Source organism: Antribacter soli (assembly GCF_021568775.1).
Taxonomy (GTDB): domain Bacteria; phylum Actinomycetota; class Actinomycetes; order Actinomycetales; family Cellulomonadaceae; genus Antribacter; species Antribacter soli.
This window is the reverse complement of sequence record NZ_JAKGSG010000035.1, coordinates 1-57,671: the sequence shown is the minus strand read 5'-3', so window position 1 is coordinate 57,671 and position 57,671 is coordinate 1. Positions and strand designations below refer to the sequence as shown.

The window sequence follows — 57,671 nt, the reverse complement described above, 5'->3', positions numbered from 1 at the left end:
ACGCAGAAGGCGATCCGGATACTCGGCGTCGTGTACGCGCCGGCCGGGTTCAACATCGGGATGAACCAGGGCGCGGTCGCCGGGGCGGGGATCGCCGCCCACCTCCACCAGCACCTGGTGCCGCGGTGGCTCGGCGACGCGAACTTCCTGCCGGTGGTCGGCCAGACGAAGGCGCTGCCCGAGCTGCTCGCGGACACGCGTCGCCGGCTCGCGGACGCGTGGGGACGAGAGGAGAGCTGATGCTTCGCCACCTGCGCGCCACCATGACGCGCCTGTTCACGCCGCTCGCGAAGCTGCTGACGCGCTGGGGAGTCTCGCCCGACGCGGTCACGATCGCGGGGACGGTCGTGGTCATGACCGTGGCGCTCGCACTCCTGCCGACGGGACACCTGTTCCTCGGCGGCCTGCTCATCGGCGTGTTCGCGCTGTTCGACTCGCTCGACGGCATCATGGCGCGGGCCCAGGGCCGGTCCGGCCCGTGGGGAGCGTTTCTCGACTCGACCCTCGACCGCCTGGCCGACGGCGCGGTGTTCGCCGGCATCACGCTCTTCTTCGTGCTGCACCCCGACGTGCCGCACGCCACGTGGGGTGCCGTCGCAGCGCTCGCATGCCTCGTCCTCGGCGGGGTCGTGCCGTACGCCCGTGCCCGCGCGGAGAGCGTCGGCGCGACCGCGAGCGTCGGGATCGCCGAGCGCTCGGACCGGCTCGTGATCGCGCTGGTGCCCGTCGGGTTCACGGACCTCGGGCTGCCGTTCGTCGTCGCCGTCGTGGTCCTCACCCTGCTGGCCGTGGCCAGCCTGGTCACGGTCGCCCAGCGCATCGCGACGGTGCGGGTCCAGCTCCGGGCGCCGCTCACGGAGGGCGGCCGGTGAGCGCGGTCGCCGACGCGTACACGTTCGCGTGGCGGCACGCCGCGAAGGTGCCGGAGCCGGTCCTGCGCGCCGCGTTCACTCTCGTGGCCGACGTGACGTGGCTGCGCCGAGGCTCGGGCGTGCGCCGTCTGGAGGCCAACTACGCGCGCGTGCGGCCGGACCTGGACGCCCGCGGGGTGCGCCGCCTGTCCCGTGCGGGCATGCGCTCCTACATGCGGTACTTCCGCGAGGCGTTCACCCTGCAGGGCGCGACCACCGCCCAGCTCGATGCTCGCGTACGGTTCGAGGGCTACGAGGAGAACCTGCGCCCGATCCTCGACCCCGACGGCCCGGGCACGGCCCCCGAGCGGCGCGGTGCCGCGGCACTCGCCCTGGGGCACCTGGGCAACTGGGACCTCGCCGGCGCGTACTGCTCGCCGCGCCTCGGTCGCGTCCTCACGGTCGCGGAGCGTCTGGAGCCGGAGGAGCTGTTCACCGAGTTCGTCGCGTTCCGCAGGTCGATCGGCATCGACGTGCTGCCGCTGGGGGACAGCGACGTCTTCCGCCGCCTCGTGGCCGGCGCGGTCGGCGGCAACGTGGTCGTGCCCCTCCTGGCGGACCGCGACCTCACGTCGACCGGCATCGAGGTGGACCTGCTCGGCCATCGGGCCCGCGTCGCCGCCGGCCCGGCCGCGCTGGCGCTCGCGGCCAGAGTGCCCCTCCTCCCGACGGTTGTCACGTACGAGCGGCTGACGGGCCCGCGCCGCCGGGCGGCGGGGACCCCCTGGGGGATCGTCATCGAGTTCTGCCCGCCGGTCGAGCTGCCCTCGGGCACGCCGCGCGACGAGCGCGTCGTGGTCCTCACGCAGGCCTGGGTGGACACGCTGGCCCGGACGATCGCCGAGCGCACGGAGGACTGGCACATGCTCCAGCGCGTGTTCGTCGAGGACCTCGACCCCGTGCGCGCGGAGCGTGCCGGGGCAGCCGGGCGTGCTGCCTGGGCAGCGGGGGCGGGCGACCCCGAGCCGGAGGCCTTGTGAACGCACGCGTCCCGTTCTGGCGCCGCGCGCGGCCGGCCCGCCGCCCCCTGCGGGTCGGCATCGTGTGCCCGTACTCGTTCGACGCGCCGGGCGGCGTGCAGTTCCACGTGCGCGACCTGGCGGAGGCGCTGCTGGCGGCCGGCCACTCGGTGTCGGTGCTCGCGCCCGCGACCGACGACACCCCGCTGCCGGACTTCGTCACGTCCGCCGGACGGGCGGTGCCCGTGAAGTACAACGGCTCGGTCGCGCGCCTGACGTTCGGGCCGATGACGGCGGCCAAGGTGCGCCGCTGGCTGGAGGCGGGCGAGTTCGACGTGCTCCACCTGCACGAGCCGATGGTGCCGTCGCTGAGCATGCTCGCGCTGTGGCAGGCGCAGGTGCCGGTCGTGGCGACGTTCCACTCGTCGCTCGTTCGCTCGCGCGCCCTGCAGATCGCCTACCCGCTGGCGCGCCAGAGCCTGGAGAAGATCGCGGCGCGCATCGCGGTCTCGGAAGATGCCCGGCGCACGCTGGTCGATCACCTGGGCGGCGACGCCGTCGTCATCCCGAACGGCGTGTACACGGCCGCTTTCTCGGCGGCGGAGCCCCGCCCCGAGTGGCAGGGCACGCCCGACCGGCCGACGATCGCGTTCCTGGGCCGGATCGACGAGCCGCGCAAGGGCCTGCCGGTCCTCGTCGGCGCCGTGCCCGCCGTCCTGGACAAGGTGCCGGGTGCCCGGTTCCTCGTCGCCGGCCGGGGCGAGGACGCGCAGGAGGAGACGCGTGAGGCGCTCGGAGACCAGGCGGGTGCGGTCGAGTTCCTCGGCGGCGTCAGCGACGAGGACAAGGCGCGCCTCCTGAAGTCCGTCGACCTGTACGTCGCGCCCCAGACGGGCGGCGAGAGCTTCGGCATCGTGCTCGTCGAGGCGATGAGCGCCGGGGCGGTCACGGTCGCGAGCGACCTCGGCGCCTTCCTGCGCGTGCTCGACGACGGCGCCGCGGGCGCGCTGTTCCGCGTGGGCGACTCCGCCCACCTCGCGCAGACCGTGCTCGACCTCCTCGCGGACCCCGAGCGGCGCGACGCCTACCGCGAGCGTGCGGCGGCGTTCGTCGGGCGCTTCGACTGGTCGGCGGTGAGCGAGCAGGTGCTCGCGGTGTACGAGATGGCCGTCGCGGCGGGCGCCGCGCTCGACGTGCCGGCCCACACGACGACGCGGGACGGTCGCTCATGACGTGGTCGGAGATCGGCTTCTTCGCGCTCGTCGTCTGCGCGGCGCTCGTGTTCCTCGCCTGGCAGGCGGCGTCGCGGCTCGACCGGCTGCACCGCAAGGTCGCGGCCTCGCGCATCGCCCTCGACGCGCAGCTCGTGCGCCGGGCGACGGCCGCGCTCGACCTCGCGTCGTCGGGCACGCTGGACCCGGCGAGCTCGGTGCTGGTCGCGGAGGCGGCCTACCAGGTCATGGACGACGTGGTTTCCATCGGGCTTCCGCCGACGACGGATCGCCCGGACCCTCGCGGGAGGCGCGCAGCGGACGTCGTGGCGGCGGCCCTGGCCATGGACGGGCTGGGCGCCGCGCGCGAGCACGCCGAGAGCGACCTGTCGGCCACGCTGCGCGAGGCGCTCGGGTCGGCGCAGGAGGTGCGGGAGCTGCGGTCCGCGGACCCGGGCGACCAGCTCGTCGGCGCGCTGGCCGCGGCCTGGTACCGGGCGTCGCTGGCCCGGCGCTTCCACAACGAGGCCGTGGCGCAGGCGCAGCGGGTGCGCCGCCTCTGGTACGTGCGGTTCCTGCACCTGGCGGGCCGTGCCCCCATGCCGCTGACGGTCGAGCTCGACGACGCGCTGCCGGACGGCCTGGATCCCGTCGCCGGGTGACCGGACCGCGGAAGGGGGCTTCGCCGTCGGGCGCGGGACGTAGGATCGTGGCGAGGGGCGCGGTGCGCCCCGACGGACCGACCTGTGGCACGAAATGATGTGAGGTAGCGGTGGCTGAGGCTCCTGGGAACAACACCGTCGGCGGCTCCGCCGGCACCGTCGGCACCGCGCGCGTGAAGCGCGGCATGGCGGAGATGCTCAAGGGCGGCGTCATCATGGACGTCGTCACGGCCGACCAGGCGAAGATCGCCGAGGACGCGGGCGCGGTGGCCGTCATGGCGCTCGAGCGCGTGCCTGCGGACATCCGCGCGCAGGGCGGCGTGTCCCGCATGAGCGACCCGGACATGATCGACAGCATCATCGAGGCCGTGTCGATCCCCGTGATGGCGAAGGCGCGCATCGGGCACTTCGTCGAGGCGCAGGTGCTGCAGGCGCTCGGCGTCGACTACGTCGACGAGTCCGAGGTGCTCACCCCGGCCGACTACGAGAACCACATCGACAAGTGGGCCTTCACCGTGCCGTTCGTGTGCGGTGCGACCAACCTCGGCGAGGCGCTGCGCCGCATCAACGAGGGTGCGGCCATGATCCGTTCCAAGGGCGAGGCCGGCACGGGCGACGTCTCCAACGCGACGACGCACATGCGCCGTATCCGCCAGGAGATCCGCCGCCTGACGTCCCTGCCCGAGGACGAGCTGTTCGTCGCCGCGAAGGAGCTGCAGGCGCCGTACGAGCTCGTCAAGGAGATCGCGACGACGGGCAAGCTGCCGGTCGTGCTCTTCACGGCGGGCGGCATCGCCACCCCGGCCGACGCCGCGATGATGATGCAGCTCGGCGCCGAGGGCGTCTTCGTCGGTTCGGGCATCTTCAAGTCGGGCGACCCTGTGCAGCGCGCCAAGGCGATCGTCCAGGCCACGACGTTCTTCGACGACCCCGGGGTGATCGCCAAGGTCTCGCGCGGGCTCGGCGAGGCCATGGTCGGGATCAATGTTGAAGAAGAGCCGGCCCCGGTGCGTCTCGCCGAGCGCGGCTGGTAACACCTGTCTGACCAGGGCGGACGCCGGGGAGCGATGGCTCCCCGGCGTCGCTCTTTCAACCACAAAGGGCAATCTTCCAGTTCTACCAGGGCGACGGCTCGTAGTCCTTGAGGAAGCAGCCGTACAGGTCGGTCCCGGCCTCGCCCTGGACGATCGGGTCATAGACGCGGGCGGCGCCGTCGACCAGGTCGAGGGGCGCATGCCAGCCCTCGGCGGCGATCCGCAGCTTCTCCTGGTGCGGGCGCTCGTCCGTGATCCACCCGGTGTCCACCGCGGTCATCAGGATCCGGTCCTTCTCGAACATCTCCGCCGCGGAGGTCCGGGTCAGCATGTTGAGGGCGGCCTTGGCCATGTTGGTGTGCGGGTGTCCCGGGGACTTGTAACGGCGGGAGAACTGCCCCTCCATCGCCGAGACGTTGACGACGTACCCGCGTCGCGCCTTGGACGTCGCGGCCCGCATCGCTGCCCGCAGCCGGGAGATGAGCAGGAACGGCGCGATCGCGTTGCAGAGCTGGACCTCCAGGAGCTCCAGCGGGTCGACCTCGTCCACGACCTGGGTCCACGAGTTGGTCGTCTGCAGGTCGGGGAGAAGCCCGCCGGCATCGACGGCCGTGCCGGCCAGGTGGGCATCCAGGGAGGCCGAGCCCGCCCGGAGCGCCAGCGCCGTCAGGGACGCCGCGGTGTGCGTCGCGACGGCGTCGTCCTGCGACTGCCCCTCGTGGTGGGCGACCGACAAGGCGGTCAGCGCCCCCGCGATCGCAGCAGGGTGCGCCTCCGAGACGTGATCGAACGTGACCATCTCCGGCGGTTCCAGCCCGTAGGGAAGCGGGGCGACCGGCGACGACTCGCCCGCGACGAGCTGCGAGTAGGCCCCCGGGGACCGGCGGACCGTCTGGCAGGCGTTGTTGACCAGGATGTCGAGCGGGCCCGCCGCGGCGACGTCGTCGGCCAGGGCGATCACCTGGGTGGGATCACGCAGGTCGATCCCGACGATCTTGAGCCGGTGCAGCCAGTCGGCGGCGTCGGGCATCGCCGAGAAGCGGCGCACCGCGTCTTTCGGGAAGCGGGTGGTGATGGTGAGGTGAGCGCCGTCGCGCAGCAGGCGCAACGCGATGTACATGCCGATCTTCGCCCGGCCCCCGGTGAGCAACGCGCGGCGGCCGGCCAGGTCCGTGCGCTGGTCGCGCCGAGTGTGGCTCTTCGCGGCGCAGGACGGGCACAGCCAGTGGTAGAACGAGTCGACCAGCGTGTAGTCCGTCTTGCAGACGTAGCAGCCGCGGGCGGTGCGCAGCTCCCCGGCGAACGCCCCCGGCGCGGTCGAGACCAGCGGGATGCCGGCGGTCTCGTCGTCGATCCGCGCCGCCGAACCGGTCGCCGTCTGCTCGATGACGCTCCGGTCGTGCGCCTGACGCTCCTCGCGGATCGCGGCCCGACGCGACTTCTTGAGGAGCTTCCACATGTAACCGGTCGCCCGTTTGACCGTCTGGACGTCGGGATGGTTGGGTTCGAGGTCCTGGAGCCGGCCGAGCACCCGAAGGGTGGTGGCAAGCTCGTCCGGGTCGATCCCCGCGTTCGTCGGCACCGCCGTAGGGTAACTGTCGCCCGGGCCTGGCGCCCGGCTCGGTCCACTCGAAGCGCCATCGCTGCTTGCCCGATGGCGTCCTGTACTTCCGGGCGAAGCCCTCGCTGTTGCGTCGCTTGGCTCGGGCCACCAGGCGACGGTCAGCGTCGTCACGGCCGCCACGTCGCACACCCCGCCGTCGGCCCCGACGGAGACTGACCGGAGTGCGGCTGACCGGGACGGGTCTGGACGGTCGACGGCTTGCTGAACCTGTCGACCGCGGCGCCGACGTGCCTGGCTCTGCGGGATCGCCACCGCGATAGGCTCCCGCAGTGACCTCGGGAAACCCGAACAATCATCATCTGCGCGATCGGGAAGAAGTATCAGATTCCGGGCGGGCCGAGGGAATTGACGAACGTCGAGGAGGAGCCGGCCTCGGCACCACCTCCCTCGGGCCCGACTGGAAGGTCGGGCCCGACGGGGTGCGCCGCCGGCGCGCGGCCCGCGTCCTCGTCCTCGACGGCGCGGGGCGCGCCCTGCTCGTGCGCGGCCACGACGTCGACCAGCCCGAGCGCTCTTGGTGGTTCACGGTGGGCGGCGGAATCGACGCGGGGGAGTCCGAGGTCGACGCCGCCCTCCGGGAGCTGCGCGAGGAGGCCGGGCTCGTCCTGACCGCGGCCGACCTGGAGGGGCCGGTGCTCACGCGCTCGGCCCTCTTCGACTTCTACGCGGAGACGTGCCAGCAGGACGAGGTCTTCTTCGTCGCCCGCGTGCCGGGCGGGCACGAGCCCCACGACGGCGGCTGGACCGACCTGGAGCGCGACGTCCTCGACGAGATGCGCTGGCTGTCCGCGGCCGAGCTGCGCGCCCAGCCGTTCGAGGTGTTCCCCATCTCGCTGGCCGACCTGATCGAGGCCCTCGCGGGCGGCTGGGACGGCACGGTGCGGCATCTGGGGATCCAGCACGACGAGTGACGGTCGCCTCGACGCCTCGACGCCTCGACGCCTCGACGCCTCGACGCCTCGACGCCGCGATCCGTGCCGGCGCACCCGCGCCGGCACGGATCGCGCCGGCGCGGTCGATCGGCTTTTTCAGTCGGTGCCGAGCTCCATCGCGGCGTCGTCGAGCGCGGACTCCTCGACGCCCGTCAGGGCAGGGTTGAGGGAGATCTGCTCGGCCCCGCCGCCCTCGGCCAGCCTGTCCACCGCCACGTCCCCGAACAGCGCTGAACGCCCGAGCAGGATCTCGGTCTGGCCGGCGTACTGCTCCAGCTTGGCCCGCGAGTCGGCGATGTCGAGGTTGCGCATCGTCAGCTGGCCGATCCGGTCCGTGGGCCCGAATGCGGCGTTCTCCGAGCGTTCCATCGACAGCTTCTCGGGGTGGTAGGAGAAGTCCGGGCCGGACGTGTCCAGCACGGTGTAGTCCTCGCCCCTCCGCAGCCGGATCGTCACCGAGCCGGTCACCAGGGACGCGACCCAGCGCTGGATCGACTCGCGCAGCATGAACGCCTGCGGGTCGAACCAGCGGCCCTCGTACAGCAGGCGGCCCAGGCGCCGGCCCTCGGCGTGGTACGTCGCGATGGTGTCCTCGTTGTGGATCGCGTTCAGCAGCCGCTCGTAGGCGACGAACAGCAGTGCCATCGCCGGGGCCTCGTAGATGCCGCGCGACTTGGCCTCGATGATCCGGTTCTCGATCTGGTCCGACATGCCGAGGCCGTGGCGGCCACCGATCGCGTTGGCCTCGCGCACGAGGGCGACCGGGTCGTCGTACGACGTGCCGTTGATCGCCACGGGGCGGCCGGCCTCGAAGGTGATCGTCACGTCCTCCGGCTCGATCAGGACGGCCGGGTCCCAGAACCGCACGCCCATGATCGGCTGGACGGTCTCCAGCGAGACGTGCAGGTGCTCGAGGGTCTTGGCCTCGTGGGTGGCGCCCCAGATGTTCGCGTCGGTGGAGTACGCCTTCTCCTGAGAGTCGCGGTAGGGGAGTCCGTGCTCGGTGAGCCACTGGCTCATCTCGGCGCGGCCCCCCAGCTCCTGGACGAAGTCCGCGTCGAGCCACGGCTTGTAGATGCGCAGGGCCGGGTTGGCCATCAGGCCGTAGCGGTAGAACCGCTCGATGTCGTTGCCCTTGAACGTCGAGCCGTCGCCCCAGATGTCCACGCCGTCCTCGTGCATGGCACGGACCAGCATCGTGCCCGTGACGGCCCGCCCCAGCGGGGTGGTGTTGAAGTACGAGCGGCCGCCCGAGCGGATGTGGAAGGCCCCGCAGGCGAGCGCGGCGAGCCCTTCCTCGACGAGCGGTGACGTGCAGTCGACGTGCCGGGCGATCTCGGCGCCGTACTGCAGCGCGCGGTCCGGGACCTTGGCGATGTCCGGCTCGTCGTACTGCCCGATGTCGGCGGTGTAGGTGCAGGGCACGGCGCCCTTGTCGCGCATCCAGGCGACGGCGACGGACGTGTCGAGGCCGCCGGAGAACGCGATACCGACGCGCTCGCCGACGGGCAGGCTGGTGAGGACCTTGGACATGCCGCAAAGTATGCAGGGGCGTGCATGATCATGCAAAGTCGGCCGTCACGGCAGGCGGTCGGACGTAGGATCGATGGCTGTGACAGCACCGACCGTCGGAGTCCTCGCCCTGCAGGGCGACGTCCGTGAGCACCTGGCCGCCCTCGAGTCCGTGGGCGCCCGCGCCGTCCCCGTGCGCCGGCTGACCGAGCTGGAGGCGGTGGACGGTCTCGTGCTCCCGGGCGGCGAGTCCACGACGATCGACAACCTCCTGCGCGTCTTCGGCCTGGACGAGCCCCTGCGGGCCGCGATCAAGGGCGGCCTGCCCGTGTACGGGTCGTGCGCGGGCATGATCCTGCTCGCAGACCGGATCCTGGACGGCACGGACGACCAGCGCACGCTCGGCGGCATGGACGTCGTGGTGCGGCGCAACGCCTTCGGGCGGCAGGTCGACTCGTTCGAGACCGACCTCGAGACTGCCGGTATCGAGGGCGGTCCGGTCCGCACCGCGTTCATCCGCGCCCCGTGGATCGAGGAGGCGGGGCCGGGCGTCGAGGTGCTCGCCCGGATCCCCGAGACCGACACGCTGGGCCGACCGGTGGCGGCCGCCGGTAGGATCGTCGCAGCACGGCAGGGCTCGCTGCTCGCCACCGCTTTCCACCCCGAGATCACGGGTGACGCGCGTGTGCACGGCCTGTTCGTGAGCATCATCGCCGGGTCGTGACTCGGCTCGGACCGAGGGAGTTGAGGAAGTTTCATGTCAGGGCACTCCAAGTGGGCCACGACCAAGCACAAGAAGGCCGTGATCGACGCCAGGCGCGGCAAGCTCTTCGCGAAGCTCATCAAGAACATCGAGGTCGCGGCTCGGGTCGGCGGCGGTGACCTCGCCGGCAACCCGACGCTGTTCGACGCGGTCCAGAAGGCGAAGAAGTCGTCCGTCCCGAACGACAACATCGACCGCGCGGTCAAGCGCGGGTCCGGCGCGGAAGCCGGTGGTGCGGACTACCAGACGATCATGTACGAGGGCTACGGCAGCAACGGCATCGCCGTGCTCGTCGAGTGCCTCACCGACAACAAGAACCGCGCGGCCTCCGAGGTCCGCCTGGCGTTCTCGCGCAACGGTGGCAACCTGGCCGACCCGGGCTCGGTGTCGTACCTGTTCTCCCGCAAGGGCCTTGTCGTGGTCCCGAAGACGGACGGCGTCTCCGAGGACGACGTCATGCTGGCCGCGCTCGACGCCGGCGCGGAGGAGATCACGGACCTCGGCGAGGCCTTCGAGATCCTCAGCGAGGCGACCGACCTGGTGCCGGTGCGCACCGCGCTGCAGGACGCGGGCATCGACTACGACTCGGCGGACGTGGTGTTCCACCCGTCGATGCAGGTCGAGGTCGACGTCGACGGGGCGCGCAAGATCATGCGTCTCATCGACGCGCTCGAGGACAGCGACGACGTGCAGAACGTCTACGCGAACTTCGACGCGTCCGACGAGGTCCTGGCGGCTCTCGACGACGAGTGAGCCGTAGGTGCAGCGCAGGGTGGGGGCCGAGGAACGAGGCACCCGCCCGCAGCGGAACCGCAGGCTCACGCGTCAAGAAGAAGACGAGTGGGCCGAGGACCGATCGGAGCGCGAACACTCGGCGCGTGACCGCCGGCGCGCGTCCTCGCCCGTGAGAGGGTGAGGGCGTGCGCGTCCTCGGTGTCGATCCCGGCCTGACCCGGTGCGGGGTCGGGGTCGTGGACTCCCTGCCCGGCCGGCGGGCGAAGCTCGTCGACGTGGGCGTGGTCCGCACGGACGCGGACCTCAGCGTCGACCTGCGCCTGCTGCGCGTCGCCGAGCGGCTCGACGCCTGGCTGGACGAGCACCTCCCGGACGTGGTGGCGGTGGAGCGCGTCTTTGCCCAGCACAACGTGTCGACCGTCACAGGCACCGCGCAGGTGGCGGGGATCGCGATGCTCGCCGCGGCGCGGCGGGGAGTGCCCGTCGCCCTGCACACGCCGAGCGAGGTCAAGGCGGCCGTCACCGGCTCGGGCCGGGCGGACAAGGAGCAGGTGACCCGCATGGTCACGCGCATCCTGGGTCTGGCCGAGGCACCCCGCCCCGCCGACGCCGCCGACGCCCTCGCCCTCGCCATCTGTCACCTGTGGCGCCCGTCGGGCGCCCTGCAGGGCGGCGAGCGGCACGAGCTCACGGCCGCTCAACGGGCCTGGGCGGCGGCGGAGCATGCGGCACGGCAGCGGCCGCGCCGCTGATCGCCAGAAGCCGCGGCGCGCCGGTGCGCCTGGCGTGCGCCGCGCCGTCGGCCCGCATTGTTAGGATCGCACGGACGTTCGACCCGGCCACCGGGTGGGCACGCGTGGAAGGGAGCCTGCGGTGATCGCCTCGCTGACGGGGACAGTGCAGCACGTCGGGCTCGACCGCGCCGTGGTGGAGGTCGGGGGAGTGGGCTACCTGGTCCATGCGACGCCCACGACGCTGGCCGGCCTGCGCAACGGCGGGGAGGCGCGCGTCGCGACGAGCCTCGTGGTCCGCGAGGACTCGATGACCCTCTACGGCTTCGCCGACGCGGACGAGCGCGACGTCTTCGAGACCGTGCAGAGCGTCAGCGGCGTCGGGCCGCGCCTCGCCCTGGCGATGCTCGCGGTGCACACGCCGGACGTTCTGCGCCGTGCCGTGGCGGGGGAGGACCTCGCCGCGCTGATGCGCGTCCCTGGCATCGGGCGCAAGGGCGCCCAGCGCATCGTCCTCGAGCTGGGGGACCGGCTGGGCCTGCCGGCAACGCTGCCCGACGGCGGGCCGGTCGCCCCGGAAGCCGTCGTCGCCCAGGACCACGCCCCCCAGGTGGTCGAGGCGCTGGCGGGTCTGGGCTGGCCCGTGAAGGCGGCGGAGGACGCCGTGGCGAAGGTCCTCGCCGAGGTGGGCGCCGACGTCGTCGCCGAGGCGGCGGTGGCCACCACCCTGCGGGCCGCGCTGCAGGTGCTCGGGGGCCGGCGTGCTTGAGCCCGACCTGACCGACGAGTCCCTGGGCGCGCGGCTCGTCGGGGCGACCGCCGACGAGGTGGAGCGCGCGGCCGAGGCGGCGCTGCGCCCCAAGCGGCTCGACGACTTCGTCGGCCAGCGCGTCGTGCGTGACCAGCTCTCTCTCGTGCTCCAGGCCGCCGTCGCGCGCGGCAACGCACCCGACCACGTCCTCCTGTCCGGTCCGCCCGGGCTCGGCAAGACGACGCTCGCCATGATCATCGCGGCGGAGATCGGCTCGGCGCTGCGCATCACGAGCGGCCCCGCCATCCAGCACGCCGGCGACCTCGCCGCCGTGCTGTCCTCCCTGGAGGAGGGCGAGGTCCTGTTCATCGACGAGATCCACCGCCTCGCCCGCCCCGCCGAGGAGCTGCTCTACTCGGCGATGGAGGACTTCCGGGTCGACGTCGTCGTCGGCAAGGGCGCCGGCGCGTCCGCGATCCCGCTCGCGCTCCCGCCCTTCACCATCGTCGGGGCCACCACCCGCGCCGGGCTGCTGCCCGCCCCGCTGCGCGACCGGTTCGGCTTCACGGGCCGGCTCGACTTCTACGACGCCGCCGATCTGGAGCGCGTCATCCTGCGCTCCGCCGGTCTGCTCGGCGTCGAGCTCCACCACGCGGCCGCCCACGAGATCGCCGGCCGCTCCCGCGGCACGCCCCGCATCGCCAACCGCCTCCTGCGGCGCGTGCGCGACTGGGCGCAGGTGCGAGGCGACGGACGGCTCGACCTGCGCGCCGCCCGGGCCGCCCTCGAGGTGTACGAGGTCGACCCGATCGGCCTCGACCGCCTCGACCGGGCCGTGCTCACCGCGCTGTGCACCCGGTTCGGCGGGGGGCCTGTCGGCCTGACGACCCTCGCCGTGACCGTCGGCGAGGAGCCCGAGACCGTGGAGACCGTCGCGGAGCCCTACCTCGTGCGGGAGGGGCTCGTGGGCCGCACGCCCCGCGGCCGCGTCGCCACGCCCGCGGCGTGGGCCCACCTGGGCCTGACGCCCCCGCCCGCTCCCGGGGTGCCCGGTGTCCCCGCCGGGACACTCTTCGACGACGGACCCGCCTAGACTGTTGGGGTTTCCACCCCCGAGCTGAACAGGACCCCGTCGTGGACCCGACCTTCCTCATCCTCATCGCACTGCTCGTCGCCGCGATGTTCTTCATGTCCTCCCGCACGCGCAAGCAGCAGCGCACGCAGCAGGAGTTCCGCTCGAGCCTCGGCCCGGGCAAGGAGGTCATGACCGCCTCTGGCATGGTCGGCACCGTCGTCGAGGTCGACACGGACACGGACACCGTCACGATCGAGTCCGCCTCCGGCGCCCGCACCGAGTGGGTCCTGGCAGCCGTCAACGAGCGCCCCGCGCGCTACAGCGCCCCTGCCCCCGAAGAGACCGACGACGAAGAGGCCGCCGGCGTGACGGAGCAGCCCGCCACGGCAGATACCATCGCCCCCGACGCGATCGACGTCCCGGACGACCTGTCCGGTCTCGACGACACCAGCCGGGACCGGAAGGACCGCCGCGACGGCGAGACCGACGGCAAGTGACGACCGCGCCGGAAGGGCTTCGCCCGGCCGGCGCCGACACCGCACCTGCGAAGGTGCGCACACGAGAAGAGACAGAAGTTGGCGACTCCTACCCGGCGCTCGCGGCCGGTTCGCACGATCGTCCTCCTGGCGATCCTGACGATCCTGCTGCCTTTCGGCGCGCTTCTTGCCGGCGTGAATTTCGACGCGCGCTCGAGCGACAACCCTGACGGAGCGAGCCTGGCCCCCGGCCTGGCGCTCGACCTCCAGGGTGGAACGCAGATCATCCTCGAGCCGGTCACGACCGACGGCTCCGAGATCACGCCCGAGGCGCTCGACGAGGCGATCAACGTCATCCGTCAGCGCATCGACTCCTCCGGCGTGTCCGAGGCGGAGATCGCGCAGCAGGGTGAGGGGAACATCGTCGTCGGCATCCCCGGTGAGGTGGACGACGAGACGATCGCGCTCATCAGCAAGGCCGCGCAGATGAAGTTCCGCCCGGTGCTGACGTACGGGGCGGGCACGCCGACGGCCGACCCGAACGCATCGGCCGACCCGAACGCGTCCGCCGACCCGAACGCGGAGGCCACGGCGGCGCCGTCGGCCGACGCCACTGCCACGCCGGAGCCGAGCGCCTCGCCGTCGGCCGTCGAGGAGGCGCCGGTCGTCGCCACCGACCCGAGCGACCTGGCGCAGATCACCGCGGCCGTGCAGGCGGAGTACGACGCGCTCGACTGCACCAACCCGGAGAACCTCAAGGGCGGCGGTGGTGACGACCCGGCGAAGGTGCTGGTCACCTGCTCAGAGGACGGCTCGCTCAAGTACATCCTCGGTCCCGTCGAGGTGGACGGCACCGACCTGACCAACGCGAGCTCCGGCCTGCGGGTCGGCCAGAACGGCGTGGTCACCAACACCTGGGCCGTCAACCTGGAGTTCAACTCCGAGGGCACGAAGGCCTTCCGGACGACGACGGAGCGCCTGCAGAGCCTGGAGAGCCCGCGCAACCAGTTCGCGATCACGCTCGACGGCCTCGTGCTGTCGGCACCGTCGCTCGACCCTGGCGTCATCATCACGGACGGCCGCGCCGAGATCTCCGGGTCGTTCACCCGCGACTCGGCGGCGACGCTCGCCAACCAGCTGAGCTTCGGCTCCCTGCCGCTCACGTTCGACGTGCACAGCCAGGAGCAGATCTCGGCGACGCTCGGCTCGGAGCAGCTCGAGCGAGGCCTGGTCGCCGGCCTCATCGGCCTGCTGCTGGTCGTCGTCTACTCGCTGTTCCAGTACCGGACGCTGGGCCTGCTCACGGTGTCGTCCCTCGTCATCGCAGGGCTCATGACCTACGTGTCCATCGCGCTGCTGTCGTGGGGCATGGGCTACCGCCTGTCGCTGCCCGGCGTCGCCGGCATCATCGTGGCGATCGGCTTCACGGCGGACTCGTTCATCGTCTACTTCGAGCGCATCCGTGACGAGCTGCGCGACGGCCGGACCCTGCGGGTCGCGGTCGAGCGTGGCTGGGACCGTGCGCGCCGGACGGTGCTGGCCGCCAAGGCCGTCAACCTGATCTCCGCCGTGGTGCTGTACTACCTGGCCGTCGGTGGCGTGCAGGGCTTCGCGTTCACGCTGGGCCTCACGACGATCATCGACGTGGCGGTGGTGTTCTGGTTCACCCACCCGGTGATGGAGCTCATCTCCAAGGTGCCGTTCTTCCGCGACGGTCACGCCGCGTCCGGCCTGTCGCCCGAGCGCCTGCGCACCTCGACCGGCCCGCGCTACGTGGGTGCCGGCCGGGTTGCGACGGCCGCCCCGGCGCAGGACGCCCCGGTCGAGGCCGAGGAGCAGCCGGAGCCCGTCCTGGCCGGGATCGCGCCGCAGAGCGCGCCCGACGGACGCAGGATGACGATCGCGGAGCGGCGTGCCGCCGAGCGCCGGGCGCAGGCCGCGCAGGCCGACGCCGACGAGAACGAGGAGAAGCACTGATGGCCGGCCGCAGCTTCGCGCAGTGGGGCAACGACCTCTACACGGGGCGCAGGTCCTACCCGATCGTCCCGAACCGCAACCGCTGGTTCGGCGTGGTGGGCCTCCTGTCCGTCGCCTCGATCCTCATCCTTGGGCTCCAGGGTCTCAACCTCGGCATCGACTTCCGCGGTGGCTCGGAGTTCACGGTGTCCGGCGTCAGCACGACGGACCAGGACATCGCGGTCCAGGCCGTCCAGTCGGTCGTGCCGGAGGACGAGCCGCGCGTGACCACCGTGGGCACGGACTCGGTCCGCGTCCAGACGGCGCAGCTCACCAACGAGCAGACCGACCAGGTCCAGCAGGCCCTGGCCGACGCCTACGGCGTGGACGTGGCCACGAGCGTCGGCAGCGCCTACATCGGCCCGACCTGGGGCGAGGGTGTCGCGATGCGGGCCCTGTGGGGCGTCATCGTGTTCGTCGCGGTGGTGGCGGTCTTCATGGCGCTCTACTTCCGCGCCTGGCGCATGTCGGTCGCGGCGATCATCGCGCTGATCGCCGACCTGCTGATCTCCGCGGGCGTGTACGCGGCGGTCGGCTGGGAGGTCACGCCGTCGACGATCATCGGCTTCCTGACGATCCTCGGCTACTCGCTCTACGACAAGGTCGTGGTCTTCGACAAGGTCCGCGAGAACACCACCGCGATCCTCGAGCAGGGTCGCAGCACCTACGCCGAGCGGGCGAACCTCGCGGTGAACCAGACGCTGGTCCGGTCCATCAACACGGGTGTCGTGGCGCTGCTCCCCGTGGCCGGCATCCTGTTCGTCGGCGGCTTCCTGCTGGGCGCGGGCACGCTGCGCGACATCTCGCTGTCGTTGTTCGTGGGCATCGCGGTCGGCACGGCGTCGTCGATCTACCTCGCCACGCCGCTCGAGGTGTGGCTGCGGGAGAAGGAGCCCAAGATCGCCGCGCACACGAAGAAGGTGCTCGAGTCGCGGGCGGGGCTCACGGCCGACGGGGCGCAGGACGCCGTGCTCGCCGCGGCCGCCGCCGGCGCGGCCCAGCTGGTTCCCGGCCACCACCTCGGTACGGCCGCCCAGCCGAAGCGGCGCCGGTAGTCGCGTGACCGACGAGATCACCCTCGCCGCCCTCTCCGGCCTCGGCCCGGAGAGGGCGGCGCAGGTCCGCGACCTGATCACCGACGTCCCGGACTTCCCCCTGCCGGGGATCCTGTTCCGCGACATCACCCCGCTGCTTGCCGACGGCCCGGCGCTGGCCGACGTCGTCGAGGCGTTCGCGGGCGTGGCGGACGGCGTCGGCTCCGTCGACGTCGTCGCCGGCATGGAGGCCCGGGGCTTCCTGCTCGGCGCCCCTCTGGCCACCCGGCTCGGCGTCGGCTTCCTCCCGCTGCGCAAGGCGGGCAAGCTCCCCCCGCCGACCGAACGCGTCGAGTACGAGCTGGAGTACGGCTCCGCGGCGATCGAGCTGCGCGCGGGAACACTCACCCCTGGTGCGCGTGTTCTTCTGGTCGACGACGTCCTCGCGACCGGCGGCACCGCCCAGGCGGCGGCACGCCTGGTGGAGCAGTGCGGCGGCGTGGTCGCGGGCCTGGCGTTCCTGCTCGAGCTCGTGGCGCTGGGTGGCCGGGACAAGCTCCGCGACCGGACCGTGGACACGCTCCTGCGGGTGGAGCAGACGGGTGCCACCGACGAGGGTCCGGGCCATCCGAAGTATGGCGAGACCGAAGGGTCGCAAACCTAGGAATAGAGGTCCGGGGCTAGACTGGTCGCTCCGGCAGTCGGTTCCGGAAGAGGGAGGCGCGCAATGTCCGAGCCCAGCACGGTGTCGCACGCGCCTGCCACGCCCCAGACCAAGCCCGAGACACGGTCCGCTCCCCAAGGCCCACCCACGCCCGGGACGGGCGTCCGCGTGCGCAACCGCCTCGTGCGCCTCGGTGTGCGCGGCGGGGGGACAGGGGCCACCGCCGCGATCGAGCCGCTGCTCCAGGCCGTGCGCTCCAACCACCCCAAGGCGGACGTGACGCTCATCGAGCGCGCCTACGTGACCGCCGAGCGTGCGCACCGCGGGCAGATGCGCAAGAGCGGCGACCCGTACATCACGCACCCCGTCGCGGTCTCGACGATCCTCGCCGAGCTCGGCTTCGAGGGAACGACGATCGCCGCCGCCCTGCTCCACGACACGGTGGAGGACACCGAGTACTCGCTCGAGCAGCTCCGCACCGACTACGGCGACGAGGTCGCGCTGCTCGTCGACGGCGTGACCAAGCTCGACAAGGTCAAGTACGGCGACACGGCGCAGGCCGAGACGGTGCGCAAGATGGTCGTCGCCATGGCGCGCGACATCCGCGTGCTCGTCATCAAGCTCGCCGACCGGCTGCACAACGCCCGCACCTGGAAGTACGTGCCGTCCAAGTCGGCGGAGCGCAAGGCGCGCGAGACCATCGAGATCTACGCGCCCCTGGCCCACCGCCTCGGCATGAACACCATCAAGTGGGAGCTGGAGGACCTGTCCTTCCAGGCGCTGTACCCCAAGGTGTACGACGAGATCGTGCACCTGGTGGCCGAGCGTGCCCCCGCCCGCAACGAGTACCTCGACGTCGTGCGAGGCCAGATCGAGTCGGACCTCCGGTCCGCCAAGATCAAGGCGACCGTCACGGGCCGGCCCAAGCACTACTACTCGATCTACCAGAAGATGATCGTGCGCGGGCACGACTTCGCGGAGATCTACGACCTCGTCGGCACACGGGTCCTCGTGGACTCGGTGCGTGACTGTTACGCGGCGCTCGGCGCCATGCACGCGCGGTGGAACCCGGTCCCCGGCCGGTTCAAGGACTACATCGCGATGCCGAAGTTCAACATGTACCAGTCGCTGCACACGACGGTGATCGGGCCGGGCGGCAAGCCGGTCGAGATCCAGATCCGCACGCACGACATGCACCGTCGCGCCGAGTACGGCGTGGCCGCCCACTGGAAGTACAAGGAGGGCACCCGCGGCGCGCTGGCCAAGGACGACCCGCGCTCGCAGGACATGCAGTGGCTGCGCCAGCTCGTGGACTGGCAGCGGGAGACGGCCGACCCGACCGAGTTCCTGGACTCCCTGCGGTTCGAGATCGGCGGGGACGAGGTCTACGTCTTCACGCCGAAGGGCGAGGTCATCGCCCTGCCGGCCGGCGCCACCCCCGTCGACTTCGCGTACGCGGTGCACACCGAGGTCGGGCACCGCACCATGGGCGCGCGCGTCAACGGGCGGCTCGTGCCGCTGGACTCCTTGCTCGAGAACGGCGACGTGATCGACATCCTCACGTCGAAGTCGGAGACGGCCGGGCCGTCCCGCGACTGGATGGCGTTCGTGAAGTCGCCGCGCGCGCGGAACAAGATCCGCCAGTGGTTCACGAAGGAGCGTCGCGAGGAGGCCGTCGAGTCCGGCAAGGACGCCATCGCGAAGGCGATGCGCAAGCAGCACCTGCCGATCCAGCGCCTCATGTCGCACGAGACGCTCCTCGGCCTCGCCGACGAGCTGCGCTACCCCGACGTCTCCGCGCTCTACGCAGCCGTGGGCGAGGGGCACGTGTCCGCGGCGAGCGTCGTCGAGAAGCTCGTCAAGGCGCTCGGCGGTGCGGACGGCGCCGAGGAGGACATGGCGGAGGTCGCGCGGCCGAACTTCGGCACGACCGCGACCCGCCGGGTGCGCGCCGGCGACCCCGGCGTGGCGCTCAAGGGCTCGGACGGCAACGACGTCTGGGTCAAGCTCGCCAAGTGCTGCACCCCCGTGCCCGGCGACGACATCGTCGGGTTCGTGACGCGCGGTCAGGGCGTCAGCGTGCACCGGGCGGACTGCGTCAACCTGGAGGGACTGCGGAAGCAGCCCGAGCGGCTCGTCGACGTCGAGTGGACCACCGGCGCCAACACGATGTTCCTGGTGCAGATCCAGGTGGAGGCGCTCGACCGGGCCCGCCTGCTGTCGGACGTCACACGCGTGCTGTCCGACAACCACGTGAACATCCTGTCGGCGTTCGTGTCCACGTCGACCGACCGGCTCGCGATCTCGCGGTTCGTCTTCGAGATGGCCGAGCCGGCGCACCTGGCGCAGGTGCTGTCCGCGGTGCGGAAGGTCGACGGCGTGTTCGACGTGCACCGCATCACGGGCACGAAGGCCGCGGAGCGACCCCAGCTGCCGGTCTGACGGCTCGCCGCAGGCGGCGGCGCGCCGCGCGATCGTTCGCAGCATCGCGCGGCCGGTGGCAGCATCGGGCCATGACTGAGGAAACGGTCCTCGACCTGCCGGTGCACCCGCCGGTGCTGCCCATGCTGGCCCGCTCGGTGGCGACCGTGCCCGACCAGGGCGAGGGACCGGCGTCGTACGTCTACGAGCCCAAGTGGGACGGCTTCCGCGCGATCGTGTACCGCGACGGCGACGCCGTGCGGATCGACTCGCGCAACGCGAAGCCGATGCAGCGGTACTTCCCCGACGTCGCGGAGGCGGTCCTCGAGGCGCTGCCGGAGCGGTGCGTCGTCGACGGCGAGATCGTCATCGCCCATCCCGGCGCGGGCGGCGCGCGCCTCGACTTCGAGCTGCTCTCGCTGCGCATCCACCCGGCCGCGTCGCGCGTGCGGCTCCTCGCGGAGCAGACGCCCGCGGCGCTCGTCGTGTTCGACGTCCTCGCCCTGTCCGACGACGACGTCTCCGCCCGGCCCCTGCGCGAGCGGCTCGAGCTGCTCGACGGGCTGGGCCTCACCGGGCCCCGAGTCTTCGCGACGCCGCGCACCCTGTCCGCCGAGACCGCCCGGGAGTGGTTCAGCTCCTTCGAGGGCGCCGGGCTCGACGGGATCGTCGCCAAGCCCCTCGACGGCCCCTACGAGGCGAACAAGCGGTCCATGCTCAAGGTGAAGCACGCGCGCACCGCCGACGTCGTCCTGGCCGGGTACCGGCTGCACAAGACGTCGACGGCCGCGAAGCCGCTGGTCGGGTCGCTGCTGCTCGGGCTGTACGACGGTGCCGGACAGCTCCAGTTCGTCGGCGTCGCGGCGTCGTTCCCGGCCGCCCGGCGGGCGGCGCTCATCGAGGAGCTGGCGCCGCTCGTCGTGGAGCCCGGCACGCCGGCCGCGGCGGAGCACCCCTGGGCGGACTGGCAGGACCCGGCCGCGGCGGCCGAGGGCAAGGAACGCCGCCCGGGCGCCGTGTCGCGGTGGAGCGCCGGCAAGGACCTGTCGTTCACCCCGCTGCGCCCCGAGCGCGTGCTGGAGGTCGGGTACGACCACATGGAGGGCACCCGGTTCCGGCACACCGCCCAGCTCAAGCGGTGGCGCCCGGACCGCGACCCGGCGTCGTGCACGTACGAGCAGCTCGAGGAGCCGGTCTCGTACGACCTGGGCTCGCTCCTGCCGGGGGCGCCGGGGACGGCCTGAGTGGGAGCTCGAAGTACCGCCCGACGGGGCTGCACTACTGACGCCGAGAGCGCCGCTCAGTCCTTCGGGCGGTCCTTGTCTCGGCTCGGCTGGACGCGCTTCGGCTCGCCCGGCATCTTCGGGTACTCCGGCGGGTAGGGCAGGTCGCCGAGGCCGTGCTCGTGCTCGTCGCGGTCGGCGAGGTCGAGCGCCGGGCGCAGGTCGCAGTCGAGCGACCGGTCGCGGTCGGCGCGGAGGGCGGCGAAGAGGTCGCCCTTCTCGCGCAGCCGGTCCGGCACGGTGGTCACGTCGAAGTCGTCCGGCTGCACCTGGTCCAGCTCGTCCCAGGCCAGCGGGGCCGACACGGTGGCGCGCTTGTTCGCGCGGATCGAGTAAGCCGAGGCGATCGTGCGGTCCCGCGCCATCTGGTTGTAGTCGACGAAGATCTTCTCGCCACGCTCCTCCTTCCACCAGCGCGTCGTGACCTGGTCGGGCAGGCGGCGCTCCAGCTCGCGGCCGATCGCGATGGTCGCGCGGCGCGCCTGCGTGAAGGACCAGCTCGGGGCGAGCGGGACGAAGACGTGCAGGCCGCGTCCGCCCGACGTCTTCGGGTAGCCCGTCAGGCCGAGCTCGGTGAGCAGCTCGCGCAGGTGCGGGGCGACGCGGACGGCGTCGTCGAACGCGGTGCCCGGCTGCGGGTCCAGGTCGATCCGGAGCTGGTCCACCGCCTCGACGTCCTCGCGGCGCACCGGCCACGGGTGGAAGGTGAGCGTGCCCAGGTTCGCGGCCCAGGCGACGACCGCCGGCTCCGTGGGGCACACCTCGTCAGCGGTGCGGCCGCTCGGGAACGCGATGGTCGCCGTCTCCACCCACTCCGGCGCGCCCTTCGGGAGGCGCTTCTGGTAAAAGGCATCGCCGTGGCTGTCCGCCCGCGTGGCCATCACCGCGCCGTCGAAGAAGCCTTTCGGCCAGCGCTCCAGCGTGGTGGGCCGGTCCAGGAGGGCGCCCGTGATGCCGTCCGCCACGAGGACGAAGTACTCGACCACCTGGAGCTTCGTGATCCCGAGGTCGGGGAAGACCACGCGGTCGGGGCTGGACACGCGCACGGCGCGGCCTGCGACGTCGAGCTCGACCGGTTGAGCCTTGGCAGCCATGACCCTCACGCTAACCGCGGAGCACGGCCGCTGCCGCCGCGAGCGCCCGGCGCGCCGCGGGCCGGCCGACGACGCGCCCGCGCAGCTCGAGCGCCCGGCCCGCCGCCACGAGGTCGGTCCCGGAGTGTGCGAGGGCCACGAGCACGGCCACCGCCTCTTCGTGTGGCACCGTGCAGGCGACGTCGAGCGCCGTCCGGGCGGGGGTCGTGACCGGGACGCCGGCGAGCCGGACCGTGTCGCGGACCAGTCGCGGCGCCTGGCGGGCCGTGAGCGCGGCGCGCGGCGAAGGTGCGTGCGTCCCGGCGGGGTACGCGACCTCGACGCCCGCCTCGACGGGCAGGGCCGGGGCGAGGACGCCGCGATGCAGGCCGGTGAGCACCCACGCCGCCGTGCGTCCCGCCAGGACGCACCGCCGCGGCAGCTCGGGCGCCAGCGCGAGCGCGCGGTGCGCCGGGGTGACCAGGGCGCCGGCGGGCACCCCTGCCCGCTCGTTCAGCAGGTCGACCGCACCCGCCCGGACCAGGTCCGCCCACGCCGCGGACCCGCCGACGCGCGCCGGGGTCACGACCGGCTCGGGCGGGGCCGGCCCCGGGTCGAGGAGGTCGGCGAGGCTCACTTACCCGACCCTAGACAGCGCCGCCCGGCCGCGCAGGGCGCGACCGGGCGGGACTGTGGACGAGGGGCGTCAGCCGCGGCTGTCCTCCGCGGCCTTGACGACCTGCTCGAGCCAGGACCGGCGGGCGGCGAGCGCCGTCTCCAGGTCGCCGGCCAGGCGCTTGTCCCCGGCGGCCTGCGCCGCGGCGAGGTCCGCCTCCAGGCCTTCGATCGCGGCCTGGAGCTGCGCCGCGGCGCCCTCGGCACGCGCCCGGGTCTCCGGGTTCGAGCGGTTCCACTGCGCCTGCTCGGTGTCGCGCACGGCCGTCTCGACCGCCCGCAGGCGGCCCTCGACGCGCTGCACGTCGCCGCGCGGCACCTTGCCGGCGGACTCCCAGCGCTCCTGGATGTCGCGCAGGGCGGCCTTGGCGGCGGCGAGGTCCTTCACCGGCACGAGCTTCTCCGCCTCGGAAAGGAGCGCCTCCTTGACCTTGAGGTTCTCCCCGTACTCGGCGTCGAGCGCGGCGTTCTCGTCGTCGCGCGACTGGAAGAACGCGTCCTGGGCGGCACGGAAGCGGGCCCACAGCGCGTCGTCGTCCTTGCGGGACGCCCGGCCCGCGGACTTCCAGCGCGCCATGAGGTCGCGGTACGCACCGGCGGTGGGGCCCCAGTCCGTGCTCGTCGCCAGGGCCTCAGCCTCGGCGACCAGCTTCTCCTTCTCGATCTTCGCCGCGGTGTTGCGCTGCTCGAGGTCCGCGAAGTAGTGCCGGCGCTCGCGGTCGAAGGCCGTGCGCGCGTGGCTGAACCGCTTCCAGAGCGACTCCTCCGTGGTGCGGTCGATGCGCGGGCCGCTGCGCTGGGTCTCCTTCCAGCGGTCCAGCAGCGCACGCAGCTCCTCGCCGGCGGGGCGCCACTGCATCTTGCCGGGGTCGGTCGCGGCGATCTTCTCCGCCGCCTCCACGATCTCGGTCCGCGCGGCGACGGCCTCCGCCTTGGCGGCGGCACGCACCTCCTCCAGCGCCGTCCGCCGCTCGGCGGCGCGACCACTGAGCGCCTCGACCCGGGCACGCAGGCCGTCCAGGTCGCCGACGGCGGCCGGCTCCGCCGTCTCCTCGCCGAGCTTGCCGAGCGTCTGGTCGATCTCCTTCACCGACAGGTCGGCGCTCTCCAGGCGCGTCTCGAAAAGGCCGACCTTGGCGGCCAGGTCGAGGTAGCGGCGCACGTACAGGGCGAGCGCCTCCGCCGGGGTCACGCCCGGGAACTGGCCCACGATGCGCTCGCCCGCGGCCTCGCGGACGTACACCGTGCCGTCCTCGTCCACCCGGCCGAACGTCTCGGCCTCGGCGGCTGCCGCGGCGTCGACGGGCGGCGCGACGGGGGCGGCGGCCGGAGCCGCCTGGGTCACGGCCGCGGGGGCCGCAGCCGGAGCGGCGGGAGCGGCCGGGCGCAGGGCCGACGGCTTGGGGGCGCGCGGGCGCGCGAGGGCCGACGGCGACGGCACGACGGGCCTCGCGGCGGGAGCGGCCTCGGCGGCGGGCTCCTCCGCGGCAGCCTCGACGACCTCGGCCTCGGCGGCGGGCGCCTCCGTGGCGACGGGCTCCTCCGCGTCCGCCTCGGCGACAGCCTCGACGACCTCGGCCTCGGCGGCAATCTCCGCGGTGGCGTCCGCCTCGGCGACAGCCTCGGCAGCCGGAGCGACCTCCTTGGCGACCGTCGCCTCGACGTCGCTCTCAACTTCAGCGCTCTCAACTTCAGCGCTCTCAACTTCAGCGCTCTCAACTTCAGCGCTCTCGACCTCAGTGGCGTCCGCCTCGGCGACCTCGGCCTCGGCGACCTCCGCCTCCGTGACGCTCTCCTGCGGAGCCACGTCGCCGGCGTCGGGCACCGTGGCGTCGGCCTCGGGGACCGTGCCCGCCTGTGCAGGAGTCTCGGCCGTGTCCTCCGGCTCGTTCGCGGCGGGCCCGGGGCCGTTCGTCGAGCTGTCGGTGCTCTCGCTCACTGGGTGTCAACTCCTTCGATGGTGACGGGGGTGACGGGAGCGCCGTCGGACGCACCACCCGTCACGCCCGCGTCAGCGACTGCCTGGACGATGTCCAGGCCGGACGTGATCTTGCCAAACACTGTGTAGCCACCTGCCGAGTCGGGCGAGATGGTCGAGTCCTCGTACACGAGGAAGAACTGGGAACCCATCGACTCGCCGTCGTTGCCCACGCGCGCCATCGCGATGGTCCCGGCGGGGTAGACGTTGTCGGCGGGGGCGTTCTCCACGGGGCCGAAGGTGTAGCCGGGGCCGCCCGAGCCGGTGGCGGTCGGGTCGCCGCACTGCAGCACGTGGATGCTGCCGGTCGTCAGGCGGTGGCACTGGGTGCCGTCGAAGTAGCCCTGCTGCGCCAGATACACGAAGCTTGCGACCGCCTGCGGCGCGGCTGCGCCGTCGAGCTCGAGGGTGAGGTCGCCGGCGGAGGTGGTCATGGCCGCCGTCCAGGTGCGGCCCTCGGCGAACGAGGGGTCGGGCAGCGTGTAGGCGTCGGCCGACGGCGCCGTGGTGGGCTCGGCCGCGTCGTCGGACGTGTCCGGCGAGCTCGCGAGGGCAGCGATCATGATGGTGCCGACGACGGCGACGACGGAGACGAACGCGACGATGGTCCAGAGCCGACGACGTCTTGCTCGCCGCGCGGCGAGACGTTCGGCCCACTTTGCCTCGCGCTTGGCCGCGTACGCTCGCTCTCGCTGCTTGGTGGTCGACACCGCCGCTGCTCCCTTCCCAGTGCCACGAACCGTTCCGACGGTCGCCTCCCAGGCGAATCCTCCCGTGCGGGGACAGTGTAGGCATCGCTGCGCAGGTCATACCGCGCGGGCGGGGAATCCGGACGCAGCGGGGCTGCTCGCTTCGCCGGGAGGCCGGGCCCCGCGGGTGCTGCTACGCCCGGTTCGTCCGTGGTTGGCCTCCACGACGACGCGCCGGGGACGCCGGCCTGGCACCCTGGGAGGGTGCATGCCTACGTCGACACGGGGGCCGGGATGGCCGAGGACGGGTGGTCCGCCGCCTGGACCTTCGACCTGGACCGGTGGGGTTCCTGCGGCCAGGGGCCCGGCGACGCGGCCGCCCTCGCGGACCTCGCGCGACAGTGCGGGTTGCGCCCAGGCGACCTGGACGTCGTCGAGCGGGTGACGCGCGCCGCGACCGGTGACGAGACGGTGTTCGCCCGCGACCGGGAGCCCGCGACGGCGGCCGAGCGCGAGACGACCCTCGCGATCCTGTCCATGGTGCGCGAGCGCACGCTCGACCTCGTCCTGCGTACGCCCGACGCCGACCTCGACCGCCGCGACCCCGCTCGGCGCCTGCCGTCCTGGGCTTCCTGGTACAGCGCGCGCGAGCTCGCGTGGCACATCGCCGACACCGAGAGCCGCTACTACCTGCCGGTCCTGGGGTTGCCCGCCCGGCCCCGTGCGGCCGACCTCGTGACCGAGCTCGTGGAGTCTGCCGCGCACGTGCGGGCTGCGGTCGCCGCGATGCCGCCCAGCCTGCGCACCGTCTCGGACCGCCACGGCGAGTGGACCACCGTGAAGGTGCTGCGGCGGCTCGCCTGGCACGAGCGGGGCGAGCTCGCAGTGCTCGAGCGGCTGGTCGCGGGCGACGCCGGGCCGGACGCCGACGACCCTGTGGAAAGCCCGGGCTGAGCGTCGGCCACTCGTGGGAGGATCTGCACATGGCACGTCCGACCCCTCTCTCCGGCTTCCCCGAATGGCTCCCTGACGGTCGTATCGTCGAGCAGCACGTGCTCGACACGCTGCGACACACCTTCGAGCTGCACGGGTTCGCCGGGATCGAGACGCGGGCCGTCGAGCCGCTCGACCAGCTCCTGCGCAAGGGCGAGACCTCCAAGGAGGTCTACGTGCTCAGCCGTCTCCAGGGCGAGCCGTCGGTCCCGGGCGACCGGGCGGCGGCGAGCGAGAAGCAGCTCGGGCTGCACTTCGACCTGACCGTGCCCTTCGCCCGCTACGTTCTCGAGAACGCGGGGCACCTCGCGTTCCCGTTCAAGCGCTACCAGATCCAGAAGGTGTGGCGCGGCGAGCGCCCCCAGGACGGGCGGTTCCGCGAGTTCGTCCAGGCGGACATCGACGTCGTCGCCGCGGGCGACCTGCCGTACCACTTCGAGGTGGAGCTGCCGCTCGTCATGGCGGAGGCGTTAGGCGCACTGCGGGGCATCGGGCTGCCCGAGGTACGCATCCTCGTCAACAACCGCAAGGTCGCAGAGGGCTTCTACCGCGGCCTCGGCATCGACGACGTCGAGGGCGTGCTGCGCCAGATCGACAAGCTGGACAAGATCGGCCCGGGCGCGGTGTCGGCGCTGCTCGTCGACGAGATCGGCGTGACGCCCGACCAGGCCAAGGCGTGCCTGGCGCTCGCGGACATCTCCGGGTCCGACGCTGCGGTCGTGGCCGAGGTGCGGTCCCTGGCCGAGTCGTACGGCGCGGTGACGGAGCTCCTCGAGACCGGCCTGGGCGAGCTCGAGGCGCTCGTGACGGCCGCCTCCGAGCGGGCGCCCGGCGTCGTCGTCGCCGACCTCAAGATCGCCCGCGGGCTCGACTACTACACCGGATCCGTCTACGAGACGCTGCTCGTGGGCCACGAACAGCTCGGCTCCGTGTGCTCGGGCGGCCGGTACGACACCCTCGCGTCCGACGGGAAGAACACCTACCCGGGCGTCGGCCTCTCCGTGGGCGTCTCCCGCCTCGTGTCGCGGCTGCTGTCCGCCGGGCTCGTGCGGGCGACCCGCTCGGTCCCGTCGGCCGTCGTCGTCGCGGTCACCTCTGAGGAGACGCGCCCCGCGTCCGAGGCCGTCGCGACCGCCCTGCGTGCCCGCGGCATCCCGGTCGAGGTCGCGCCCAGGGCCGCGAGGTTCGGCAAGCAGATCCAGTACGCGGACCGCCGCGGCATCCCGTTCGTCTGGTTCCCCGGGACCGCCGGTGAGGACGGCACGACCGGGGCCGACCAGGTCAAGGACATCCGGTCCGGTGAGCAGCACGACGCCGACGCTGCCACGTGGCAGCCGCCGGCCGAAGACCTGTGGCCGCGGGTCGTGCCGGCCGGCGAGTGACGGGCGTCCCGCCCGACGTCCTCGAGCTTGCCGGTGAGCCGCCCGCCCACCTGCGGGCGCTGGTCGAGCGCGACTGGCCCCTCGAGGCCGCGCTGTCGCGCGTCTCTGACGTGACGCGCTGGACCTACTACCCGCCCGGTATGAGCGAGGAGGAGGCGCGCACGCGCGCCGCCCGCTCCGCCGAGCGGCGCGCGGAAGGCGTCGGTGCCCGCTACGTCCTGCTGTCCGACGGCGTCCCGGCGGGTACCGCGGGCATCGGCGCCCTGCTCACCGATCGGCCTGAGGTCTTCTACTCGCTGCTGCCCGCGGGGCGCGGGCACGGTCTCGCGACCCGCGCCGCGACGGCGCTCGCGGCCTGGGCGCTGGGCGCCGGGTATCCGCGGGTGGCGCTGCTGACCCTGCCAGGGAACGCGGCGAGCGAGGCCGTCGCGGGGCGCGCAGGCTTCGTGGAGTCCGGCGAGGAGACCGGGGAGGACGGCCGGGTCGTGCGGGTCTGGCTGCGCGGGGTGTGAAGGGCCGTACGTGACGTTCGTCACGTACGGGGGCCGGTTCTCCGGACGGGTCTCGTGGGCACGCCTTCACTCCCGGTAGCGTCCCGGCGGGGACCGCGTCCGGCCGGTCCACACCTGCGAGAGCGCCGGCGGCGGTGTTGGTGCCGCCGCCCGGGGGACGGGGTGGCATGACAGGGCACGCTGGTCCGCGCGACGGTGCCGTCGGTGACGGCTGGGCGGAGTCGCTCCTCCAGGTCACGAGCGTCCGCGTGCCGACGGGTTCTCACGGCGGGCGCCGCCCGCGAGACGTCTCGCGGGACGACAACGCGCTCCTGACGGCACCCCCGCGCCGTTCCTGGCGGTTCGGGCTGACCGCTGTCGTCGCGGGCGCCGCACTGGTCGTGATGTCCGGCGCGTGGGCGCTGGCGCCGGTCACGATCGAGAGCGTCCCGCTGACCTGCCTCGTCACCTCCGCCGGTGACGGCCCAGCCCGGTACGCCGCCGACGTCACGTGGGTCGACCACGGCCGCGAGCTGCTTGGGGTCCCGCTGCCCGACCTGCGCTCGTACGCGGACGTCGCCTGGGCGACCGCGGCCCATGGCGGGCTGCTCGGGGGGGCCGGCCGGCCGGCGTCGGGCACCGTGCACGTGCAGTTCGTGGACGGGCAGGGCTCGCCCTACCCGTCCGCCACGCGGACGGTGTCCGACGGCGTCGTGGTCGCCTCCCGCGGCGACCTGGGGGACGCGACGGACGCGCCCGAGGGCGGGCTACGCGTGCCCCCGCCCCGGCCGCTGCGAGCGGACGAGGCAGGGGCCTGGCACCTGGAGACGACGCTCTCGGTGGACGGGGCGATCGTGGCGGGCTGCGTCGCCACCGTGCCCTGATGGCTTGACCCCTGTACGAACGCGTGTTCGAATGGCTGGGTGAGGTGGGACGGCCAGGCGATCACGGCGGACGACGGCGCGCTGCCCGGGCTCGAGCTGTCCGGCCTGCGGCACGCGGGGCTGCTGCGCACCGTGCGAGCGCCCGAGTTCGCGGGCATCGCGTTTCACGAGGTGGTGGCCAAGAGCGCGCTGTCGCACGTCCCGCCGATGTCGCAGATGCCGTTCCGGTGGACGGTGAACCCGTATCGCGGCTGCTCGCACGCGTGCCGCTACTGCGTAGATCCGTCCACGCTTGTGCTGATGGCGGACGGTAGGCAGAAGCCCATCCGTGAGGCGCACGCGGGTGACCGCATCGTGGGAACCGAGTTCGACGGCAAGTACCGGCGCTTCGTCGAGACCACGGTGCTGGCGCGCTGGGCCACGGTCAAGCGCGCGTACCGGCTGACGCTCGAAGACGGTACGGAGATCGTTGCGAGCGGCGACCACCGATTCCTCACCGAGCGTGGGTGGAAGCATGTCGCTCGACCGTCCCAGGGTGCACGGCAGCGGCCCTATCTGACGACGAACAACCGACTCCAGGGCTTCGGCACGGGGATGCCGGTGGAGGCCTACGCCACGCCCTTCGAGTCCCCGGACTACCGCCGGGGTTATCTCACGGGGATGATTCGCGGGGACGGGATGCTCTTCGCCAAGACCTACGCACGATCCTCGGGGGGCACCAGCTCGGTCACGATGTTCCGGCTCGCCCTCGTCGACGACGAAGCTCTGGTGCGGTCTCAGACGTACCTCGAAGCGGCGGGGATCACGACGAACCGGAGGCCCTTCGCGCGGGCCACCGAGACGCGGCGTGCCATGGATGGAATCTTCACGGCACGGAGGGAGCACTACAGCAAGATCCACGAGATCATCGACTGGCCCGAGAACCCGTCAGGAGAATGGTCGGTCGGCTTCCTCGCAGGCATCTTCGACGCCGAGGGCTCGTGCGACGGCGAGGTGCTGCGCATCTCCAGCTCGGACGAACGCATGCTCACCACGACCATGCATGCGCTTGACGTACTCGGTATTTCGCACCTGCGGGAACCCGCGAGAGCCAACGGCGTCGCGACGATCCGGGTGTCCGGCGGGCTTGCGAGTGTCCGGCGCTTCTTCGCCATGACGAATCCGGCCATCACCCGGAAGCTCAAGATCGTCGGCGCCGCCGTCAAGACCTCCACGTCGCTTCGGGTGGTCTCGGTCGAGGATCTCGGGACCGAGTCCGAGATGGTCGACATCACGACCGGCACCGGTGACTACATTGCGAACGGCGTGATCAGTCACAACTGCTTCGCGCGGCCCACCCACGAGTATCTCGACATGGACGCGGGAACCGACTTCGACTCCCAGGTGGTCGTCAAGGTCAACGTGGACCAGGTGCTGCGCGCGGAGCTCGCCAAGCAGTCCTGGGCACGCGAGTCCGTTGCCCTCGGTACCAACACCGACCCGTACCAGCGGGCCGAGGGGCGGTACAAGCTCATGCCTGGGATCATCTCGGCGCTCGCGGACTCCGGCACGCCGTTCTCGATCCTCACCAAGGGCACGCTGCTGCGGCGTGACCTGCCGCTTCTGACGGCCGCCGCCGAGAGGGTCGAGGTCGGCATCGGCGTATCGCTCTCGTTCGCCGACGAGGAGCTGCAGCAGGCGGTCGAGCCCGGCACGCCGACGCCGCGCGCTCGGCTCGACCTGATCCGTGCCGTGCGGGCCGCCGGGTTGCCGTGCGGAGTGATGGTGGCGCCTGTGCTGCCCTGGCTCACCGACTCGCGCGATCACCTGCGACGCCTGCTCGACGACATCACCGAGGCGGGCGCGACCGGCGTGACGGTGATCCCGCTGCACCTGCGGCCGGGCACACGCGAGTGGTATCTCGAGTGGCTCGGGCGCGAGCATCCGCACCTCGTCGCCGGCTACGGCCGCGTGTACGCGCGCGGCGCCTACGCGCACAAGGAGTACCGCGACTGGCTCTGGGAGCGGGTGCGGCCCCTGCTGGAGGAGCGGGGGTTCGGCAGCTCCGGGCACCGCCGACGTGGCGGGGCCGCGTATCCCGACCGCGTGCAGGGCAGGACGGGAGGTCGCGCCGACCAGATGTCGGGCACGGCCGGGGTCGGCCTGCCGGCCGGTGACCCGGAGGCTTCGGGTGGTGGCGACCGGCACGACGACGGGGACTACCCGACCGGCGCGCTGCCGGGGATGCCGGCGGTGGCGGGCCCGATGCCCCTGGTGGCGGCGGGCATGGAGCAGGTGCTGTTCTGAGTCAGCCTGCCAGGCGGGCCGGGAAGCCGCCCGTCGCCACAGGGCCCCAGCGCTCGATGGTGAGCCGCACGACGGACTTGCCCTGCCTCATCATGGCGTCGCGATACTCGTCCCAGTCCGGGTGCTCCCCGGCCGCCGCGCGGTAGTACTCGACCAGCGGCTCCACCGACTCAGGCACGTCGAGCACCTCGGCCGTACCGTCCACCTGGACCCAGGCGTCATTGAAGTCGTCACCCAGCGCCAGGAAGGACGCCTGCGAGCGCCGCTTGAGGTTCCGCGCCTTCGCCCGCTCCGGGTAGGTCGACACCACCACCCGGCCCTTCTTGTCCACCCCGTACGTGACGGGGCTGAGCTGGGGCGAGCCATCGCCCCGCGTGGTCACGAGCACGCCGTTGCGGCGCGCACGCAGGAAGTCGAGGAGCTCCTCGCGGGAGACGCCGGTATTGGTTGCGATCGGCCGTGGCATGGCGCCCAGGTTACGGCTGGCCGGGCCGCTGTTCTGACCCAGGTCCGCCGGAGCCTGCCGGCACGGTGAGGGAACGTGATCCTTGACCCGGTTGTCTGCTCTGAGCAGAACCGCTGAGCCGCTGTCATTCCTGCGGTGCGTGCCGACGTCCCGCTACCGTGACTGGGGTGACTCTCTACCTGGTGCGGCACGGGCGGCCGCTGGTCGACCGCACCCGATCGGCGGCGACGTGGCCGCTCGATCCCACGCACGAGCACGAGGTCCTTGCCCTCAGGGTCCGTCGGTCGTTGCCGAGCAGTGCCGCATGGTGCTCGTCGCCGGAGCCGAAGGCGCTGGAGACGGCGCGCCTTCTCGCCGACGGCCACGTGACCGTCGTCTCCGACCTGCGCGAGCAGGTCCGCGGCAACGGCGGCTGGGTGGACGACCTACCGGCCGTCATGCAGGCGGCGTTCGCGCGGCCCGACGAGCCGGCGATGCCCGGGTGGGAGTCCCTCAGCGCCACGCGGGAGAGGGTTGGTGCCGCTGCCCGTGGGATCCTTGCTCGCCATCTCGGGCAGGACGTCGTCCTCGTCGGTCACGGGACCGCCTGGACCCTTCTGGCGGCGGAGCTCACCGGGACGCCGCCCGACGTCGGACGTTGGGCCCGGCTCGCCATGCCGGACGTGATCCGCGTGGAGCATCCGCGCTGACGGGCAGGGGAAACGTCCCAGCTCTGGCGCCACCCGCGCCGGACGAGGCTGTGGATATCGGCGGGAGTCCGATGCCTCCCACCGACTAGACTCGCCGCAGCGCCCGGATCCCGGGCCCGGCGGGGTCCCGCCGCACCTCACGAGCAAGTCACCCTCGAAAGGAACCTCCGTGCTCCGCACCCACACGGCCGGCTCATTGCGCGCCGAGCACATCGGTCAGACCGTCACCCTCACGGGCTGGGTCGATCGTCGCCGTGATCACGGAGGGGTCGCCTTCATCGACCTGCGGGACGCGTCGGGTATCGCGCAGGTCGTGATCCGCGACGAGTCGGTGGCGCACCCGCTGCGCGCGGAGTTCGTGCTCCAGGTCACGGGCGAGGTCAGCCGGCGCCCCGAGGGCAACGCGAACCTGAACCTGGCGACGGGCGAGATCGAGCTCCTCGCGACGGAGGTCGTGACGCTCAACGAGTCCGCCCCGCTGCCGTTCCAGGTCTCCACGGCCCTGCAGGACACGGAGATCGTCGGCGAGGAGGCGCGCCTCAAGCACCGCTACCTCGACCTGCGCCGTCCCGCCCCGGCCGCCGCCCTTCGCCTGCGCTCCAAGGCCAACCAGGCCGCGCGGCGCGTGCTCGACGAGCTCGACTTCGTCGAGATAGAGACCCCGACGCTGACGCGCTCCACCCCGGAGGGCGCACGCGACTTCCTGGTCCCGGCCCGCCTCGCCCCGGGCTCCTGGTACGCCCTGCCGCAGTCGCCGCAGCTGTTCAAGCAGCTGCTCATGGTCGCGGGCATGGAGCGCTACTACCAGATCGCGCGCTGCTACCGCGACGAGGACTTCCGCGCGGACCGCCAGCCGGAGTTCACGCAGCTCGACGTCGAGATGAGCTTCGTGGAACAGGACGACGTCATCGCGCTCGGGGAGAAGATCCTCGTGGCGCTGTGGGAGCTCGTCGGCTACACGGTCCCGACGCCGATCCCGCGCATCACGTTCCACGAGGCGATGCGCCTGTACGGCTCGGACAAGCCGGACCTGCGGTTCGGCAACCCGCTGGTCGACCTCACCGACTACTTCCAGGACACCCCGTTCCGTGTGTTCCAGGCGGAGTACGTGGGCGCCGTCGTCATGGCGGGCGGTGCCGACCAGCCGCGTCGCCAGTTCGACGCGTGGCAGGACTGGGCCAAGCAGCGTGGCGCCCGCGGCCTCGCCTACGTCACGTTCGCGGCCGACGGCACGCTGGGCGGCCCGGTGGCCAAGAACCTCTCCGACGCCGAGCGTGCGGGCCTGGCCGAGGCCACCGGTGCCAAGCCGGGCGACGCGGTGTTCTTCGCTGCGGGCATGACGACCGCGACGCGGGCCCTGCTGGGCGCCGCCCGTCTGGAGATCGCGAAGCGGACCGGCCAGATCGATGAGGACGCCTGGTCGTTCGTGTGGGTCACCGACGCGCCGCTGTTCAAGCCTGCCGGCGAGGACGACGACGTCGACCTCGGCACCTCCGGCTGGACCGCCGTGCACCACGCGTTCACGTCGCCCACGCCCGAGTGGATCGACACGTTCGAGAAGGACCCGGGCGCTGCGCTCGCCTACGCCTACGACATCGTCTGCAACGGCAACGAGATCGGTGGCGGCTCGATCCGTATCCACCGCCGCGACGTGCAGGAGCGCGTCTTCCAGGTGATGGGCATCAGCGAGGCGGAGGCGCAGGAGAAGTTCGGCTTCCTGCTGGACGCCTTCCAGTTCGGCGCCCCGCCGCACGGCGGCATCGCGTTCGGCTGGGACCGCATCGTGGCCCTGCTGACGAGCTCGCCGTCGATCCGCGACGTCATCGCCTTCCCGAAGTCGGGCGGCGGCTTCGACCCGCTGACCGCGGCCCCGGCGCCGATCACGCCGGAGCAGCGCAAGGAGGCCGGCGTCGACGCGAAGCCCGAGGTGGCGAAGACGCCTGTCGCTGTAGCGGCGGAGTGAGGTCGGCAGCACACGGCGGCCCGACGCCGGACGCCCGCCCGGGCGGTCCCGTCTCGACGGGGCTCGCCCGGTCGGGCGCCCGGCCGGCCGGGGTCTGGCCCACCCGTTCGTCACGGAGCGCCCGTTCGGGTGGACGGTCGCCCTGGCGCCCGCCCGGCGCCTTGCGCCCGCCCGGCGCCTTGCGCCCGCCCCGCGCCCTGGCGCCCGCCCCGCGCCTGACGGCGCGCCTCGGCACCGGCAGCGCTGGCCCGGGGGAATGATGTCGCCGTGGCTTCGGGACACTTTTCGGACACTGAGTGGCGTGAGATCAGCGACCGGCTCCCCATCGCGTGTGTCGACGTCCTGCCTGTCGTGCATGACGGCGAGGGCAGGATCGCCAAGGTCGGGCTGATCCTCCGTGGCTCACCGTTCGGCAAGGTCTGGTGCCACGTGGGTGGACGTCTCCTGATCGACGAGACGCTCGCTGAAGCCGCTCGGCGTGAGCTCGACGCGGTGGATCCGAGCGGTGCGGGTGCCCTGCCGCGCAGGCCCTTCATGGTCAACGAGTACTTCCGGGAGTTGCGCCCAGGGCTCGGTCACGACCCGCGCAAGCACGCCGTCGCCGCGTGCTTCGTCGCCACGTATCCCGATGACCGGCCGCTGACGGTGACCGGCGAGGCCGACGACTTCGCTTGGTACCGCACTGACGACCTTCCTGGCGACCTGTGGCCCGGGACCGGGCAGATGGTCGCGCAGGCCGCGGGGGAACCCGGATGGCGCGAAGAGCAGGCCGTCTACTCGGCGGTGAACGACCGGCACGTGTCGTCGAACGGGCTCATGTGGCAGACGCCGGTGCTGGCCATGACGGCGATGGCGTTCCTCCTGACGATCGCTCTCGGCGGCGGGGCGGAGTGGCGGCGGGCTCTCGCGGCAGCGCTCAGCGCGGTGGTCGCGGTGGCGAGCGTCCAGCTCATGGCGAGGCACTCGTCGCTCGAGCTCCGTGATGCCGAGCTGCTCTGGGAGATGGAGCGGGTGCACGGTATGCGTCCGGTCCACGCACCGCCGTCGAGCCGCCGTGCCCTCGGTGCCCGACGGGGCGGCGGCGGCCCGGTGAACCTGCTCGCGAGCTTCCGCAGCCGGAACGTATGGATGGCGGCGATGGCCTCGTTCGCCGTGGTGTCAGTGGTGGTCGCCGTCCTGGCGGTCTTCGGGCTGTGACAGGTGCGCTGATACGATCTGCCCACTTTGACCCGAGAGGTGGCTTTCATGACGCAGCCTGACGCAGGCTGGACCCAGCCCGCGCCCGAGCAGCGGCCAGCCCCGGCGCCCGCCGGACCGGTCGTGCCGCAGCAGCCGTACGGTGGGCCGGCGCAGCCCGAGCAGCAGTACGCGCAGCCGTACCCGGGCGGCTACCAGCCGGCCCCCTACGGGTACGCGCCCCGCCCGCCGATGCCGAAGAACGACCTGGGCGTGCTCTCACTCGTCTTCGGTCTCCTGGGTCTTCTGATGTTCGGCCTCGTGGGCGGCATCCCTGCCGTCATCGTCGGCCTCAAGGCGAAGGAGGCGGTACGCCAGGGGCTCGCGGACAACGAAGGGATGGCCACGGCCGGCATCGTGACCGGCTGGATCGGCATCGCGTGGAGCGGTCTCGCGATCCTGGGCATGCTCGCGTGGTTCGTCTTCTTCGCCGCGGTCGTCGGCACGGCGGGGTACTCCTCCACGTACTGAGACTCGACCGCACGACCGGACGGACCGGCTACCTCGGCACCGGATCGTGGCCGAGGTAGCCGCTCCGTCCGGCGCCGGGCCGGACCGAGCGACTACCTCGTGGCCGTCGGTGACGCCGCGTCAGTGCGTGATCGCCGCCCGCGCGTGGATCTTGCGCAGGAACACCGGCGCCCACCAGTTCCAGCGCCCGAGCAGCGTCATCGTGGCGGGCACGAGCAGCAGGCGCACGAGCGTCGCGTCCACGATCACGGCGAGCGCGAGCGCGAAGCCCACCTCCTTGATGACGAGGAGGCGCCCGAACACGAACCCGGCGAACACGACGACGATGATCGCCGCGGCCGACGTGATGATTCGGCCCGAGCGCTGCAGCCCGACGCGCACCGCCTCGTCGTCGCTGCGTCCCTCGTGGTGCAGCTCGAGCACGCGCGACAGCAGGAACAGCTCGTAGTCCATGGCCAGGCCGAACGCGAACGCGATCACGATCGCCACCACGTACGTCTCGATGCCGCCGACGGCGTCGAAGCCGAGGAGTCCCTCGAGGTGCCCCTCCTGGAAGGCCCAGACGAGGACCCCGAGCGACGCGCTGATCGAGATCGCGTTCGTGAGCATCGCCTTGACGGGCAGCACGAGCGAACCGGTCATGAGGAAGAGCAGCACGAGCGTCGCGGCGGCCACGATCGCGACGGCCCACCACACGCGGTCGGTGAGTGCGTCCCGGAAGTCGAGCTGGGCCGCGGCCTGGCCGGTCACCCAGGTCTCGTACCCGGGGTCGAGGCCGCGGACGCCCTGCACCACCTCGACGGCCGGCGTGCCGGCCGGGTCGCCGCCCTCGACGTTCACGCCGAGCACCAGGTAGCCGCCCGCCTCGCGCGGCTCGTCGACGCCGGTCACGTGCTCGAGCTCCTCGATCTGCCCCACGAGCCCCGTGACGGCATCGAGCGAGGTGGCGGCCACGACGAAGACCTCGGGTCCGTCGCTGGCCGGGTAGTCGTCGGCGAGCACCTCGACGAGGACGCGCTGGTCGGACGAGCGGGGCAGCAGCTCGATCCCCGAGCTGCGCATCTGCAGCCCGACCACGGGCAGGGCGAGCAGGAGCAGGACCAGCAGCGACCCGAGCGCGGTCCACGCCGGGTGCTTCTGCACCCGCTCGGCGAGCCGGGAGAACACGCCCTCGTCGGTCCGGGTGTCCGCGGTGCGGGCGAGCAGGACCCGCAGGCCCGGGATGCGTCCGAGCAGCCCGCGACGCGCCAGGCGGCGCCCCGTGAGCGTGAGGAGGGCCGGCACGAGGGTGAGCGCCGTGAGGACGGCGACGAGGATGACCGTGACGCCCCCCGCGCCGATGCTGCGCAGGATCTCGGGGGTGAAGACCAGGAGGCCGGAGATGGAGATCGCGACGGTCACGGCCGAGAACGCGACGGTCTGCCCGGCGGTCGCGAGGGTGCGGGCGACTGCCTCCTGCACCACGCCGTCGCCGCGCCGCCGCCGCAGACCGGGCACGGCCTCCTCGTCGTCGGTCAGGTTGGCGAGCTCCTCGCGGAAGCGGGACACGACGAGGAGCCCGTAGTCGATGGACAGGCCGATGGCGAGCAGGGTGATGACGTTCACCACGGACGCGTCGACCTCCAGGAGGTACGTCTGGGCGAGCAGGAGGCCGAGCCCCGCGCCGATCGACGCGACGGCACCGGCCATCGGCATGGACGCGGCCAGGAACCCGCCGAACACCAGCACCATGACGAGCAGGGCGATCGGCAGCGCAATGACCTCACCGGTCTCGAGGTCCTCGCGGACCTGGCCGGTGATCTCGTCGATCACCAGGTCGGTGCTGCTCACCAGGCCCGTCGCGTCGTCGCCCAGCGTGGCGGGCAGGGCCCGCAGGCGGTCGACGACGAGGTCGTGCGCCTCGTCGCGCTCCGCCTCGGCGAGCCCGAGGTCGAGCGTGACCTCGAGCACGAACCCGTCGCCCGAGCGTGCCACGAGGGTCGAGGCCGCCGGGTTCTCCAGCCCGCCCTCGAGCACGTAGGGATCGATGACCGTGGCCACGCCGGGGATCGCCGCCAGCCGCTGGTTCTCGGTCGCCATCGCCTCGACGACTGCGGGGGAGGCCGGGTCCACGCCCTGCACGACGAGCGTGACGGACTCCCCGGACGTGTCGTTCTCGGACAGCAGCTCCAGGCCGGCCTGGCTCTCGGATCCGGGCACCGTGACCGCTCCGGTCGTGACCCGGTCGAACAGCGACGAACCGCCGACCCCGGCGAAGGCCACCACGTACCCGACGACAGCCAGCACCGCCCACACGACGACGGTGATCAGGGGACGGCGGGCGACCGCCCTCCCCAGCTGGCCGAACAGCGACGTGAACACCGGACGAGCATTTCATTTCCGGACGAAACCGTCCCGTCGAAGCCGGAAACTAGGCTGGTGGTCATGGACCTCTTCGACGCCGCGACCACCGATGCCCAGGGCACGCCGCGCCCCCGGCCGGCGTCCCCGCTCGCGGTGCGCATGCGCCCGGCCTCGCTGGAGGAGATCGCGGGCCAGGAACACCTGCTGGTGCCCGGCTCGCCCCTGCGGCGCCTCATCGAGCCGGGCGGGGGCACGGGCGGGGCAACGGCGGCGGGGAGGGCCGCGCCGTCGTCGGTCATCCTGTGGGGGCCACCCGGCACGGGCAAGACGACGCTCGCCTACCTCATCGCGACCGTGTCCGGGCGCCGCTTCGTCGAGCTGTCTGCCGTGACGGCGGGTGTGAAGGACGTGCGCCAGGTCATCGAGGACGCCCGGCGGCGCCTCGCCACGGGCGGCGACGAGACGGTCCTCTTCATCGACGAGGTGCACCGGTTCTCGAAGTCCCAGCAGGACGCGCTGCTGCCGAGCGTGGAGAACCGCTGGGTGACGCTCGTGGCCGCGACCACGGAGAACCCGTCGTTCTCCGTGAACTCCCCGCTGCTGTCGCGCTCCCTGCTGCTCACGCTGCGCCCCCTGACCGCCGAGCACGTGCGCGACCTCGTGCGTCGCGCCGTCACCGACCCGCGCGGCCTGGGCGGAGGCGTGGTCCTCGCCGAGGCGGCCGAGGAGCACCTCGTCCGCCTCGCCGGCGGGGACGCCCGCAAGGCGCTCACCATCCTCGAGGCCGCGGCGGGCGCGGCCCTCTCGGGGGAGGCCCTGGCCGACGACGGGGGCGAGGCGGCCGGCGTCCCCCAGATCGACCTGGCGACCGTGGAACGGGCCGTCGACGTGGCGGCCGTGCGCTACGACCGGGACGGCGACCAGCACTACGACGTCATCTCGGCGTTCATCAAGTCGATCCGCGGCTCCGACGTCGACGCCGCCCTGCACTACCTCGCGCGCATGGTGGCCGCGGGGGAGGACCCCCGGTTCATCGCCCGGCGCCTCGTCATCTCCGCCGCCGAGGACGTCGGCCTGGCCGACCCGTCGGCGCTGCAGACCGCCGTCGCCGCGGCCCAGGCGGTCCAGCTCATCGGCATGCCCGAGGGGCGGATCATCCTGGCGGAGGCCGTGGTGCACCTCGCCACGGCGCCCAAGTCCAACGCGGCGTACAACGGGATCGACGCGGCGCTCGCGGACGTGCGTGCGGGTCGGATCGGGACCGTGCCGGTGCACCTGCGGGACGCGCACTACGCGGGCGCGGAGCGGCTGGGCCACGGCCAGGAGTACCGGTACGCGCACGACTGGCCGCACGCGGTCGCGCCCCAGCAGTACCTGCCGGACGAGCTCGCGGGGAGGCGGTACTACGCGCCGAGCGACCGCGGGTTCGAGCGTCAGGTGAGCGAGCGCCTGGAGCGCATCCGGGCGATCCTCGACGCGCAGGCGTAGCGCCCGCCTCAGCCTCCGAGGGCGGGTGGCGCGGCCAGCAGGTCGTCGGTCCGCCCGGAGCCGGACGGACCACCCGACCACCGGACCGACGAGGCGCCGGTGGCGAGATCGACGGCGAGGACGGCGACGGCGTCGGGCACGTCGACCCCGCGCCGCACCATCGTGAGGACCGGGCCGTCGAGGGTGACGTCCACGTCGCCGTCGAACGCGGGAAAGGCGTTGCGGAAGCGGCACAGGCCCAGCAGCGCGCGGACCACGGGGCGCTCGAGCGCTGCGGCGAGCTCGTCCGGGGCGTAGTGGTGCCGGTTGATGTCCCGCCCGACGCCGGTGCGGTCGAGCAGGTCCATGTCGTTCGAGCCGGCCAGCGCTCCCACGTAGTACACCTGCGGGATGCCCGGGGTGAAGAGCTGGATCGCCCGGGCGGCGAGGTGGCGCCCGTCGTCCTCGCCCAGCGCGGCGTAGAAGGTCGAGTTGACCTGGTACAGGTCCAGGTTGGACGCCGCGGCACCCGTGGCCCGGCGGGAGGTGCCGCCGGTGCGCTCGTGGATGCCCTCGACCAGCTCGTCCACCTGCTCGGGGGTCAGGAGCCCGGGGCGTTCGGGTTCGCCCGGCTCCACGGTCGGGTCCGGGGCGACGTCCATGACGCCGATGCCGTCGTGCGTGTCGAGGACGGTGACGGCGTTGCGCGGGCGTTCTCGTAGCCAGCCCGCCAGGGCCGTGCCGTCGGCGGTGAACAGGGCGTGGAGCACGAGCGGCGGCAGCGCGAAGTCGTAGACGAGATCCACGGACCGGCCGATCTCGACCTGCATCTTGTAGTACGAGTGCACCTCGACCAGCACCTCGACGCCGCGCGAACGCGCCTGCGCGGTGAAGTCCTCGATGAAGGCGAAGGTCTCGGGGGTCATGAAGCTGGTCGTGCCCGGAGTCTTGACGGCGTACCCGACGGCGTCCAGGCGCACGAGCCGCACGTCCGCTGCGGCGACGGCGTCGAGGATCGAGGCGAGGTACGCCTTCCCGGCAGCGGACCGGACGTCGATGTCGATCTGCGCCGGCGTGAACGTCGTCCAGACGTAGCGCAGCCGCCCGCCGAGGCGGATGGGCGTGAACGGCAGTCCGGGACGTGGCCGGTAGATACGGGTCAGGTCCTCCTCGGTGGCGCCGTCGGGGAAGACCGAGGAGAGCGTGAGGAACATCGGGTACGAGCCGGAGGCCTCGCCTCGCTCGACGACGTCGCGGAACGCGGCCGAGCCCGCCGAGACGTGGTTGACGATGAGGTCGACGACGACATCGTGCGTCCGGCCCAGCTCGCGGATGTCGTCCCAGGAGCCCAGCCGCGGGTCGACCGCCGTGTGGTCGATCGGGTCGAAGCCGGCGTCGGCGCCGTCGTACGGGGTGAAGAACGGCAGCACGTGGACGCCGCCGAATGCGCCGGCGAGATCGTCGGAGCGCACCAGCCGCACGAGGCCGGCGAGATCGCCGGCGAGCCGGTCGGCGTAGGTGATGAGCTGGACCTCGTTGCGCAGCGGCATCGCGTCGGACCCTTCGGTCGCCGGGTGGTGGGCACGGGCTTCGTCCCAGCATGCCGGATCTCGGCGGAGCAGGCAGGTTGCACTGAGTGCAGCAATGCACTTAGTGTAGGCACCATGGCCATCCAGGACCGACGCGCCGCGCTCAAGACGGCGAACCGCCACGCGATCATCGTGGCGGCCGCGCAGATCGTCAGCGAGCGTGGTCTGCCGGGCCTGACCGCCGACGAGCTCGCGGCCCGGGCCGACGTCTCGCGGCGGACGATCTTCAACCACTTCGGTTCCCTCGACGAGATCGTGACCGCCGGGTTCATCGAGGCCATGGGGGTCATCGTCGAGGAGTTCACCGCCGTCGCGGAGGCGACCCCCGTGGGTGAGGGGACCGCCGCCTCGATGTTCGACGAGATCGCCCAGGTCATCCGGGCGACCGACATCGTCACCCCGCTCTCTCGCATGCTGCGCCTCCTCAGCCCCGAGGACCCCATGGACGCCCACCAGGACGCCCGCGTCAGGGAGTCGCTGCGCATCATTTCGGACCGGCTCGCCGCGGAAGTGCTGCGCCGGCACCACGGGGCCGACCCGCTGGACGTGAACGTGCTCGTCGGCTCGCTCACGGGAGGGCTCGGCGTCGTCGCCCTGCACTGGCACGTACGCACCGGTGCGAGCGACGACCCGGAGTCCCGCGCCGTGTGGGACGAGCTCGTGGACCGCGTGCTCACCACCCTCCGCGACGGCTTCGGCCGCGCGCGGGACTGACCCAGCTGTACCCCCCGAACGTCGTGCCCACCGCGGGCGCGCGACGGCGCGCTCCGGTGCGCCCAGAGGAGAAGGAACCATGGCAGAGCTCCTGTACCGGCTCGGCAAGGCAGCGGCGCGCCGCGCCTGGGTCGTGATCAGCGCGTGGGCCGTCGCCCTCGCCCTCGCGGCCGTCGCGTTCGTCGCGTTCGGAGGCGTGCTCGGCTCGGCGATCACGATCCCGGGCACCCCGACCCAGCAGGTGAGCGACCGCCTGCAGGAGGTCCTGCCCGAGGCGGGGGGCGGGTCCGCGACGATCGTCTTCCACACGGAGGACGGCGAGCCGCTCACGGACGCGCAGCGCGCCGACATCTCGGCAGCGCTGGGCGGCGTCGAGGAAGTCGACGGCGTCAAGTCCGTCACCGACCCGTTCGAGACCGCCCAGGAGCGCGCCGACGCCGAGCAGCAGGTCGCCGACGGCCTCGCGCAGATCGACGCCGCGAAGCAGCAGATCGAGGACGGCGCCGCGCAGATCGAGGCGCAGCAGGCTCAGCTCGACACGGGGCAGGCTCAGCTCGACGACGGCCGGGCACAGCTCGACGCCGCCCGCGCCCAGGCCGAGGCCGCCGGGCTGCTCGCCCAGGCACAGCCCCAGCTCGACGCGCAGCAGGCGCAGCTCGACGCACAGCAGGCGCAGCTCGACGCAGGCCGGGCCCAGCTCGACGCCGCGCGCGCCGACCTCGAGGCCGGGCGCACCGAGCTCGCCGAGAACGAGCGCGAGCTCGGCCTCGCCCGGTCCCAGCTCGAGATGGCCCGCGAGTTCCGGACCGTCTCGGAGGACGGCACGGCGGCGGTGGCCGTCGTCGGATTCGAGGTCTCCACGTTCGAGGTTCCCGACGAGGTCAAGGCGGCCGTCGTCGCCGCCGTCGAGGAGGCCCCGGTCGATGGCGTGCAGGCCGAGTTCTCCAGCGACCTCGTCCGCAGCATCTCCGGCCTCGTCGGCCCGGGCGAGATCATCGGCGTCGTCGTGGCGGGCCTCGTGCTCCTCGTGATGCTCGGCACGCTCATCGCGGCCGGGCTGCCGATCCTGAGCGCCCTCATCGGCGTGGGCGTCGGCGCGCTCGCGACGCTCGGCCTCTCGGGCGTCGTCGAGATGGTCTCCGTGACCCCGATCCTCGGCGTCATGCTGGGCCTGGCCGTCGGCATCGACTACTCCCTGTTCATCCTCAACCGGCACCGCCGCCAGCTCCGCGAGGGCCTCGAGCTGCACGAGTCCATCGGTCTGGCCAACGGGACCTCCGGCAACGCGGTCGTCTTCGCCGGCCTGACGGTGATCATCGCGCTCGTCGCGCTCAACGTGACGGGGATCGGCTTCCTCGGCCTCATGGGCACCGTCGGCGCCGTCTGCGTGCTGGTCGCGGTCCTGGTCGCCGTGACGTTCACCCCCGCCCTGCTCGGGCTGGTGGGGCACCGGGTGCTGACCCGCCGCGAGCGCCGCGCGCTCGGGGCGGGGACGTTCGCCGCGTCCGCCACGGCGCCGGATGCGCCAGCGACGGCGGCGGAGCGTCCGGCCTCGACGTGGCGTGCCGTGGTGCGTGCCGTGGTGGCGATCGGCGTGCTCCTGGTCGTGGGCCTGCCGGCCCTGTCGCTGCGCCTCGGCCTGCCGGACGGCTCGTCCGAGCCGGTCGGGTCGACGCAGTACCGGGCGTACCAGGTGACGGAGGAGAAGTTCGGCGCCGGCGTGAACGGCCCGCTGCTCGTCGTCGCCGACCTCCCGGACGGCCTGGACGAGGCGGCCGCCCAGAACCTGCAGGTGAGCGTGGGCGAGCAGCTGCTCGCGCAGCAGGACGTGGTGGCCGTGGTGCCGATCGGCCTGTCGGAGGACTTCCGGGTGGCGGCCTACCAGGTCGTGCCCGTCGACGGCCCGAGCAGCGTCTCGACCGAGGACCTGGTGCACCACCTGCGCGGGCTGGAGCTCGACGAGGACGGCGCCACGGTGTCGCTCGGCGTCGCGGGGCAGGCGAGCGGCAACATCGACGTCTCCGAGAAGCTGGCGGACGCGCTGCCGCTCTACCTCGGGATCGTCGTCGGTCTCTCGCTGATCATCCTGATCGTGGTGTTCCGCTCGATCCTCGTGCCGGTCATCGGCACGCTGGGGTTCATCCTGTCGGTGTTCGCCGCGCTGGGCGGCGTCGTCGCGATCTACCAGTGGGGCTGGCTGGGCGACGTGTTCGGCGTGCACGCGCCGGGGCCGGTGCTGAGCTTCCTGCCGACGATGCTCGTCGGGGTGCTGTTCGGCCTGGCGATGGACTACCAGCTGTTCCTCGTGTCGGGCATGCGCGAGGCGTACGCCCACGGCGCGTCGGGCCGGGTCGCCGTCAGGCGCGGCCTGGTGGCGGGCCGTGCGGTCGTGACGGCCGCCGCGATCATCATGATCTCGGTGTTCGGCGGCTTCGTGTTCTCGCACCTGGCGATGGTCCGGCCGATCGGCTTCGGCCTGGCGTTCGGCGTGCTGGTCGACGCGTTCGTGGTCCGCATGACGCTCGTCCCCGCGCTCATGCACCTGGTGGGCGACGCGGCGTGGTGGGTGCCGAGGTGGCTCGACCGGATCCTGCCGAACGCGGACATCGAGGGCGCCGCCCTGGAGCGTCGCCACCACCACGAGCCGGCGGCCGAGCCGGTGGGGACGGCGAGCCGCTGACCCCACCACGGTGTCGGAAGCTCTCCGGTCCATACCCCGGGGAGCTTCCGACGGCCCAGGTGGGATAGGATGTGCAGGTTGCCGTCACGCGGGTTCCGTTCTCGGGACCGCGCCGGCAGCTCCCTGGGACCCCGGCCCCGTGACCTCCTCGTTCGGAGGTCCATCGGCTGGTCCCGCACCCGGCACTCCGCCGCCCTGCCAGGAATGGCAGGGCAAGCGTGTGCCCCGGGTGTGACCTCTTCGATCACTACAGGACAGGAAGAACACGTGACCTCTGTCACCCGTTCGCGCCGCCAGGTTCGCCTGAGCCGCGCCCTCGGCCTCGCGCTCACGCCGAAGGCCGTCAAGCACTTCGAGAAGCGCCCCTACCCGCCCGGCGAGCACGGCCGCGCCCGTCGCCGCACCGAGTCGGACTACGCGGTGCGTCTGCGCGAGAAGCAGCGTCTGCGCGCCCAGTACGCCCTGCGCGAGAAGCAGCTCGTCAAGGTGTACGAGAACGCCCGCAAGCACCCGGGCCTGACCGGTGAGGTCATGGTCGAGGACCTCGAGACGCGTCTCGACGCCGTCGTGCTCCGCTCCGGCTTCGCCCGCACCGTGCTGCAGGCCCGCCAGGCCGTGACCCACCGTCACATCCTGGTGGACGGCAAGATCGTGGACCGCCCGTCGTTCCGCGTGAAGGTCGGCCAGACGATCCAGGTCAAGCCGAAGAGCCAGGCCACCACGCCGTTCCAGGTCGCCGCCGCGGGCGCGCACCGCGACGTGCTGCCGGCCGTCCCGGGCTACCTCGAGGTGCAGCTGGAGAAGCTGTCGACCACGCTGACCCGCCGCCCGACGCGCGCCGAGGTCCCCGTCACCTGCGAGGTCCAGCTGGTCGTCGAGTTCTACGCTCGCTGATCCCTGCCTCCTGCGAGGGTCCAGGCGAAGCAAGCTGGCGGAAGCCAAGAGGTTGCTGACCCTGCTCCTGCTCGACGACGCCCCGCCTGCACCCGTGCAGGCGGGGCGTTCGCGCTCCGGCACACCGGCACGTGCCGGGATAGGGTGACGACGACAATTCGCGCATCGGGAAGGCGGGATCGGGCATGACCCTTGGCGACGTGGCGGGACTCATCGCGGCCATCGCGTTCGTTCTGCTTGTCGGGTTCCTGGCGGTGCCGCTGTGGAAGCTCGGCAAGGTCCTGGACGAGGCGCGCGTGAGCATCCGGACGGTCACGGACCACTCGGTGCCGATCCTCGACGAGGCGGCGGGAACGGTCGCGTCCGCGAACACCCAGCTCGTGAAGGTCGACACCATCACGACGTCCGCCGCGCAGGTCAGCGAGAACGTCTCCGCCCTGACGGGCCTGTACGCGGCGACGCTGGGCGGCCCGCTCGTCAAGGTCGCCGCCTTCTCGTACGGCGTGCGCCGCGCGTTCGGGCGCGCGGCCGGCAGGGCGCAGCCCGGAGGACAGAGCGGCCGGCACGCAGGGGACGGCCGATGACGCGCCGCCTGTTCTGGGTGGGCGTCGGGGTGGTGGTCACGGTCGTGGTGTACCGCCAGGGCCGCAAGATCATCGCGCGCTACACCCCGGCTTCGGTGAGCGAGCGGGCCGCGGCCGCGGTGGACGACGCCGGAGCGCGCCTCGCGCAGGCCGCCCACGAGTTCCGTGCGGAGTTCGCGGTGGCGCGTGCGCAGCGCGAGAAGGAGCTCATGGCGTCCCTCCTGGCCGAGGGCCAGCCCGACCCGGAGACGACCCGCGCCCGGCGGACCGCGATGCGCGAGGGCCGTCAGGCAGACCTGCCGGACGACGAGGCCGAGCTCGGTTACTCGTTCTTCTAGACGTGCGGCCCTCGCGGCCGACCATCGGTTTCCCTGAGCCGCCCTGGCGGCGGCAGAATGGGACTGCTCGTACCAGGCACGACAGCACCGTGCCCTCACCCAAAGGACCAGTACTCCATGCGTACCGCCGAGATCCGCAAGCGTTGGCTCGACTACTTCGCCGCCCAGGGTCACGCGGTGGTGCCGTCGGCGAGCCTGATCTCGCCCGACCCGTCGACGCTGTTCACGATCGCCGGAATGGTCCCGTTCATCCCGTACATGACGGCGGAGCAGACGCCGCCGTGGTCGCGCGCCACGAGCGTGCAGAAGTGCGTGCGCACCCTTGACATCGAGGACGTGGGCAAGACCACTCGTCACGGCACGTTCTTCCAGATGAACGGCAACTTCTCGTTCGGGGACTACTTCAAGGAGGGGGCCATCACGTTTGCGTGGGACCTCATCACGAAGTCGGTCGACGAGGGCGGCTACGGCATCCCCGCGGAGAAGGTCTGGGTCACCGTCTACAAGGACGACGACGAGGCCCGGCAGCTCTGGAAGGAGATCGCCGGGATGCCCGACGAGCGCATCCAGGGCCTCGACATGGACACCAACTACTGGTCCACGGGCGCCCGTGGACCGGCCGGCCCGTGCTCGGAGATCTTCTACGACCGCGGCCCGGAGTTCGGGCCCGACGGCGGTCCCGCCGTCGACCTGGCAGGCGACCGGTTCCTCGAGATCTGGAACCTCGTGTTCATGCAGTTCGAGCGGGGTGACGGCGGGGACAAGAAGGGCTTCCCCATCCTCGGCGAGCTGGCCAAGAAGAACATCGACACGGGCATGGGCCTGGAGCGCGTCGCGTACCTGCTCCAGGGCAAGGACAACATGTACGAGATCGACGAGGTGTTCCCGGTCATCGCCGCGGCCTCCGAGATGTCGGGCCGGGCCTACGGCGCGAACCACGAGGACGACGTCCGGATGCGCGTCGTGGCCGACCACGTGCGCTCGGCCCTCATGATCATCGGCGACGGCGTGCGCCCCTCGAACGAGGGCCGCGGCTACGTCCTGCGCCGCCTGCTGCGCCGCTCCGTCCGGGCGATGCGCCTCCTGGGCGTCGACGGCGTGTCGCTGCCGACCCTGCTGCCGGTCTCGCGCGACGCCATGTCGCCGTCGTACCCGGAGCTCGCCACCGACTTCGACCGCATCTCGCAGGTCGCCTACGGCGAGGAAGAGGCGTTCCACCGCACGCTCGCCTCGGGCACGACGATCCTCGACGGCGCGGTGCGCGAGCTGAAGTCGGCCGGCGGCGTGGAGCTGGGCGGCGACAAGGCCTTCCAGCTGCACGACACCTACGGCTTCCCGATCGACCTGACCCTGGAGATGGCCGCCGAGCAGGGCGTGTCCGTCGACGAGAAGGCCTTCCGCTCCCTCATGCAGGAGCAGCGGTCGCGTGCCCGCGCCGACGCGCTCGCCAAGCGCCAGGGCGGCGCCGACGTCGCCGCGTACGAGGCCGTGGAGAAGGACCTTGCGGCCCCCGTTCAGTTCCTCGGCTACACGCAGCAGGACGCCACCGTGCGCGTGGCCGGCCTGCTCGTCGACGGCGTGCCCGCCCCGGCGGCCACCGCCCCGGCCGACGTCGAGGTCGTGCTCGACCGGACGCCGTTCTACGCCGAGGCCGGCGGCCAGCTCGCCGACCAGGGCACGATCGTGCTCGACGGCGGCGCCATCATCGAGGTCGACGACGTCCAGCGGCCGATCAAGGGCCTGTCCGTGCACCGCGGCCGCCTCACCGAGGGCACCCTGGTGCTGGGCGACCCCGGCACGGCGCGGATCGACACCGAGCGCCGCAAGGCCATCTCGCGCGCCCACAGCGCCACGCACATGATCCACAAGTCACTGCACGAGCTCGTGGGCCCGGACCGCACGCAGGCCGGTTCCGAGAACGCGCCGAGCCGGATCCGCTTCGACTTCCGCTCGCCGTCGGCCGTCCCGGCGGGCGCGCTGCAGGAGATCGAGGAGCGCGTCAACGTGCGCCTGGCCGACAACCTCGACGTGACCGACCAGGTCATGCCGATCGCCGAGGCCAAGGCCCTCGGCGCCATGGCGCTGTTCGGCGAGAAGTACGGCGACGTGGTCCGCGTGGTGTCCATCGGCGGCGACTGGTCGCGCGAGCTGTGTGCCGGCACGCACGTGCAGCGCACGGGCGAGCTGGGCCGCGTGACGCTGCTCGGCGAGTCGTCGATCGGCTCGGGCGTGCGCCGCGTGGACGCTCTCGTCGGCGACGGCGCGTACGGCTTCCAGGCGAAGGAGCACGCCCTGGTGGGCCAGCTCCAGGGCCTGCTCAACGCGCGTCCGGACGAGCTCTTCGACCGCGTCGGGTCGCTCGTCAGCCGCCTCAGGGAGTCGGAGAAGGAGCTCGCCGCGCTGCGCCAGGGCCAGCTCCTCGCCGCGGCCGGCACGCTGGCCGCGAACGCCCCGCGTGTGGCCGACGTCCGTGTCGTGACGCACGACGCCGGGGAGGTCGCCTCCGCGGACGACCTGCGGGCCCTCGTGCTCGACGTGCGCGGTCGCCTCGGCGAGGCCGAGCCCGTGGTCGTCGCCGTCGGCGGCGTGTCGGGCGGGCGGCCCGTCGTGGTCGTCGCGACCAACGCGACGGCCCGGGAGCGCGGCTTCAAGGCCGGCGACCTCGCCAAGGGTGCCGCCGGCGTCCTCGGCGGCGGTGGCGGCGGCAAGCCGGACCTGGCCCAGGGCGGCGGCACCGACGCGTCGGCCCTTCCGTCGGCGCTGGCCGGCGTGGCCGAGGGCGTGCGCCTGGTGGCCGTGGGCGCGTGATGCCTGATTCTCTCGACGCCCAGCCGGGCCTCCCGCGGGGAGCCCGCCTGGGCGTCGACGTCGGCAAGGCACGCATCGGCCTCGCCGCGAGCGACCCCGACGGGCTGATCGCCACGCCTGTAGAGACGGTCCCGAGAGTGCTCGACGGCGGTGGCGCGGCCCCGGGGCCGGTGACGGCCGACGTCGCGCGGATCGTCGCGGAGGCGGCCGACCGGTTCGCCGCCGTCGTCTACGTGGGGCTGCCCCGCCACCTGTCCGGGGCCGAGGGCGCCGCGACCGCCGACGCCCGCGGGTTCGCCGGCCTGCTGGCGGCTGCGCTGGCCGCGGCGGGGGAGCGCGCGCAGGTTCGGCTCGTCGACGAGCGCATGACGACCGTGACGGCCCATCAGGCCCTGTACGCTTCCGGGCGCAAGGGCCGCAAGCATCGGTCGGTGATCGATCAGGCGGCAGCCGTTATCATTCTGCAATCTGCACTCGACGCGGAGCGGGCGAGCGGGGGACGCGCCGGCGAGCTCGTGGAGGTGCAGCGTGCATGAGACTGCATGGACGACCCAGACCAGGACGACGACGAGATCGCGAGGCGAGGTGCGGTGACGGACCTGTTCACCAGCGCTAACCCGCTGCCGCCGACGGGCGCGACCCGCCAGGCGCGGAGCCGGAGCGGCAACGTGCGAGACCGGAAGGCGGCGAAGCGGCGCAAGCGGCAGAAGCGGCTGCGGACGTTCGTGGTGCTCGTCGTCGCCCTCGCCGTCGTCGGCGCGGCGGGGTACGTCGTGTCGCGGCAGGCGAGCTCCCTGTTCGGTTTCGTGAACCCGCTGGACGCGAAGGACTTCCCAGGCCCCGGCGCCGAGCAGGTCGAGGTCGAGATCGCCGAGGGCTCGACGGGCAACGACATGGGCCAGGCGCTGTACGACGCCGGAGTGGTCGCCAGCGTCGAGGCGTTCGTCCAGGCCTTCGAGGCCAACCCGAACGCGCCGCTCATCCAGTCGGGCGTCCACGTGATGCTCACCGAGATGAAGGCGTCCGACGCCGTCGCGCTGCTCGTGAAGAACGAGAAGGTGGAGCTCAAGCTCACCATCCCCGAGGGGTACACGGCGGCACAGGTCGTGGCCCGGGCGGTCGAGGTGACGGGCCTGCCGCGGGCGGACTTCGACGCGGCCCTGGCCGACCCCGCATCGTTCGGCCTGCCGGCCGAGGCCGGCGGGCAGGTCGAGGGCTGGCTCCTCCCCAGCACCTACTTCGTGACGCCGAGCGACACGGCCGCGAGCCTGCTCGCCCAGATGGTCCAGGGGACCGTGCAGGAGCTGACCGAGCGCCAGGTGCCGCAGGACCAGTGGCAGGTTGTCCTGATCAAGGCGTCGCTCGTCGAGCGCGAGGCCAAGTTCGCGCCGGACCGGCCGAAGATGGCGCGCGCCATCGAGAACCGGCTGGACCGGAACATGCTCCTGCAGGTCGACGCCGCCGTGGCGTACGGGGCGGGCAAGCCCGGGACCGAGCTCACGTCGGACGACCTCGCGAACGCGGACAACCCGTACAACACGTACAAGCACACCGGCCTGCCGCCGGGTCCCATCGCGAGCCCGGGCGTCGCCTCGGTCGACGCCGTCCTGAACCCGGAGCCCGGGGACTGGCTGTTCTGGGTGGCCGTCAACCTCGACACGGGCGAGACGAAGTTCGCCGTGACGAATGCCGAGCACGAGAAGAACAAGGCGGAGCTCGACGCCTGGCTGGCCGCGAACGGCGGCTGACGCGCGCGGTTCGGGACCACCGGGTGAAATGTGCCACTCTGTTGTGAGGCAACGCGCGAGACGACGAGACTGCGAGGCAACTGCGGGTGACTGACGTGCTGGAGACCCTGTCCTACAGCGGGCCGCCGCGCCATGCGAGCGGGGCGCCGGCAGGGGGCGGCAGCTCCCGCGAGCGGAAGGCTCGCAAGCGCCGTCAGCGGGTCCGTGCGACGGTGACGCTCCTCGTCGCCCTCGGCCTCGTCGGCGGCGCCGGCGCGTACGTCGTGAAGAACGACGGCATGATCTTCGGCTACGCGACGCCGCTCGCGGCGAAGGACTTCCCGGGTCCCGGCACGGGCGAGGTCGCCGTGACGATCGACGAGGGCTCGACCGGAACGTCGATGGGCCAGGCGCTGTACGACGCCGGCGTGGTCGGCAGCGTCGAGGCGTTCGTGCGCGAGTTCGAGGCGAACCCCGACTCCGCTCAGATCCAGGCCGGTGAGCACATGCTGCTCTCGGAGATGAGCGCGAAGGACGCCGTGGCGCTGCTCGCCGCGAACGAGGTCGTGCGGGGCGGGCTGACGGTTCCCGAGGGCTTTACCGCGGGCCAGGTCAAGGACCGCATGATCGAGGCGGGCTGGCCGCAGGCCGATGTCGAGGCGGCCCTGGCGGACCTGGCCGGCCTGGGGCTGCCCGCCGAGGCCGCCGGGAGCCTGGAGGGCTGGCTCGCGGCGGGCACGTACGACGCCAAGCCGGACACCGTCGCTGCCGCCGACGTGCTGCGCGAGATGGTGGCGACGACCGTCCAGGAGCTGGACGAGCTCGGCGTCCCCGCGGAGCAGCGGCACGACGTGGTCATCAAGGCGTCCCTCGTGGAGCGCGAGGCGCCCGACGACTTCCGGGGCGAGGTCGCGCGGGTGATCGAGAACCGCCTGGCGAAGGGCACCCCGCTGGGCCTCGACGCGATCGACTCGTACGGGCGGGGCAAGCCGTCGAGCGAGATCACCACCGCGGAGTTCCGGGACACGTCCTTCCCGTACGCGTCGCGCGTGGTGGCGGGCCTGCCGCCCACGGCGATCGGCTCCCCGAGCCGCGCCTCCATCGAGGCGGTGCTCTCGCCGCCCGAGGGGCCCTGGGAGTACTACGTCACCGTCAACCTGGAGACGCAGGAGACGAAGTTCACGGCCAGCTACGACGAGTTCCTCGTTTTCAAGGACGAGTTCCAGAAGTGGGCCGCGGAGAACGGGTACTGATGACCACCACCGCACCGACCCGGCGGGCCGCGGTGCTCGGCCACCCGGTCGCGCACTCCCTGTCCCCGGTGCTGCACACGGCCGCCTACCGCGCCCTGGGGCTCGAGGGCTGGCAGTACGCGGCGTTCGACGTCACCGAGGACGCCCTGGAGGGTTTCCTGCGCGACGTCGACCTGGGCTGGGCCGGCCTGAGCCTGACGATGCCGCTCAAGCAGGTCGTGTTCCCGCTCCTCGACCACGTCGAGCCGCTGGCGCAGGCCGTGGGCGCGGTCAACACGGTCCTGATCGGCTCGGCCCGCTGCGGCGTCACGCTCACGGGCGCCAACACGGACGTGCACGGGCTGGTCGCGGCGCTGCGCGAGGGGGGCGCCGGCGTCGGGCAGCCTGTCGCGTCCGCCGTGGTGCTGGGCGGCGGGGCCACCGCGGCCTCCGCCCTGGCCGCGCTCGCCGAGCTGGGCTGCCCGGCGCCCACGGTCCTTGTCCGCAACCTGGACCGGATCGGACCGCTGCGCGAGGCCGTCGCGCGGATGGGCGTCTCCCCGTCGTTCGAGGAGCTCGAGCGGGAGCCGACCGTCGCCGCTCTGGCCGGGGCGGACGCCGTCGTCTCGACGATGCCCAAGCACGCGGCCGACCCCTGGGCCGAGGCGCTGACGGCGGCGGGCGTGACACCGCGGGGCGTGCTCATCGACGTCGTGTACGACCCGCGCCCCACGGCGCTGTCACGCGCCTGGGCCGCCGCGGGCGGCGTCGTCGTGAGCGGCGAGCGGATGCTGCTGCACCAGGCCGCGGAGCAGGTCCGCCTCATGACGGGCCGCCCTGCGCCGCTGGCCGCGATGGACGAGGCCCTGTCGGCCGCACTGCGGACACCGGCCGCCGCGGCCGGGCTCGGGTGAGAGAATCGCTGCATGCTGCGCTGGTTGACGTCGGGTGAGTCGCACGGTCCGTCCCTCGTGGGGGTCATGGAAGGCCTCCCGGCGGGGGTCGAGCTCGTGACGGCCGACATCCAGGCGGCGCTGGCCCGCCGTCGTCTCGGCTACGGCCGTGGTGCGCGCATGAAGTTCGAGCAGGACGAGGTGCGCGTGCTCGGCGGCCTGCGGCACGGCGTGACGCAGGGCGGCCCCCTCGCGATCGAGATCGCCAACACCGAGTGGCCCAAGTGGGTCGACGTGATGTCGGCGGACCCGGTGGCTCCGGAGGCCCTGCAGGTCGACGCGGGCACGGGCGACACGCGCGAGATCGCGCGCAACCGGCCCCTGACGCGCCCGCGCCCGGGTCACGCGGACCTGATCGGCATGCGCAAGTACGGCTTCGAGGACGCCCGCCCGGTCCTGGAGCGCGCCTCGGCACGCGAGACCGCGGCCCGCGTGGCGCTCGGCGTCCCCGCCGCGAAGCTCCTCGAGCAGGCGCTCGGCATCCGGCTCGTCTCCCACGTCGTCGCCATCGGCGAGGCCGAGGTGCCCGACGGCGCACCGCTGCCCGGCCCGGACGACGTCGAGCGCCTCGACGCGGACCCGGTGCGGTGCTTCGACGCCGCGTCGTCGAAGCTGATGGTCGAGGAGATCGACCTCGCGCACAAGGACGGTGACACCCTCGGCGGCGTCGTCGAGGTGCTGGCGTACGGCGTGCCGTCCGGTCTGGGCTCCTACGTCCAGGGCGACCGCCGCCTCGACGCGCGCCTCGCGGCCGCGCTCATGGGCATCCAGGCGATCAAGGGCGTCGAGGTCGGCGACGGCTTCCGCACCGCCCGCCGCCGCGGTACGGCGGCGCACGACGAGATCGTGCGCGGCCCCGGCGGGATCGAGCGCACCACGAACCGCGCCGGCGGCATCGAGGGCGGCATGTCGAACGGGGAGATCGTCCGCGTGCGCGCCGCGATGAAGCCCATCTCGACGGTGCCGCGCGCGCTGCCCACGGTCGACATCGCGACGGGCGAGCCCGTCACCGCCCACCACCAGCGCTCCGACGTGTGCGCGGTGCCGCCGGCCGCCGTCGTCGCCGAGGCGATGGTCGCGCTCGTGCTCGCCGAGGCCGCGGTCGAGAAGTTCGGCGGCGACTCGGTGGCCGAGGTGCGGCGCAACGCGCAGGCCTACCTCGACTCGGTGCCGGAGCTGCTGCGGTGATCGTCGCAGCCCAGGGTCCCGTGGCCGTGCTGATCGGGCCGCCCGGGAGCGGCAAGACGACCGTGGGGCGCGCCCTGTCCGGCCTGCTCGGCCGCAGCTTCCGCGACACCGACTCCGACGTCGAGGCCGAGGCGGGCAAGTCGGTCGCGGACATCTTCGTCGACGACGGCGAGCCGCACTTCCGCGACCTCGAGCGCGACGCCGTGACCACCGCCCTGGCGCTGCACGACGGCGTCCTGGCGCTCGGCGGCGGTGCCGTCATGGACCCGCGCACGCAGGAGGCGCTCGAAGCCTACGGTCGCGCCGGCGGGACGGTCGTGTTCCTCGACGTCTCCCTCGCGGTCGCGGCGCCCCGCGTCGGGCTCAACCAGGCGCGGCCGCTGCTGCTCGGCAACCCGCGGGCCCGCTGGCAGGCGCTCATGGAGCAGCGCCGGCCAACGTACGAGCGGCTCTCCACCGTCCACGTCGTCAGCGACGACCGGCCCCCGCAGACGGTCGCGCAGGAGATCGCGCGCGCCCTGCCCACGCAGGTACCGAAGGAGTCCCGAGCATGACCGACGCCGGCAGCACGACCACCCGCGTGACCGTGACGGGCGCGAGCCCCTACGACGTGGTGATCGGCCGGCACCTGCTCGGCGAGCTGCCCGGGCTGATCGGGCCCGCGGCCCGCAAGGTGCTCGTCATCCACCCCGCCGCGCTCGCCGCGACCGCCGAGGTGATCCACGAGGACCTCAGGGCCGCCGGCTACGACGCCTACCTCGCCGAGGTCCCCGACGCGGAGGAGGCGAAGACCGCCCAGGTCGCCGCGTTCCTCTGGGGCATCCTGGGGCAGCTCGACTTCACGCGCTCCGACGCGATCGTCGGCGTCGGCGGGGGAGCGACCACCGACCTGGCGGGCTTCGTGGCCGCGACCTGGCTGCGGGGCGTCCGGACTGTGCTCGTGCCGACCACCCTGCTGGCGATGGTCGACGCCGCCGTCGGGGGCAAGACCGGCATCAACACGGCCGAGGGCAAGAACCTCGTCGGCGCGTTCCACCCGCCGGCGGGCGTGCTGTGCGACCTCGCGGCGCTCGAGTCCCTCGGCCGCTGGGACCTCGTGGCGGGGCTCGCCGAGGTCGTCAAGACCGGCTTCATCGCCGACCCGCAGATCCTCACGCTCGTCGAGCAGCACGCCGATTCGCTGCGCGAGTGGGCCGGCGCCGACGCGGCGCCCGAGACCTGGGACGTGCTCGCCGAGCTCGTGGAGCGGTCGGTGCGGGTCAAGGCCGCCGTCGTCGGCGAGGACCTGCGCGAGGCCGGGCTGCGGGAGATCCTCAACTACGGGCACACCCTCGGCCACGCGATCGAGCTGTCCGAGCGGTACCAGTGGCGGCACGGCGCCGCCGTGGCGGTCGGCATGGTCTTCGCGGCGGAGCTCGCGCGCCTGGCCGGCAAGCTGCCCGACGACGTCGTGGACCGGCACCGCGCGATCCTCACCTCGCTCGGGCTGCCGGTCACGTACCGGGGCGACCGGTGGGACCAGCTCCTGTCCGCGATGCGCCGCGACAAGAAGTCGCGCGGCGACCTGCTGCGGTTCGTCGTGCTCGACGACGTCGCCGAGCCCACCCGCCTGGAGGGGCCCGACCCGGCGCTGCTCGCCGCCGCCTACGCCGAGATCTCCAAGGAGCCGCCGACGCGCGGCCCGGGCACGCCGGTGGCGCTCGGTCTCTAAAAGTCCGCCTCGAGAACGCCCTGAGGTATCGCTTCCAGTGGCGAAGCGATACCTCAGGGCCTTCTCGAAGCGGACTCTTGGACAGCCCTCAGGCCGTCGCGGCGCGTCCCGGCGAGGCGCGCTGCTGAGAAACGATTAGGTCGGTTCCCTCCGCCGAAGGGGCGCACCATCCTGGGCCCCGGCCCAGGATCGGGCCGCACCCTCGGACTGGAGGCGCTCGATGCTGAGAACCGACCGGACGGACGAACGGCGTCCGCGACCCCGCTCGGCGAGGCGGCTCGCGGCCGCCCTCGTCGCCGCCCTCTGCCTGCCGCTGCTCGGCCTGACCGCCCTGGTCACGGCCACGCTGGGTGCCCAGCCTGCCGCCGCGGCGACGCTGACGCAGGTGACGGCCTTCGGGAACAACCCGAGCAACCTGAACATGTACGTCTACGTGCCGGACAACGTGGCGCCGAACCCGGCACTGCTCGTCGCCGTCCACTACTGCACGGGCTCGGCGTCCGGGTACTTCAACGGCGCCGCGCGCGAGTACGTGACGGCTGCCGACACCTACGGGTACGTCATCGTGTTCCCCGAGGCGACGCGCAGCGGGAGCTGCTTCGACGTGTACTCGCCGGAGGCGCTCCAGCGCGGCGGCGGGAGCGACCCCGTCGGCATCATGTCGATGGTGAGCTATGCCAAGCAGCAGTGGAACGTCGACTCCTCGCGGGTCTACGTCACGGGCGTCTCGTCGGGCGCGATGATGACGAACGTGCTCGCCGCCGAGTACCCGGACGTGTTCGCGGCAGCCGCTGCGTTCGAGGGCGTGCCGGCGACCTGCTTCGCCACCGGCAGCAGCAGCAACACGTGGAACAGCCAGTGCTCGGGCGGCCAGATCATCAAGACGGCGCAGGAGTGGGGCGACGCCGCCCGGGCGATGTACCCGGGCTACACCGGCCGGTACCCGCGCATGCAGCTGTGGCACGGCGTCAACGACACCGTGCTGCACTACAACAACTTCGGCGAGGCGATCAAGCAGTGGACCAACCTCCACGGCGTGAGCCAGACGCCCGTGCTGACCGACTCGCCGGTCTCGGGGTGGACGCGCACCCGGTACGGCTCGGCCGGTAGCCAGCCCGTGGTCGAGGCGATCAGCGATGCCACCTCGGCCCACGACCTGCCGAAGGCCGGCATGGTGCCGCGAGCCATCACGTTCCTGGGGCTCGACAGCACGACGCCGGTGCCGACGCCGACCCCCACGCCGACTCCGACTCCGACGCCGCAGCCGGGGGCGTGCACCGCGACGTTCGCGGTCACCAACGCCTGGGGCAGCGGCTACAACGCCCAGGTCACCGTCACCGCAGGATCGGCACGCACCGCCTGGACCACCACCT

51 protein-coding genes (1 of these 51 running past the window's edge) are annotated in these 57,671 nt (G+C 72.7%); 42 read left to right on the top strand and 9 right to left on the bottom strand.

All coding sequences use genetic code 11. The annotated features are described in order from the left end of the window. The 6 genes from L1785_RS12885 to pdxS all read left to right on the top strand — a co-directional run. On the top strand, positions 1 to 240 hold the end of the coding sequence (locus L1785_RS12885; RefSeq protein WP_236089677.1) for an HIT family protein. The gene continues 309 nt to the left of window position 1, outside the view; the window shows 240 of its 549 coding nt (coding positions 310-549); its start codon lies beyond the left edge, outside the window; the stop codon is at positions 238 to 240. Further along, positions 240 to 872: a phosphatidylinositol phosphate synthase gene (pgsA, locus tag L1785_RS12880; protein WP_236089676.1), complete on the top strand. Its 633-nt coding sequence runs from the start codon at positions 240 to 242 to the stop codon at positions 870 to 872. The genes L1785_RS12885 and pgsA overlap by 1 nt, the downstream gene beginning before the upstream one ends. Next, positions 869 to 1,891: a phosphatidylinositol mannoside acyltransferase gene (locus L1785_RS12875; protein ID WP_236089675.1), complete on the top strand. Its 1,023-nt coding sequence runs from the start codon at positions 869 to 871 to the stop codon at positions 1,889 to 1,891. The genes pgsA and L1785_RS12875 overlap by 4 nt, the downstream gene beginning before the upstream one ends. A gap of 47 nt (positions 1,892 to 1,938) precedes the next feature. Then, complete coding sequence (locus tag L1785_RS12870) at positions 1,939 to 3,102, top strand: glycosyltransferase family 4 protein (RefSeq protein WP_236089750.1); 1,164 nt, start codon at positions 1,939 to 1,941, stop codon at positions 3,100 to 3,102. Then, positions 3,099 to 3,743 carry a hypothetical protein gene (locus tag L1785_RS12865; protein ID WP_236089674.1) on the top strand — a complete coding sequence of 215 codons (645 nt, stop codon included), beginning with the start codon at positions 3,099 to 3,101 and terminating at the stop codon, positions 3,741 to 3,743. The genes L1785_RS12870 and L1785_RS12865 overlap by 4 nt, the downstream gene beginning before the upstream one ends. A gap of 110 nt (positions 3,744 to 3,853) precedes the next feature. Next, positions 3,854 to 4,777 (top strand): pyridoxal 5'-phosphate synthase lyase subunit PdxS, encoded by a 924-nt coding sequence (pdxS, locus tag L1785_RS12860; RefSeq protein WP_308113323.1) that lies wholly within the window; start codon positions 3,854 to 3,856, stop codon positions 4,775 to 4,777. 82 nt (positions 4,778 to 4,859) lie between these two features. On the opposite strand, the gene L1785_RS12855 is transcribed toward pdxS, so the two are convergent. Then, positions 4,860 to 6,359, bottom strand: coding sequence for an SDR family NAD(P)-dependent oxidoreductase (locus L1785_RS12855; protein ID WP_236089673.1), 1,500 nt, complete (start codon positions 6,357 to 6,359; stop codon positions 4,860 to 4,862). 386 nt (positions 6,360 to 6,745) lie between these two features. On the opposite strand from L1785_RS12855, the gene L1785_RS12850 reads away from it, so the two are divergent. Further along, positions 6,746 to 7,312 (top strand): NUDIX hydrolase, encoded by a 567-nt coding sequence (locus L1785_RS12850; protein WP_236089748.1) that lies wholly within the window; start codon positions 6,746 to 6,748, stop codon positions 7,310 to 7,312. A 117-nt stretch (positions 7,313 to 7,429) separates the two neighbouring features. Here the strand turns inward: L1785_RS12850 and argG are convergent, their stop codons facing one another. Beyond that, on the bottom strand, positions 7,430 to 8,866 hold the full coding sequence (gene argG, locus L1785_RS12845) for an argininosuccinate synthase (protein WP_236089672.1): 1,437 nt from the start codon (positions 8,864 to 8,866) through the stop codon (positions 7,430 to 7,432). 73 nt (positions 8,867 to 8,939) lie between these two features. Here argG and pdxT point away from each other — a divergent pair, with 73 nt between their 5' ends. The 11 genes from pdxT to L1785_RS12790 all read left to right on the top strand — a co-directional run bounded on the left by pdxT (position 8,940) and on the right by L1785_RS12790 (position 20,755). After that, entirely contained in the window at positions 8,940 to 9,569 is a 630-nt protein-coding gene (gene pdxT / locus L1785_RS12840) for a pyridoxal 5'-phosphate synthase glutaminase subunit PdxT (protein ID WP_236089671.1), read from the top strand. A 33-nt stretch (positions 9,570 to 9,602) separates the two neighbouring features. Beyond that, positions 9,603 to 10,361, top strand: coding sequence for a YebC/PmpR family DNA-binding transcriptional regulator (locus tag L1785_RS12835; RefSeq protein ID WP_236089670.1), 759 nt, complete (start codon positions 9,603 to 9,605; stop codon positions 10,359 to 10,361). A gap of 167 nt (positions 10,362 to 10,528) precedes the next feature. Next, on the top strand, positions 10,529 to 11,095 hold the full coding sequence (gene ruvC, locus L1785_RS12830) for a crossover junction endodeoxyribonuclease RuvC (RefSeq protein ID WP_236089669.1): 567 nt from the start codon (positions 10,529 to 10,531) through the stop codon (positions 11,093 to 11,095). Positions 11,096 to 11,216: 121 nt separating this feature from the next. Further along, positions 11,217 to 11,843, top strand: a complete 627-nt coding sequence (ruvA, locus tag L1785_RS12825; protein WP_236089668.1) for a Holliday junction branch migration protein RuvA — start codon at positions 11,217 to 11,219, stop codon at positions 11,841 to 11,843. Continuing rightward, the gene (gene ruvB, locus L1785_RS12820; RefSeq protein WP_236089667.1) at positions 11,836 to 12,918 is read left to right on the top strand and encodes a Holliday junction branch migration DNA helicase RuvB; all 1,083 of its coding nucleotides are present in this window, start codon (positions 11,836 to 11,838) and stop codon (positions 12,916 to 12,918) included. The genes ruvA and ruvB overlap by 8 nt, the downstream gene beginning before the upstream one ends. A 41-nt stretch (positions 12,919 to 12,959) precedes the next feature. Continuing rightward, a complete protein-coding gene (gene yajC / locus L1785_RS12815) occupies positions 12,960 to 13,397 on the top strand; it encodes a preprotein translocase subunit YajC (RefSeq protein ID WP_236089666.1) in 438 nt (145 codons plus the stop codon). A gap of 78 nt (positions 13,398 to 13,475) precedes the next feature. After that, entirely contained in the window at positions 13,476 to 15,353 is a 1,878-nt protein-coding gene (gene secD, locus L1785_RS12810) for a protein translocase subunit SecD (RefSeq protein ID WP_236089665.1), read from the top strand. Then, on the top strand, positions 15,353 to 16,447 hold the full coding sequence (gene secF, locus L1785_RS12805; protein WP_236089664.1) for a protein translocase subunit SecF: 1,095 nt from the start codon (positions 15,353 to 15,355) through the stop codon (positions 16,445 to 16,447). Before secD ends, secF begins: the two co-directional genes overlap by 1 nt. Positions 16,448 to 16,451: 4 nt before the next feature. Continuing rightward, a complete protein-coding gene (locus L1785_RS12800; RefSeq protein ID WP_236089663.1) occupies positions 16,452 to 17,090 on the top strand; it encodes an adenine phosphoribosyltransferase in 639 nt (212 codons plus the stop codon). Between the two features lie 63 nt (positions 17,091 to 17,153). Then, entirely contained in the window at positions 17,154 to 19,532 is a 2,379-nt protein-coding gene (locus tag L1785_RS12795; protein ID WP_236089662.1) for a RelA/SpoT family protein, read from the top strand. 71 nt (positions 19,533 to 19,603) lie between these two features. Beyond that, positions 19,604 to 20,755, top strand: a complete 1,152-nt coding sequence (locus L1785_RS12790; protein ID WP_236089661.1) for an ATP-dependent DNA ligase — start codon at positions 19,604 to 19,606, stop codon at positions 20,753 to 20,755. Positions 20,756 to 20,811: 56 nt separating this feature from the next. On the opposite strand, the gene ligD is transcribed toward L1785_RS12790, so the two are convergent. The 4 genes from ligD to L1785_RS12770 form a co-directional block, all read right to left on the bottom strand. After that, a complete protein-coding gene (ligD, locus tag L1785_RS12785; protein WP_236089660.1) occupies positions 20,812 to 21,888 on the bottom strand; it encodes a non-homologous end-joining DNA ligase in 1,077 nt (358 codons plus the stop codon). A 10-nt stretch (positions 21,889 to 21,898) separates the two neighbouring features. Continuing rightward, positions 21,899 to 22,504 carry a hypothetical protein gene (locus L1785_RS12780; RefSeq protein WP_236089659.1) on the bottom strand — a complete coding sequence of 202 codons (606 nt, stop codon included), beginning with the start codon at positions 22,502 to 22,504 and terminating at the stop codon, positions 21,899 to 21,901. 69 nt (positions 22,505 to 22,573) lie between these two features. Further along, positions 22,574 to 24,481 (bottom strand): DUF349 domain-containing protein, encoded by a 1,908-nt coding sequence (locus tag L1785_RS12775; RefSeq protein WP_236089658.1) that lies wholly within the window; start codon positions 24,479 to 24,481, stop codon positions 22,574 to 22,576. Further along, positions 24,478 to 25,230 (bottom strand): peptidylprolyl isomerase, encoded by a 753-nt coding sequence (locus tag L1785_RS12770; RefSeq protein ID WP_236089657.1) that lies wholly within the window; start codon positions 25,228 to 25,230, stop codon positions 24,478 to 24,480. Before L1785_RS12770 ends, L1785_RS12775 begins: the two co-directional genes overlap by 4 nt. Positions 25,231 to 25,473: 243 nt before the next feature. Between L1785_RS12770 and L1785_RS12765 the strand changes: the two genes are divergently transcribed. The 5 genes from L1785_RS12765 to L1785_RS12745 all read left to right on the top strand — a co-directional run bounded on the left by L1785_RS12765 (position 25,474) and on the right by L1785_RS12745 (position 31,245). After that, positions 25,474 to 26,163, top strand: a complete 690-nt coding sequence (locus L1785_RS12765) for a hypothetical protein (RefSeq protein WP_236089656.1) — start codon at positions 25,474 to 25,476, stop codon at positions 26,161 to 26,163. Between the two features lie 29 nt (positions 26,164 to 26,192). Continuing rightward, entirely contained in the window at positions 26,193 to 27,584 is a 1,392-nt protein-coding gene (hisS, locus tag L1785_RS12760) for a histidine--tRNA ligase (protein WP_236089655.1), read from the top strand. Continuing rightward, a complete protein-coding gene (locus L1785_RS12755) occupies positions 27,581 to 28,096 on the top strand; it encodes a GNAT family N-acetyltransferase (RefSeq protein ID WP_236089654.1) in 516 nt (171 codons plus the stop codon). Before hisS ends, L1785_RS12755 begins: the two co-directional genes overlap by 4 nt. A 167-nt stretch (positions 28,097 to 28,263) precedes the next feature. Further along, complete coding sequence (locus L1785_RS12750) at positions 28,264 to 28,959, top strand: hypothetical protein (protein WP_236089653.1); 696 nt, start codon at positions 28,264 to 28,266, stop codon at positions 28,957 to 28,959. A gap of 39 nt (positions 28,960 to 28,998) precedes the next feature. Next, positions 28,999 to 31,245 (top strand): intein-containing Rv2578c family radical SAM protein, encoded by a 2,247-nt coding sequence (locus tag L1785_RS12745; RefSeq protein ID WP_236089652.1) that lies wholly within the window; start codon positions 28,999 to 29,001, stop codon positions 31,243 to 31,245. 1 nt (position 31,246) lies between these two features. Here L1785_RS12745 and L1785_RS12740 read toward each other — a convergent pair whose 3' ends face one another. Then, positions 31,247 to 31,711, bottom strand: a complete 465-nt coding sequence (locus L1785_RS12740; protein WP_236089651.1) for a PPOX class F420-dependent oxidoreductase — start codon at positions 31,709 to 31,711, stop codon at positions 31,247 to 31,249. 167 nt (positions 31,712 to 31,878) lie between these two features. Here L1785_RS12740 and L1785_RS12735 point away from each other — a divergent pair, with 167 nt between their 5' ends. From L1785_RS12735 to L1785_RS12720, 4 genes are all read left to right on the top strand, one after another. Continuing rightward, the gene (locus tag L1785_RS12735) at positions 31,879 to 32,400 is read left to right on the top strand and encodes a histidine phosphatase family protein (RefSeq protein WP_236089650.1); all 522 of its coding nucleotides are present in this window, start codon (positions 31,879 to 31,881) and stop codon (positions 32,398 to 32,400) included. A 169-nt stretch (positions 32,401 to 32,569) separates the two neighbouring features. Next, positions 32,570 to 34,363 carry an aspartate--tRNA ligase gene (aspS, locus tag L1785_RS12730; RefSeq protein ID WP_236089649.1) on the top strand — a complete coding sequence of 598 codons (1,794 nt, stop codon included), beginning with the start codon at positions 32,570 to 32,572 and terminating at the stop codon, positions 34,361 to 34,363. Positions 34,364 to 34,630: 267 nt separating this feature from the next. Further along, positions 34,631 to 35,560, top strand: a complete 930-nt coding sequence (locus L1785_RS12725) for a DUF4916 domain-containing protein (RefSeq protein WP_236089648.1) — start codon at positions 34,631 to 34,633, stop codon at positions 35,558 to 35,560. Positions 35,561 to 35,608: 48 nt separating this feature from the next. Beyond that, positions 35,609 to 36,070, top strand: a complete 462-nt coding sequence (locus tag L1785_RS12720; RefSeq protein ID WP_236089647.1) for a DUF4190 domain-containing protein — start codon at positions 35,609 to 35,611, stop codon at positions 36,068 to 36,070. A 120-nt stretch (positions 36,071 to 36,190) separates the two neighbouring features. Here the strand turns inward: L1785_RS12720 and L1785_RS12715 are convergent, their stop codons facing one another. Continuing rightward, the gene (locus L1785_RS12715) at positions 36,191 to 38,431 is read right to left on the bottom strand and encodes an MMPL family transporter (RefSeq protein WP_236089646.1); all 2,241 of its coding nucleotides are present in this window, start codon (positions 38,429 to 38,431) and stop codon (positions 36,191 to 36,193) included. A 63-nt stretch (positions 38,432 to 38,494) separates the two neighbouring features. Here L1785_RS12715 and L1785_RS12710 point away from each other — a divergent pair, with 63 nt between their 5' ends. Further along, positions 38,495 to 39,901 (top strand): replication-associated recombination protein A, encoded by a 1,407-nt coding sequence (locus L1785_RS12710; protein ID WP_236089645.1) that lies wholly within the window; start codon positions 38,495 to 38,497, stop codon positions 39,899 to 39,901. An 8-nt stretch (positions 39,902 to 39,909) separates the two neighbouring features. Here the strand turns inward: L1785_RS12710 and gtfA are convergent, their stop codons facing one another. Continuing rightward, a complete protein-coding gene (gene gtfA / locus L1785_RS12705; protein ID WP_236089644.1) occupies positions 39,910 to 41,430 on the bottom strand; it encodes a sucrose phosphorylase in 1,521 nt (506 codons plus the stop codon). Positions 41,431 to 41,544: 114 nt separating this feature from the next. Between gtfA and L1785_RS12700 the strand changes: the two genes are divergently transcribed. From L1785_RS12700 to L1785_RS12635, 14 genes are all read left to right on the top strand, one after another. Then, positions 41,545 to 42,183 (top strand): TetR/AcrR family transcriptional regulator, encoded by a 639-nt coding sequence (locus L1785_RS12700; protein ID WP_236089643.1) that lies wholly within the window; start codon positions 41,545 to 41,547, stop codon positions 42,181 to 42,183. Positions 42,184 to 42,262: 79 nt separating this feature from the next. Then, positions 42,263 to 44,863, top strand: coding sequence for an MMPL family transporter (locus L1785_RS12695; protein WP_236089642.1), 2,601 nt, complete (start codon positions 42,263 to 42,265; stop codon positions 44,861 to 44,863). 267 nt (positions 44,864 to 45,130) lie between these two features. Then, entirely contained in the window at positions 45,131 to 45,757 is a 627-nt protein-coding gene (gene rpsD / locus L1785_RS12690) for a 30S ribosomal protein S4 (RefSeq protein WP_236089641.1), read from the top strand. A 185-nt stretch (positions 45,758 to 45,942) separates the two neighbouring features. Beyond that, complete coding sequence (locus L1785_RS12685) at positions 45,943 to 46,341, top strand: DUF948 domain-containing protein (RefSeq protein ID WP_236089640.1); 399 nt, start codon at positions 45,943 to 45,945, stop codon at positions 46,339 to 46,341. Continuing rightward, complete coding sequence (locus L1785_RS12680; protein ID WP_236089639.1) at positions 46,338 to 46,679, top strand: hypothetical protein; 342 nt, start codon at positions 46,338 to 46,340, stop codon at positions 46,677 to 46,679. The genes L1785_RS12685 and L1785_RS12680 overlap by 4 nt, the downstream gene beginning before the upstream one ends. A 117-nt stretch (positions 46,680 to 46,796) precedes the next feature. Next, positions 46,797 to 49,487: an alanine--tRNA ligase gene (alaS, locus tag L1785_RS12675; protein WP_236089638.1), complete on the top strand. Its 2,691-nt coding sequence runs from the start codon at positions 46,797 to 46,799 to the stop codon at positions 49,485 to 49,487. Then, positions 49,487 to 50,023: a Holliday junction resolvase RuvX gene (ruvX, locus tag L1785_RS12670; RefSeq protein ID WP_236089637.1), complete on the top strand. Its 537-nt coding sequence runs from the start codon at positions 49,487 to 49,489 to the stop codon at positions 50,021 to 50,023. Before alaS ends, ruvX begins: the two co-directional genes overlap by 1 nt. Positions 50,024 to 50,029: 6 nt before the next feature. Continuing rightward, entirely contained in the window at positions 50,030 to 51,235 is a 1,206-nt protein-coding gene (gene mltG / locus L1785_RS12665) for an endolytic transglycosylase MltG (RefSeq protein ID WP_236089636.1), read from the top strand. A gap of 86 nt (positions 51,236 to 51,321) precedes the next feature. Further along, positions 51,322 to 52,467 (top strand): endolytic transglycosylase MltG, encoded by a 1,146-nt coding sequence (locus L1785_RS12660; RefSeq protein WP_236089635.1) that lies wholly within the window; start codon positions 51,322 to 51,324, stop codon positions 52,465 to 52,467. Next, entirely contained in the window at positions 52,467 to 53,360 is an 894-nt protein-coding gene (locus L1785_RS12655; protein ID WP_236089634.1) for a shikimate dehydrogenase, read from the top strand. Before L1785_RS12660 ends, L1785_RS12655 begins: the two co-directional genes overlap by 1 nt. Positions 53,361 to 53,372: 12 nt before the next feature. Then, the gene (aroC, locus tag L1785_RS12650; RefSeq protein ID WP_236089633.1) at positions 53,373 to 54,587 is read left to right on the top strand and encodes a chorismate synthase; all 1,215 of its coding nucleotides are present in this window, start codon (positions 53,373 to 53,375) and stop codon (positions 54,585 to 54,587) included. Beyond that, on the top strand, positions 54,584 to 55,141 hold the full coding sequence (locus tag L1785_RS12645; RefSeq protein WP_236089632.1) for a shikimate kinase: 558 nt from the start codon (positions 54,584 to 54,586) through the stop codon (positions 55,139 to 55,141). Before aroC ends, L1785_RS12645 begins: the two co-directional genes overlap by 4 nt. Next, positions 55,138 to 56,298: a 3-dehydroquinate synthase gene (aroB, locus tag L1785_RS12640; RefSeq protein WP_236089631.1), complete on the top strand. Its 1,161-nt coding sequence runs from the start codon at positions 55,138 to 55,140 to the stop codon at positions 56,296 to 56,298. The genes L1785_RS12645 and aroB overlap by 4 nt, the downstream gene beginning before the upstream one ends. 220 nt (positions 56,299 to 56,518) lie before the next feature. Beyond that, on the top strand, positions 56,519 to 57,671 hold a 1,153-nt coding region (locus tag L1785_RS12635; RefSeq protein WP_236089630.1), incomplete at its 3' end, for an extracellular catalytic domain type 1 short-chain-length polyhydroxyalkanoate depolymerase.

Excerpts from the sequence above, each read along its gene's own strand:
- pdxT (WP_236089671.1), top strand. The coding sequence starts at position 8,940 with ATGGCTGTGACAGCACCGACCGTCGGAGTCCTCGCCCTGCAGGGCGAC.
- secF (WP_236089664.1), top strand. The coding sequence starts at position 15,353 with ATGGCCGGCCGCAGCTTCGCGCAGTGGGGCAACGACCTCTACACGGGG.
- L1785_RS12695 (WP_236089642.1), top strand. The coding sequence starts at position 42,263 with ATGGCAGAGCTCCTGTACCGGCTCGGCAAGGCAGCGGCGCGCCGCGCC.
- mltG (WP_236089636.1), top strand. The coding sequence starts at position 50,030 with ATGGACGACCCAGACCAGGACGACGACGAGATCGCGAGGCGAGGTGCG.
- L1785_RS12710 (WP_236089645.1), top strand. The coding sequence starts at position 38,495 with ATGGACCTCTTCGACGCCGCGACCACCGATGCCCAGGGCACGCCGCGC.
- L1785_RS12655 (WP_236089634.1), top strand. The coding sequence starts at position 52,467 with ATGACCACCACCGCACCGACCCGGCGGGCCGCGGTGCTCGGCCACCCG.
- L1785_RS12700 (WP_236089643.1), top strand. The coding sequence starts at position 41,545 with ATGGCCATCCAGGACCGACGCGCCGCGCTCAAGACGGCGAACCGCCAC.
- L1785_RS12835 (WP_236089670.1), top strand. The coding sequence starts at position 9,603 with ATGTCAGGGCACTCCAAGTGGGCCACGACCAAGCACAAGAAGGCCGTG.
- argG (WP_236089672.1), bottom strand. The coding sequence starts at position 8,866 with ATGTCCAAGGTCCTCACCAGCCTGCCCGTCGGCGAGCGCGTCGGTATC.
- L1785_RS12750 (WP_236089653.1), top strand. The coding sequence starts at position 28,264 with ATGACAGGGCACGCTGGTCCGCGCGACGGTGCCGTCGGTGACGGCTGG.
- ruvX (WP_236089637.1), top strand. The coding sequence starts at position 49,487 with ATGCCTGATTCTCTCGACGCCCAGCCGGGCCTCCCGCGGGGAGCCCGC.
- aroC (WP_236089633.1), top strand. The coding sequence starts at position 53,373 with ATGCTGCGCTGGTTGACGTCGGGTGAGTCGCACGGTCCGTCCCTCGTG.
- L1785_RS12740 (WP_236089651.1), bottom strand. The coding sequence starts at position 31,711 with ATGCCACGGCCGATCGCAACCAATACCGGCGTCTCCCGCGAGGAGCTC.
- L1785_RS12680 (WP_236089639.1), top strand. The coding sequence starts at position 46,338 with ATGACGCGCCGCCTGTTCTGGGTGGGCGTCGGGGTGGTGGTCACGGTC.
- L1785_RS12865 (WP_236089674.1), top strand. The coding sequence starts at position 3,099 with ATGACGTGGTCGGAGATCGGCTTCTTCGCGCTCGTCGTCTGCGCGGCG.
- pgsA (WP_236089676.1), top strand. The coding sequence starts at position 240 with ATGCTTCGCCACCTGCGCGCCACCATGACGCGCCTGTTCACGCCGCTC.
- L1785_RS12720 (WP_236089647.1), top strand. The coding sequence starts at position 35,609 with ATGACGCAGCCTGACGCAGGCTGGACCCAGCCCGCGCCCGAGCAGCGG.
- L1785_RS12790 (WP_236089661.1), top strand. The coding sequence starts at position 19,604 with ATGACTGAGGAAACGGTCCTCGACCTGCCGGTGCACCCGCCGGTGCTG.
- L1785_RS12795 (WP_236089662.1), top strand. The coding sequence starts at position 17,154 with ATGTCCGAGCCCAGCACGGTGTCGCACGCGCCTGCCACGCCCCAGACC.
- L1785_RS12685 (WP_236089640.1), top strand. The coding sequence starts at position 45,943 with ATGACCCTTGGCGACGTGGCGGGACTCATCGCGGCCATCGCGTTCGTT.
- hisS (WP_236089655.1), top strand. The coding sequence starts at position 26,193 with ATGGCACGTCCGACCCCTCTCTCCGGCTTCCCCGAATGGCTCCCTGAC.
- alaS (WP_236089638.1), top strand. The coding sequence starts at position 46,797 with ATGCGTACCGCCGAGATCCGCAAGCGTTGGCTCGACTACTTCGCCGCC.
- gtfA (WP_236089644.1), bottom strand. The coding sequence starts at position 41,430 with ATGCCGCTGCGCAACGAGGTCCAGCTCATCACCTACGCCGACCGGCTC.
- ligD (WP_236089660.1), bottom strand. The coding sequence starts at position 21,888 with ATGGCTGCCAAGGCTCAACCGGTCGAGCTCGACGTCGCAGGCCGCGCC.
- aroB (WP_236089631.1), top strand. The coding sequence starts at position 55,138 with ATGACCGACGCCGGCAGCACGACCACCCGCGTGACCGTGACGGGCGCG.